This is a genomic window from Caulobacter sp. FV1ye6ST, from assembly GCF_058681225.1.
Genome location: NZ_CM178733.1, coordinates 5,166,287 through 5,220,069 on the forward strand (window position 1 = coordinate 5,166,287; position 53,783 = coordinate 5,220,069).

Annotated in this window: 57 protein-coding genes, 1 tRNA gene and 1 pseudogene (1 of these 59 cut by a window edge); 38 read left to right on the top strand and 21 right to left on the bottom strand. The window is 67.7% G+C overall.

From position 1 onward, the window contains the following. Window positions 1-83 precede the first annotated feature (83 nt). A complete protein-coding gene (locus ACW175_RS24595) occupies window positions 84-506 on the bottom strand; it encodes a CVNH domain-containing protein (protein ID WP_492102516.1) in 423 nt (140 codons plus the stop codon). Window positions 507-596: 90 nt separating this feature from the next. Continuing rightward, on the bottom strand, window positions 597-1,028 hold the full coding sequence (locus ACW175_RS24600; RefSeq protein ID WP_492102517.1) for a CBS domain-containing protein: 432 nt from the start codon (window positions 1,026-1,028) through the stop codon (window positions 597-599). Between the two features lie 120 nt (window positions 1,029-1,148). Between ACW175_RS24600 and ACW175_RS24605 the strand changes: the two genes are divergently transcribed. The 5 genes from ACW175_RS24605 (at window position 1,149) to ACW175_RS24625 (ending at window position 5,293) form a co-directional block, all read left to right on the top strand. Further along, window positions 1,149-1,655: a DUF1993 domain-containing protein gene (locus ACW175_RS24605; protein WP_492102518.1), complete on the top strand. Its 507-nt coding sequence runs from the start codon at window positions 1,149-1,151 to the stop codon at window positions 1,653-1,655. 370 nt (window positions 1,656-2,025) lie between these two features. Further along, on the top strand, window positions 2,026-3,552 hold the full coding sequence (ffh, locus tag ACW175_RS24610; RefSeq protein ID WP_492102519.1) for a signal recognition particle protein: 1,527 nt from the start codon (window positions 2,026-2,028) through the stop codon (window positions 3,550-3,552). Between the two features lie 24 nt (window positions 3,553-3,576). After that, window positions 3,577-4,101 carry a 30S ribosomal protein S16 gene (gene rpsP, locus ACW175_RS24615; RefSeq protein WP_492102520.1) on the top strand — a complete coding sequence of 175 codons (525 nt, stop codon included), beginning with the start codon at window positions 3,577-3,579 and terminating at the stop codon, window positions 4,099-4,101. Window positions 4,102-4,154: 53 nt separating this feature from the next. Further along, window positions 4,155-4,727 carry a ribosome maturation factor RimM gene (rimM, locus tag ACW175_RS24620; RefSeq protein WP_492102521.1) on the top strand — a complete coding sequence of 191 codons (573 nt, stop codon included), beginning with the start codon at window positions 4,155-4,157 and terminating at the stop codon, window positions 4,725-4,727. 23 nt (window positions 4,728-4,750) lie between these two features. Next, window positions 4,751-5,293 (top strand): NUDIX hydrolase, encoded by a 543-nt coding sequence (locus ACW175_RS24625; RefSeq protein WP_492102522.1) that lies wholly within the window; start codon window positions 4,751-4,753, stop codon window positions 5,291-5,293. 4 nt (window positions 5,294-5,297) lie between these two features. Here the strand turns inward: ACW175_RS24625 and ACW175_RS24630 are convergent, their stop codons facing one another. Continuing rightward, window positions 5,298-6,152 carry an acyl-CoA thioesterase gene (locus ACW175_RS24630; protein WP_492102523.1) on the bottom strand — a complete coding sequence of 285 codons (855 nt, stop codon included), beginning with the start codon at window positions 6,150-6,152 and terminating at the stop codon, window positions 5,298-5,300. Window positions 6,153-6,233: 81 nt separating this feature from the next. Here ACW175_RS24630 and ACW175_RS24635 point away from each other — a divergent pair, with 81 nt between their 5' ends. After that, a complete protein-coding gene (locus tag ACW175_RS24635) occupies window positions 6,234-7,154 on the top strand; it encodes a histone deacetylase family protein (protein ID WP_492102524.1) in 921 nt (306 codons plus the stop codon). Window positions 7,155-7,226: 72 nt separating this feature from the next. Here ACW175_RS24635 and ACW175_RS24640 read toward each other — a convergent pair whose 3' ends face one another. The 3 genes from ACW175_RS24640 to ACW175_RS24650 all read right to left on the bottom strand — a co-directional run bounded on the left by ACW175_RS24640 (window position 7,227) and on the right by ACW175_RS24650 (window position 8,461). Further along, window positions 7,227-7,325, bottom strand: coding sequence for a hypothetical protein (locus ACW175_RS24640; protein ID WP_492102525.1), 99 nt, complete (start codon window positions 7,323-7,325; stop codon window positions 7,227-7,229). 219 nt (window positions 7,326-7,544) lie between these two features. Beyond that, window positions 7,545-7,964 carry a PaaI family thioesterase gene (locus ACW175_RS24645; protein WP_492102526.1) on the bottom strand — a complete coding sequence of 140 codons (420 nt, stop codon included), beginning with the start codon at window positions 7,962-7,964 and terminating at the stop codon, window positions 7,545-7,547. Beyond that, window positions 7,961-8,461, bottom strand: a complete 501-nt coding sequence (locus ACW175_RS24650) for a PaaI family thioesterase (protein ID WP_492102527.1) — start codon at window positions 8,459-8,461, stop codon at window positions 7,961-7,963. The genes ACW175_RS24645 and ACW175_RS24650 overlap by 4 nt, the downstream gene beginning before the upstream one ends. A gap of 25 nt (window positions 8,462-8,486) precedes the next feature. Here ACW175_RS24650 and ACW175_RS24655 point away from each other — a divergent pair, with 25 nt between their 5' ends. Further along, window positions 8,487-9,515: a ligase-associated DNA damage response exonuclease gene (locus tag ACW175_RS24655; protein ID WP_492102528.1), complete on the top strand. Its 1,029-nt coding sequence runs from the start codon at window positions 8,487-8,489 to the stop codon at window positions 9,513-9,515. Here the strand turns inward: ACW175_RS24655 and ACW175_RS24660 are convergent. Next, window positions 9,491-10,663: a citrate/2-methylcitrate synthase gene (locus ACW175_RS24660; RefSeq protein WP_492102529.1), complete on the bottom strand. Its 1,173-nt coding sequence runs from the start codon at window positions 10,661-10,663 to the stop codon at window positions 9,491-9,493. The two genes, ACW175_RS24655 and ACW175_RS24660, sit on opposite strands and share 25 nt — an antisense overlap. A gap of 76 nt (window positions 10,664-10,739) precedes the next feature. Between ACW175_RS24660 and ACW175_RS24665 the strand changes: the two genes are divergently transcribed. The 5 genes from ACW175_RS24665 to queG all read left to right on the top strand — a co-directional run bounded on the left by ACW175_RS24665 (window position 10,740) and on the right by queG (window position 16,212). Continuing rightward, entirely contained in the window at window positions 10,740-11,825 is a 1,086-nt protein-coding gene (locus ACW175_RS24665) for a citrate synthase/methylcitrate synthase (protein WP_492102530.1), read from the top strand. 64 nt (window positions 11,826-11,889) lie between these two features. Then, window positions 11,890-12,819: a cation diffusion facilitator family transporter gene (locus ACW175_RS24670; RefSeq protein WP_492102531.1), complete on the top strand. Its 930-nt coding sequence runs from the start codon at window positions 11,890-11,892 to the stop codon at window positions 12,817-12,819. Between the two features lie 33 nt (window positions 12,820-12,852). Further along, complete coding sequence (gene rfaE1 / locus ACW175_RS24675) at window positions 12,853-14,304, top strand: D-glycero-beta-D-manno-heptose-7-phosphate kinase (RefSeq protein WP_492102532.1); 1,452 nt, start codon at window positions 12,853-12,855, stop codon at window positions 14,302-14,304. Window positions 14,305-14,429: 125 nt separating this feature from the next. Continuing rightward, a complete protein-coding gene (fzlA, locus tag ACW175_RS24680) occupies window positions 14,430-15,116 on the top strand; it encodes an FtsZ-binding protein FzlA (RefSeq protein ID WP_492102533.1) in 687 nt (228 codons plus the stop codon). Then, window positions 15,097-16,212 (top strand): tRNA epoxyqueuosine(34) reductase QueG, encoded by a 1,116-nt coding sequence (gene queG / locus ACW175_RS24685; RefSeq protein ID WP_492102534.1) that lies wholly within the window; start codon window positions 15,097-15,099, stop codon window positions 16,210-16,212. The genes fzlA and queG overlap by 20 nt, the downstream gene beginning before the upstream one ends. A gap of 4 nt (window positions 16,213-16,216) precedes the next feature. Here the strand turns inward: queG and ACW175_RS24690 are convergent, their stop codons facing one another. Continuing rightward, on the bottom strand, window positions 16,217-17,086 hold the full coding sequence (locus ACW175_RS24690; RefSeq protein WP_492102535.1) for a UTP--glucose-1-phosphate uridylyltransferase: 870 nt from the start codon (window positions 17,084-17,086) through the stop codon (window positions 16,217-16,219). Between the two features lie 161 nt (window positions 17,087-17,247). Here ACW175_RS24690 and bamJ point away from each other — a divergent pair, with 161 nt between their 5' ends. Further along, window positions 17,248-17,745, top strand: a complete 498-nt coding sequence (gene bamJ / locus ACW175_RS24695; RefSeq protein WP_492102536.1) for a BamJ family beta-barrel-assembly machinery protein — start codon at window positions 17,248-17,250, stop codon at window positions 17,743-17,745. Between the two features lie 6 nt (window positions 17,746-17,751). On the opposite strand, the gene ACW175_RS24700 is transcribed toward bamJ, so the two are convergent. From ACW175_RS24700 to rfbC, 3 genes are all read right to left on the bottom strand, one after another. Continuing rightward, window positions 17,752-18,954, bottom strand: coding sequence for a threonine ammonia-lyase (locus ACW175_RS24700; RefSeq protein ID WP_492102537.1), 1,203 nt, complete (start codon window positions 18,952-18,954; stop codon window positions 17,752-17,754). Window positions 18,955-19,041: 87 nt separating this feature from the next. Further along, a complete protein-coding gene (locus ACW175_RS24705) occupies window positions 19,042-19,941 on the bottom strand; it encodes an alpha/beta fold hydrolase (RefSeq protein WP_492102538.1) in 900 nt (299 codons plus the stop codon). Between the two features lies 1 nt (window position 19,942). Then, a complete protein-coding gene (rfbC, locus tag ACW175_RS24710; RefSeq protein ID WP_492102539.1) occupies window positions 19,943-20,506 on the bottom strand; it encodes a dTDP-4-dehydrorhamnose 3,5-epimerase in 564 nt (187 codons plus the stop codon). 36 nt (window positions 20,507-20,542) lie between these two features. On the opposite strand from rfbC, the gene ACW175_RS24715 reads away from it, so the two are divergent. Next, entirely contained in the window at window positions 20,543-21,601 is a 1,059-nt protein-coding gene (locus ACW175_RS24715; protein ID WP_492102540.1) for a glycosyltransferase family 2 protein, read from the top strand. On the opposite strand, the gene argE is transcribed toward ACW175_RS24715, so the two are convergent. Next, on the bottom strand, window positions 21,564-22,742 hold the full coding sequence (argE, locus tag ACW175_RS24720) for an acetylornithine deacetylase (protein ID WP_492102541.1): 1,179 nt from the start codon (window positions 22,740-22,742) through the stop codon (window positions 21,564-21,566). The two genes, ACW175_RS24715 and argE, sit on opposite strands and share 38 nt — an antisense overlap. A 100-nt stretch (window positions 22,743-22,842) precedes the next feature. Here argE and ACW175_RS24725 point away from each other — a divergent pair, with 100 nt between their 5' ends. The 6 genes from ACW175_RS24725 (at window position 22,843) to ACW175_RS24750 (ending at window position 28,844) form a co-directional block, all read left to right on the top strand. Next, complete coding sequence (locus tag ACW175_RS24725; RefSeq protein WP_492102542.1) at window positions 22,843-23,478, top strand: glutathione S-transferase N-terminal domain-containing protein; 636 nt, start codon at window positions 22,843-22,845, stop codon at window positions 23,476-23,478. Between the two features lie 90 nt (window positions 23,479-23,568). Next, window positions 23,569-24,426, top strand: a complete 858-nt coding sequence (gene purU, locus ACW175_RS24730) for a formyltetrahydrofolate deformylase (RefSeq protein WP_492102543.1) — start codon at window positions 23,569-23,571, stop codon at window positions 24,424-24,426. A 94-nt stretch (window positions 24,427-24,520) separates the two neighbouring features. Then, window positions 24,521-25,588, top strand: a complete 1,068-nt coding sequence (rfbB, locus tag ACW175_RS24735) for a dTDP-glucose 4,6-dehydratase (RefSeq protein ID WP_492102544.1) — start codon at window positions 24,521-24,523, stop codon at window positions 25,586-25,588. Then, entirely contained in the window at window positions 25,588-26,448 is an 861-nt protein-coding gene (rfbD, locus tag ACW175_RS24740; RefSeq protein WP_492102545.1) for a dTDP-4-dehydrorhamnose reductase, read from the top strand. Before rfbB ends, rfbD (ACW175_RS24740) begins: the two co-directional genes overlap by 1 nt. Window positions 26,449-26,572: 124 nt before the next feature. Then, the gene (gene rfbA, locus ACW175_RS24745) at window positions 26,573-27,457 is read left to right on the top strand and encodes a glucose-1-phosphate thymidylyltransferase RfbA (RefSeq protein ID WP_492102546.1); all 885 of its coding nucleotides are present in this window, start codon (window positions 26,573-26,575) and stop codon (window positions 27,455-27,457) included. 109 nt (window positions 27,458-27,566) lie between these two features. Further along, window positions 27,567-28,844, top strand: coding sequence for a serine hydrolase domain-containing protein (locus ACW175_RS24750; RefSeq protein ID WP_492102547.1), 1,278 nt, complete (start codon window positions 27,567-27,569; stop codon window positions 28,842-28,844). Here the strand turns inward: ACW175_RS24750 and ACW175_RS24755 are convergent. Next, the gene (locus ACW175_RS24755; RefSeq protein WP_492102548.1) at window positions 28,841-29,290 is read right to left on the bottom strand and encodes a COG3650 family protein; all 450 of its coding nucleotides are present in this window, start codon (window positions 29,288-29,290) and stop codon (window positions 28,841-28,843) included. The two genes, ACW175_RS24750 and ACW175_RS24755, sit on opposite strands and share 4 nt — an antisense overlap. Window positions 29,291-29,337: 47 nt before the next feature. Between ACW175_RS24755 and ACW175_RS24760 the strand changes: the two genes are divergently transcribed. The 4 genes from ACW175_RS24760 to ACW175_RS24775 all read left to right on the top strand — a co-directional run bounded on the left by ACW175_RS24760 (window position 29,338) and on the right by ACW175_RS24775 (window position 33,202). Further along, window positions 29,338-30,462: a DNA cytosine methyltransferase gene (locus ACW175_RS24760; protein WP_492102549.1), complete on the top strand. Its 1,125-nt coding sequence runs from the start codon at window positions 29,338-29,340 to the stop codon at window positions 30,460-30,462. A gap of 72 nt (window positions 30,463-30,534) precedes the next feature. After that, complete coding sequence (gene cysK / locus ACW175_RS24765) at window positions 30,535-31,521, top strand: cysteine synthase A (RefSeq protein WP_492102550.1); 987 nt, start codon at window positions 30,535-30,537, stop codon at window positions 31,519-31,521. Between the two features lie 9 nt (window positions 31,522-31,530). Continuing rightward, a complete protein-coding gene (locus ACW175_RS24770; protein ID WP_492102551.1) occupies window positions 31,531-32,742 on the top strand; it encodes an FAD-dependent oxidoreductase in 1,212 nt (403 codons plus the stop codon). 10 nt (window positions 32,743-32,752) lie between these two features. Further along, entirely contained in the window at window positions 32,753-33,202 is a 450-nt protein-coding gene (locus ACW175_RS24775; RefSeq protein WP_492102552.1) for a very short patch repair endonuclease, read from the top strand. Here the strand turns inward: ACW175_RS24775 and ACW175_RS24780 are convergent. From ACW175_RS24780 to ACW175_RS24790, 3 genes are all read right to left on the bottom strand, one after another. Beyond that, a complete protein-coding gene (locus ACW175_RS24780) occupies window positions 33,145-34,917 on the bottom strand; it encodes an ATP-binding protein (protein ID WP_492102553.1) in 1,773 nt (590 codons plus the stop codon). The two genes, ACW175_RS24775 and ACW175_RS24780, sit on opposite strands and share 58 nt — an antisense overlap. A 181-nt stretch (window positions 34,918-35,098) precedes the next feature. Further along, window positions 35,099-35,383 (bottom strand): DUF167 domain-containing protein, encoded by a 285-nt coding sequence (locus ACW175_RS24785; RefSeq protein ID WP_492102554.1) that lies wholly within the window; start codon window positions 35,381-35,383, stop codon window positions 35,099-35,101. A gap of 5 nt (window positions 35,384-35,388) precedes the next feature. Beyond that, the gene (locus tag ACW175_RS24790; protein ID WP_492102555.1) at window positions 35,389-35,694 is read right to left on the bottom strand and encodes a YggT family protein; all 306 of its coding nucleotides are present in this window, start codon (window positions 35,692-35,694) and stop codon (window positions 35,389-35,391) included. Between the two features lie 118 nt (window positions 35,695-35,812). On the opposite strand from ACW175_RS24790, the gene ACW175_RS24795 reads away from it, so the two are divergent. Both ACW175_RS24795 and ACW175_RS24800 read left to right on the top strand, forming a co-directional pair. Then, window positions 35,813-35,888: transfer RNA gene (locus ACW175_RS24795), tRNA-Ala, on the top strand. 229 nt (window positions 35,889-36,117) lie between these two features. Next, window positions 36,118-37,308 carry a carbohydrate porin gene (locus ACW175_RS24800; protein ID WP_492102556.1) on the top strand — a complete coding sequence of 397 codons (1,191 nt, stop codon included), beginning with the start codon at window positions 36,118-36,120 and terminating at the stop codon, window positions 37,306-37,308. Between the two features lie 33 nt (window positions 37,309-37,341). Here ACW175_RS24800 and tkt read toward each other — a convergent pair whose 3' ends face one another. Next, entirely contained in the window at window positions 37,342-39,303 is a 1,962-nt protein-coding gene (tkt, locus tag ACW175_RS24805; protein WP_492102557.1) for a transketolase, read from the bottom strand. 188 nt (window positions 39,304-39,491) lie between these two features. On the opposite strand from tkt, the gene ACW175_RS24810 reads away from it, so the two are divergent. Both ACW175_RS24810 and ACW175_RS24815 read left to right on the top strand, forming a co-directional pair. Further along, window positions 39,492-41,528 carry an NAD(+) synthase gene (locus ACW175_RS24810; protein ID WP_492102558.1) on the top strand — a complete coding sequence of 679 codons (2,037 nt, stop codon included), beginning with the start codon at window positions 39,492-39,494 and terminating at the stop codon, window positions 41,526-41,528. Between the two features lie 93 nt (window positions 41,529-41,621). Continuing rightward, window positions 41,622-42,932: a mannose-1-phosphate guanylyltransferase gene (locus ACW175_RS24815; RefSeq protein ID WP_492102559.1), complete on the top strand. Its 1,311-nt coding sequence runs from the start codon at window positions 41,622-41,624 to the stop codon at window positions 42,930-42,932. Here the strand turns inward: ACW175_RS24815 and ACW175_RS24820 are convergent. Further along, window positions 42,916-44,073, bottom strand: coding sequence for an AGE family epimerase/isomerase (locus ACW175_RS24820; protein ID WP_492102560.1), 1,158 nt, complete (start codon window positions 44,071-44,073; stop codon window positions 42,916-42,918). The two genes, ACW175_RS24815 and ACW175_RS24820, sit on opposite strands and share 17 nt — an antisense overlap. A 98-nt stretch (window positions 44,074-44,171) precedes the next feature. On the opposite strand from ACW175_RS24820, the gene ACW175_RS24825 reads away from it, so the two are divergent. From ACW175_RS24825 to ACW175_RS24850, 6 genes are all read left to right on the top strand, one after another. Further along, window positions 44,172-44,717, top strand: a complete 546-nt coding sequence (locus ACW175_RS24825) for a D-glycero-alpha-D-manno-heptose-1,7-bisphosphate 7-phosphatase (RefSeq protein WP_492102561.1) — start codon at window positions 44,172-44,174, stop codon at window positions 44,715-44,717. Then, window positions 44,714-45,589: a dTDP-4-dehydrorhamnose reductase gene (gene rfbD, locus ACW175_RS24830; RefSeq protein WP_492102562.1), complete on the top strand. Its 876-nt coding sequence runs from the start codon at window positions 44,714-44,716 to the stop codon at window positions 45,587-45,589. Before ACW175_RS24825 ends, rfbD (ACW175_RS24830) begins: the two co-directional genes overlap by 4 nt. A 77-nt stretch (window positions 45,590-45,666) precedes the next feature. Then, the gene (fsa, locus tag ACW175_RS24835) at window positions 45,667-46,320 is read left to right on the top strand and encodes a fructose-6-phosphate aldolase (RefSeq protein WP_099575270.1); all 654 of its coding nucleotides are present in this window, start codon (window positions 45,667-45,669) and stop codon (window positions 46,318-46,320) included. Window positions 46,321-46,472: 152 nt separating this feature from the next. Next, a complete protein-coding gene (locus tag ACW175_RS24840; protein ID WP_492102563.1) occupies window positions 46,473-46,706 on the top strand; it encodes a hypothetical protein in 234 nt (77 codons plus the stop codon). Between the two features lie 185 nt (window positions 46,707-46,891). Continuing rightward, window positions 46,892-47,998, top strand: a complete 1,107-nt coding sequence (locus ACW175_RS24845; protein WP_492101777.1) for an IS5 family transposase — start codon at window positions 46,892-46,894, stop codon at window positions 47,996-47,998. Next, complete coding sequence (locus ACW175_RS24850) at window positions 47,995-48,318, top strand: hypothetical protein (protein ID WP_492101776.1); 324 nt, start codon at window positions 47,995-47,997, stop codon at window positions 48,316-48,318. The genes ACW175_RS24845 and ACW175_RS24850 overlap by 4 nt, the downstream gene beginning before the upstream one ends. Here ACW175_RS24850 and ACW175_RS24855 read toward each other — a convergent pair. After that, window positions 48,315-48,551: a zinc ribbon domain-containing protein gene (locus ACW175_RS24855; RefSeq protein WP_492102564.1), complete on the bottom strand. Its 237-nt coding sequence runs from the start codon at window positions 48,549-48,551 to the stop codon at window positions 48,315-48,317. The two genes, ACW175_RS24850 and ACW175_RS24855, sit on opposite strands and share 4 nt — an antisense overlap. Continuing rightward, window positions 48,548-48,982: a MarR family winged helix-turn-helix transcriptional regulator gene (locus ACW175_RS24860; RefSeq protein WP_492102565.1), complete on the bottom strand. Its 435-nt coding sequence runs from the start codon at window positions 48,980-48,982 to the stop codon at window positions 48,548-48,550. Before ACW175_RS24860 ends, ACW175_RS24855 begins: the two co-directional genes overlap by 4 nt. A 139-nt stretch (window positions 48,983-49,121) precedes the next feature. Here ACW175_RS24860 and ACW175_RS24865 point away from each other — a divergent pair, with 139 nt between their 5' ends. The 3 genes and pseudogenes from ACW175_RS24865 (at window position 49,122) to ACW175_RS24875 (ending at window position 51,821) form a co-directional block, all read left to right on the top strand. After that, the gene (locus ACW175_RS24865) at window positions 49,122-50,531 is read left to right on the top strand and encodes a pyridoxal-phosphate dependent enzyme (protein WP_492102566.1); all 1,410 of its coding nucleotides are present in this window, start codon (window positions 49,122-49,124) and stop codon (window positions 50,529-50,531) included. After that, a pseudogene (locus tag ACW175_RS24870) lies at window positions 50,528-50,631 on the top strand (hypothetical protein); the annotation flags it as partial. The gene ACW175_RS24865 and the pseudogene ACW175_RS24870, both read left to right, overlap by 4 nt. A 14-nt stretch (window positions 50,632-50,645) precedes the next feature. Beyond that, window positions 50,646-51,821 (top strand): trans-sulfuration enzyme family protein, encoded by a 1,176-nt coding sequence (locus ACW175_RS24875; RefSeq protein WP_492102567.1) that lies wholly within the window; start codon window positions 50,646-50,648, stop codon window positions 51,819-51,821. Here ACW175_RS24875 and ACW175_RS24880 read toward each other — a convergent pair. Continuing rightward, the gene (locus tag ACW175_RS24880) at window positions 51,751-52,740 is read right to left on the bottom strand and encodes a mechanosensitive ion channel family protein (RefSeq protein WP_492102568.1); all 990 of its coding nucleotides are present in this window, start codon (window positions 52,738-52,740) and stop codon (window positions 51,751-51,753) included. The genes ACW175_RS24875 and ACW175_RS24880 overlap by 71 nt on opposite strands. 144 nt (window positions 52,741-52,884) lie before the next feature. Here ACW175_RS24880 and ACW175_RS24885 point away from each other — a divergent pair, with 144 nt between their 5' ends. After that, on the top strand, window positions 52,885-53,783 hold the 5' portion of the coding sequence (locus ACW175_RS24885; protein WP_492102569.1) for a DegT/DnrJ/EryC1/StrS family aminotransferase. 262 nt of this gene lie beyond the right edge of the window; 899 of the gene's 1,161 nt are visible here — the first part of the coding sequence; its start codon is at window positions 52,885-52,887; the stop codon falls past the right edge of the window.

The window sequence follows — 53,783 nt, forward strand, 5'->3', positions numbered from 1 at the left end:
TCCTGAATGACAAAGGGCGGCTCCTCGCGGGGCCGCCCTTTTTCTTTTCTTGTCGCAAGCTTCGTGAACCGACCGGGGCGGTCTCAGTAGGTGAGATTGCCGTTGTTGTTGCCGATATTGTTCAGCGGCAGGCTGGTGGCGTTGCTGCCGCCGCTGGCGTTGCGGCACAGGGCGGTCAGGGTCGCTCCGCTCGCGCTGGTGGTGATATCGATGCTGCCGCAGCTCTTCTGGAAGGTGCTGGGACCGCTGCCCAGGACCAGCTTGCCGCCCTGGTTGGAGATCCCCGTCAGGACCAGACGGCTGCCGTTGGCCGAACCGTCGGCCTTGAGGCACATGGCGGTGATGGTCGCGCTGCTGGCGGCGTCATAGGCGAACGCGATGTTCGAGCAGCTGTTCTGGAAGCCGCTGGCGGCGGAAGCCGGCGCCGCCGCCGTCAGGACCACGGTTGAGCCGAGGCCGGCGATGACGGTCGCGGCTATACCGGCCAGGTTTGAAAGCTTGGACATGGATACCTCCCTTTTGGTTCGCGCTCGGATGGCGCGAACCTAGAGGTATCACAACTAATCATTGTTTTCAAAACCGACAAACCCACGGTTTCAGTGGGCGGCGTCACCGGGTTCCTGGGAGATCTCCTCCAGGGTCTTGCCGACCTGCTTGGCGCCGTAGTCCTTGGCCACGTCGCCCAGCGACAGGATGCCGGTCAGGGCGCCGGCGTCGTTCAGCACCACCAGGCGGCGGACCTGATTGTTGGCCATCTTGGCGGTGGCGTCGGCCAGGATGTCATCCTCCTTGACGCTCAGCACATCGCCATCCGACATCACTTCAGAGATCGCGCTGTCGAAGCTGCGGCCTTCGGCGACGACGCGCAGGACGATGTCACGGTCGGTGACCACGCCCACTACCTTGCCATCGTCGACCACGGGGACGACTCCGCTCTCGACCTTGGCCATGGTCTGAGCCACCTCGCGAATAGTGTCGCTGGGACGGGCGACCGAGACCTGGGTGGTCATGGCGTCGCTGACTTTCATGGGGAAACCTCGTGGGTTGGAATTGCGAGGCTGTAAAACCCTTAGCTTGGTCCAACCGTTCCGCTTTCGGTTGTCACCGGGCGGGCCTATCTAGACGCTTCTGTCTTCCCGGAGCTTCCCATGTCTATCTCGATCCATCAGGCCAGCGTGCCCGTGTTCATCCAGGGCCTGAAGGGTCTGAAGGGCGTGCTGACCAAGGCCGCCGATCTGGTCGAGGCGAAGAAGTGGGATCCGGACGCCCTGCTGAAGGCGCGGCTCTATCCGGACATGTTCCCGCTGATCCGCCAGGTGCAGATCGCCACCGACTTCGCCAAGGGCGGCGCCGCGCGCCTGGCCGCCGTCGAGGTTCCGGCCTGGGACGACGTCGAGACCAGCTTCGAAGGGCTGATCGCCCGCGTCGACCGCGCCATCGCCTATGTGGAGGGCCTGGACCCGGCCGCGTTCGAAGGCGGCCATGACCGTGACGTCCAGCTGGTTCGCCGCGGCGAGACCTACACCTTCAAGGGGCTGGACTATCTGCAGGGCCAGGCGATGCCGAACTTCTTCTTCCACATCACCACCGCTTACGCGATCCTGCGCCACAACGGTGTCGAGGTCGGCAAGCGCGACTTCCTGGGCACGGCCTGATCTTTACCCCGGCGAAGGCCGGGGCCCGGATCATGAGGCTGAGCGGCGCCGAACCGGATGGTCGCTCAACCGGGATCTGGCTCCCGGTCTTCGCCGGGATGACCGGAAAAAAGTCCGGTCACTTTGACTCCTCGCCCTTTTCTGTGCATAAGCCCCGGCTTCCGGCGCTTTCTCAGCAGCGCCTCCACCGTCACGACCCCGGCCTGTTAGCGCAGGATCCATCCGGACGAGGACGGCGAGGACCCCCATCGACGTGATCGTCCATGGGGGCTGATCGCGTTTGGCCTCCGCCCGTTCGCGAACGGGCGGCGTCTTTGGGAGCCGAGCCTGACGTCCGTCATGCTTGGGTTGGTTTTGGTGTGGGTTCGACATGTTCGACGGCCTTACAGAGCGACTTTCCGACGTCTTCGAACGTCTTGGCGGTCGCGGCGTGCTGTCCGAGAAGGACATCGACGAGGCGCTGCGCGAGGTTCGCGTCGCCCTGCTCGAGGCCGACGTCGCCCTGCCGGTCGTCAAGGACTTCATCAGCAAGGCCAAGGAACTGGCCGCCGGCGAAGCGGTCATCCGCTCGGTCAAGCCGGCCGACCAGGTGGTCAAGATCGTCTATGACGGCCTGGTCGACATGCTGGGCGGGGAAGTTCCGACGGGCCTGAACCTGGCGCTTAACCCGCCGTCGGTGATCCTGATGGCCGGCCTGCAAGGCTCGGGCAAGACCACCACCACCGGCAAGCTGGCCCTGCGTCTGTCCAAGACCGAGCGCAAGAAGGTGCTGGTCGCCTCGCTCGACACCCGTCGTCCCGCCGCCATGGAGCAGCTGGCGACCCTGGCCAAGCAGGTCGAGGTCGAGAGCCTGCCGATCGTCCCCGGCCAGAGCGCCCAGGACATCGCCAAGCGCGCGATGAGCGCCGCCAAGCTGGGCGGCTACGACGTCCTGATCCTCGACACCGCCGGCCGCACCACGCTGGACGAGGCGATGATGAGCGAGGCGGCGGACATCGCCCGCATCGCCCAGCCGTCCGAGACCATCCTGGTCGCCGACAGCCTGACCGGCCAGGACGCCGTGCGCACCGCCAAGGCGTTCCACGAGCGCCTGCCGCTGACCGGCCTGATCCTGACCCGCGCCGATGGCGACGGCCGTGGCGGCGCGGCGCTGTCGATGCGCCACGTCACCGGTCTGCCGATCAAGTTCCTCGGCGCCGGCGAAAAGCTCGATGCGCTGGACGTGTTCGACGCCCGCCGCGTCGCCGGCCGGATCCTGGGTCAAGGCGATGTCGTGGCCCTGGTGGAGAAGGCCGCGGCCGACCTCGACCAGGCCGAAGCCGAGCGCATGGCCAAGAAGCTGGCCAAGGGCAAGTTCGACCTCGACGACCTGGCCGCGCAGCTGCGGCAGATGCAGAAGCTGGGCGGCATGGAAGGCATCATGGGCCTCCTGCCGGGCGTCCAGAAGGTCAAGAAGCAGATCTCCGAGAGCGGGATCGACGACAGCATCTTCCGTCGCCAGCAGGCGATCATCGGCTCGATGACCAAGGAAGAACGCAAGAAGCCCGACCTCCTGGCCGCCTCGCGCAAGCGTCGCATCGCGGCCGGCTCGGGCGTCGACGTCGCCGAGGTCAACCGCCTGCTCAAGCAGCACCGCCAGATGGCCGACATGTTCAAGGCCATGTCCAAGGACGGCGGCAAGGGCATGGCCCGCATGGCCCAGATGATGGGCGGCGGCGACATGGCGCGCATGAAGAACATGGGCGGCGGCAAGCTTGCCGCCCCCGATCCCAACGCAGCGGGGGGCCAAGGCCTCTCGGGGCTGCCCGGTCTGCCGGGCCTCGGGGGCGGCGGCGACGCCAAGCCCAACCCTCTCTCCGGCCTGGGCCTGCCCGGCTTCAACCCGTTCAAGAAATAGAACTTTAGACCAAGGACTACCGAAATGCTGAAGATCCGTCTCGCCCGTGGCGGCGCCAAGAAGCGTCCGTACTACTCGATCGTCATCGCCGACAGCCACTCGCCGCGCGATGGCCGCTTCATCGAGAAGGTCGGCACCTACAACCCGCTCCTCAAGAAGGACGACGCCAACCGCGTCACCCTGAAGGTTGAGTCGATCCAGGAATGGCTCAAGAAGGGCGCTCAGCCGACCGACCGCGTCGCGCGCTTCCTGGCCGCCCAAGGCCTGACCACCTGGGCCCACGGCAACAACCCGCAAAAGGGCGCTCCAGGCAAGAAGGCCCAAGAGCGTTCGGCCGAGCGTGCTCAGCGCGACGAAGACCGCAAGCAAGCCGAGATCGACGCCAAGGCCGCCGCCGAAGCCGAGAAGGCCGCCGCCGCCGAAGCCGCCGCCGCCGCTGCCGCTGAAGCCGCCGCCGCTCCGGCCGTCGAAGAAGCTCCGGCTGAAGAAGCCGCTGCCGAAGAAGCTCCGGCCGCCGAAGCTCCGGCCGAAGAAGCCTCGGAAGGCTAAGGGTTCTAGCGCCGTCGTCTCTTTCGAGGCGACGGCGCGACTCTGTCTGAGCGATGACCGTCTCTCCCAAAGATCCGTTGATCCTGGTCGGCCGCGTGGCCGGAGGTTTCGGCGTGCGCGGCGAGGTGCGGATTTCGACCTATACCGAAGATCCGCTGAGCATCGCGGCCTTCAAGGCGCTCAAGCGGCAGGACGGCTCGCCCGCCCTGACCATCGCCTCGGCCCGCAAGACCAAGGACGGCGTCGTCTGCCGCTGTTCAGGGGTCGAGACCAAGGAAGCCGCGGACGCCCTGCGTGGCCTTCGTCTCTACGTCCCGCGCTCGGCCCTGCCGCAGCCCGACGAGGACGAGTTCTACCTGACCGACCTGGTGGGCCTGTCGGTCCGCCATATCCAGACCGACGTCCTGCTGGGCCGCGTGAAGAGCGTCCAGAACTTCGGCGCCGGCGATATTCTCGAGATCACCCCCGACCTTGGCGGCCCCACCTGGTACCTGCCGTTCACGCGGGCGGCTGTACCCGAGGTCAAGATCTCCGAAGGTCTGATCCTGGCCGATCCCCCCGCTCTGGTCGGCGAGCCGGAAGGCCCGGATTCAGCTGAAGACGAAGAACTGGGCGACCGCGACTGATCTTTCGCCAGGAGGCCTTAGCGATGTCGGACGGTAAATGGCGGGTCACCGCCTCGCGTGTCGTTCACGAGGACCGCTGGATCCACCTTCGCGCCGACGATTGCGTGACCGACGAGGGCGCGATGGTCGCGCCGTTCTATATCCTCAACTATCCCGATTGGGTGCACGTCGTGGCCTTCGACGCCGACGACAATGTGCTGTTGATCCGCCAGTACCGCCACGGCCTGGGCGACATTTCCATCGAGCTTCCGGCAGGCGCCATGGATGCCGACGATGTCGATCCGCTGGTGGCCGGAGCGCGTGAACTCCTGGAAGAGACCGGCCATGCCGGGAAGCTGTCGCTGTACGGAACGCTGTCGCCCAACCCGTCCAGCCATGCCAACCGCATGCACACGGTGATCGCGCGTGACGTCGTCCGGGTGGCCGCGCCGCTCGACGACCCGACCGAACGGATCGAGAGCTTCTGGGTGTCGCGCGCCGAGGCGCTGCGCCTGGCGCTCAGCGGCGAGATGGTCGCCGCGATCCAGGTCGCCTCGCTGCTGCAGGTGCTGATGGCGGAAGTCTGAAGGCTTACTTCCGCACCCGCATCAGGCATTCCTGGGCCACCGAGGCCAGCAGCTTGCCGTCCTGGCTGAACATCTGACCGCGCACCAGGCCGCGCCCCTGTGAAGCGTTGGGGCTGTCCTGGGCGAACAGGGTCCAGCCGTTGAAGTCGAACGGGCGGTGGAACCACATGGCGTGGTCCAGGCTGGCGGCCTGCAGGCCGGGCGTCGTCCAGATCAGGCCGTGCGGGCGCAGGGCGCTTTCCATGAACGCCATGTCCGAGGCGTAGGCCAGGGCGGCCTGCTGCATCTTCACGTCGTCGCCCAGCGGGGCCTTGGCCCGCATCCAGACGTTCTTGGTGCCGGACTTCTTGACCGGCGCGACCGGGTTCTGCTGGTCGACCCAGCGGATGTCGACTGGACGCGGCTTGCCGACCATGGCCAGCATCTTGGGATGGATCTGGTCGCCGAGGCTCCTCAGGAACTCGACCTCGGTGGGCAGGCTCTCGGGATCGGGCGCGTCGGGCATGTCCGACTGGTGCTCGAAACCGTCCTCCGGCGTCTGGAACGAGGCCGCCAGGTTGAAGATCTGCTCGCCATGCTGGATGGCGGCGACGCGGCGGGTGGTGAAGGTGCCGCCGTCGCGGGCCCGCTCGACCTCGTAGAGCACCGGGGCGTTCACATCGCCAGGACGGATGAAATAGGCGTGCAGCGAGTGGCAGACCCGGTCCGGCACGGTCTTGTAGGCGGCCAGCAGGGCCTGGGCGATCACCAGGCCGCCAAAGATGCGCGGGAAGCCGTCGTTCGGGCTGACGCCGCGAAACAGGTTCACCTCGATCGGTTCGAGGTCCAGGATGTCGGCGAGGTTCTCGGTGGTCTGCATGGCGCCCTGCGATAAGCCTCGTTTTGCTGCACTGCAAGACATCACCTTGCGTCAGGCCGTCGCGGTCACCATCGTGAGGCGATGCGCCCAGTCCCGCCCGTGATCCATCACCCCGCCTTCCGCGCCGAGATGCCAGCGGGGCATCGCTTCCCGATGGACAAGTTCTCGCGCCTGGCCAGCGTGCTGGAGGCCGAGGGCGTTCCGGGTCTTGACGGCTTCGTGAAGCCCGAGTTCGTCGACGTCGAGACCCTGCTGCTGGCCCATACGGAAGACTATGTCCGGGGCGTGATCGAGCTGTCCCTGCCGGTCGACGTGGTCCGGCGGATCGGCATGCCCAATACCGACAGCGTCGCGACCCGGGCCAGGGCGGCGACCGGCGGCACTCTGCTGGCCGCGCGACTGGCGCTGGCGCGGGGTATCGCCTGCAATACGGCGGGCGGCAGCCATCACGCCTCGGCCGAAAGCGGCGCGGGGTTCTGCGTCTTCAACGACGTGGCGGTGGCCGCCCGGCGGTTGCTGGCCGAAGGCGCGATCGGCAAGGCCCTGGTCGTCGACCTCGACGTCCACCAGGGCGATGGCACGGCGCGGATCTTCGAGGACGATCCCAGCGTCTTCACGCTGTCGATGCATGCCGAGAAGAACTTTCCGCACCGCAAGGCCATGAGCGATCTCGACGTCGAGCTGGCCGATGGGACCGGCGACGCGGCCTATCTTGAAAAGCTGGGGGAGATCCTGCCGGCGCTGCTGGGCAGCGTCCGGCCGGACATCGTCTTCTTCAATGCGGGAGTCGATCCGCACGCGGACGACAAGCTGGGCCGCCTGTCGCTGACCGACGAGGGTCTGGGGCGACGAGAGGCCTATGTCCTGGGCGCTTGTCTTTCTCTCGAGATCCCCGTGGTCGGGGTCATCGGCGGCGGCTACGACGCGGATATCGATCGTCTGGCGGCTCGCCACGCCATCCTGCATCGGACGGCGAAATCTCTTTATTCTTCAGGCTCTTAGTCGTTCGTTCTGTCGCCATCTCCGTCGAGGCGGCCCTTGCGGGCGGCCCGACGGAGGCTACGCGGCGATCACTTAGAAGCTCGTGACGAGCGAACCGGCGATGATGACGAGCGGCAGAACCGCGAGAACGAGCGAGGCGAAGCCGGCGACGGCGTTGGTCTTCATGGTCATGGTCTTGATCCCTGTTTTTCTGTTGTCCGGCGCCCGTTGGCGTCCGGTGATCAGGGATATAGGCGCGGACCCTCGTTAATGCACGTTACTCATGCTTCATGACGCCGATTTAAGAAACTTTGTCGCACCTAACCGGCATTACAGAGGATTAATGTGGTCGTAGAATTTAGTTTCCTGGGAAACATTTTCCTTTGAGACCATCGTTCCGGCTCCTGACGATTAATCATCGCTGGGCGCGACCAGGAAGAGTCCCCGCATCGTCGCGATGGGCGCGGACCGGGTCTCCTGCCAGGCCTCGACATGGACGTTGGCGATGCGGCGTCCCAGCTTCTTGATGCTGGCGCGGGCATAGGTGGTCAGCGGGCGACCCGAGCGCAGATATTCGATCGAGACATCGATCGTGCGCGGTTGGCGCTTCATCGGCGCGGCCACCGACAGCTGGGCCAGGGCCGTCATCTCCATGAAGGCGCCCAGCACCCCGCCGTGGATGGCCGGCAGCATCGGGTTGCCGACGATGTGTTGGGCGAACGGCAGGATGGCGGTCATCTCGTCGCCGGCCAGCTCGGCCTTGATCCCCAGGAAGCGGGCATAGGGAATGGAATCCAGCATCGAGACCAGACGCGTGTCGACATCGCTCATTGGCCGGCGCTCCCGGTCTTGGCCCGCGTCTCGCGCGGCGGTTTTAAGTTGGCGCCGGGCTTCTTGCCGGCGCTGCTGTCCAGCATGAAGGTCGCCTGGCCGGTGGCCACGGGATCCTCGGGATCGCGGTCGTAGGCCACTGCGCGAACGAAGGCGACCGAACGGGTCAGCTTGTAGCAGTGGGCGCGGGCCATGACGTCCAGGCCCGGCTCGGCGGCGCGCATGTAGTCGATCCGAAGATCCAGCGTGGCGATCGAGGTGAAGGTCTCCATGGCCGCGTGCACCGCCTGGCCGCTGGCGTGGTCCAGCAGGGTGGTGACCACCCCGCCGGCGATGACTCCCGTTTCTGGATCGCCGACGATCTCGGGACGATAGGGGACCTTCAGTATGGCGACAGAGTCGCCGATCTCCAGGGTGGTGAAGCCCAGCGCCTTGGCTTGCGGGCTGCCCTCGTTCATCGCCGCGGCGATGAGTTTTGTCTGCTCGTGATCGCTCATGCGGATAGGATTAGCGCTTCCCACGTTGTCATATCCAGACGTGATCAAGCCCGAAGACCTTCTCTGTCCCCGGCCGGACGGCCTCTACTGCCCGCCGGGAGACTTCTATATCGACCCCGTCCGCCCCGTGGACCGGGCCGTGATCACCCATGGCCACGCCGACCACGCGCGCGCCGGGCACGGTACGGTGGCCGCCACGCCCGAGACTCTGGCGATCATGGCCACCCGCTACGGCGAGGATTTCACCGGGCGTCGCCAGGCGGTTCCGTACGGTGAAACCATCACCCACAACGGCGTCGAGGTGACCCTGGTCCCGGCCGGCCACGTGCTGGGTTCGGCCCAGGCGATGGTGCGCTGGAAGGGCCTGACCATGGTGGTGTCCGGCGATTACAAACGCCGCCGCGACCCGACCTGCGCCCGCTTCGAGCCCGTGCCGTGCGACGTGTTCATCACCGAGGCGACCTTCGGCCTGCCGGTGTTTCGCCACCCCGACGACGCCGGCGAGATCAGGAGCCTCCTGGCCTCGGTCGAGCAGTTTCCCGAGCGCTGCCACATCGTCGGGGCCTACGCCCTGGGCAAGGCCCAGCGGGTGATCAAGCTGCTGCGCGAGGCGGGGTGGGACAAAACGATCTTCGTCCATGGGGCGCTGGAGCGGCTGAACGCCCTGTACGAGGCGCAAGGCGTCGAGCTCGGTCCGCTTGCGCCCGCCACCAGCTCTGGTGCGAAGGACGCCTTCGCTGGCCAGATCATCATCGCCCCGCCCAGCGCCGTGGCCGACCGCTGGTCGCGGCGTTTTCCGGATCCTGTCGACTGCTTCGCCTCGGGCTGGATGAGGGTGCGGGCCCGGGCGCGCCAGCGGGGCGTGGAACTGCCGCTGATCCTGTCCGACCACGCCGACTGGGACGAGCTGACGGCGACCTTAAGCGAGCTTCGGCCCGGCGAGGTCTGGATCACCCACGGGCGCGAGGAAGCGCTGGAGCGCTGGTGCGAGCTGGAAGGCTTGTCCGCCCGAGCCCTGCGACTTGTCGGCTACGACGAGGAAGAGGGCGAATAGCCCTCCGGCGCCACGCCGACATAGCGCGCCCTTGGTCTGATCAGCCGTCCGGTCTGCAGTTGCTCGATCGCATGCGCCGCCCAGCCGGCGCCGCGGGCGGTCGCGAACAGGATGAACGGTGCGTCCGGCGGCAGCTTGAGGATCCGAGCCAGGGTCACGAGGGCGAAGTCGATATTTGGCCTGAGACCTGTCGCGGTTTCGGTCGCCTCGCGCAGGTCGGCCAGAAGCGGCGGGGGCTCGAAGGCGGCCAGCAGCGCAGCCGCGCGAGGATCGCCGTCGGGATAGAGCGGATGGTCGAAGCCAGGCATGGATGCGCCGCGCGCCAGCCTGGCCGAGACGGCATGCGTCGCGTCCCGCCGCTCGGCCTCCTCGACAAAGGCCTCGACTCGCGCGGCCATGCCGCCGTGCAGCGGTCCCGAAAGCGCCGAAAGTCCCGCCAGGCAGGCCGCCGACAGCGAGGCGCCGGTCGAGGCCGCCACCCGCGCGGCGAAGGTCGAGGCGTTCAGTTCGTGATCGGCCAGCAGCACCAGGGTTCGGCGGACGAGATCGGCGCCGGTGGCGTCCAGTCCCCAGGCGGCGGCGAAGCGGGCATGGGCGGGACCTTCACCAGTCAGACCGGTCGCGGCGTCGACCACGGCTTCCAGAAGGTCGGCGGCTTCCATGGCGAGCGCGAGTGGCGCTCGACCGCGAGCGGGCGGTTCGTGACCGGCGCGGGCGGCCAGGGTCAGGAACATCCTGCCCCGGGCGCTGTCGGCGAAGGGCGGCTCGGGCCGGCGGGAGGATTTCAGGGCCGCGCCGTGACCGCCGCGCAGCAGCCGGCCGACGTTTTCGAGTGTCAGGCCTTGCGCGGCCAAAAGGGCGGCGTCCTGTCCACGATACCAGAGCCGGCCGCCGGCCACGGTGGTGATCGCCGAGGGCAGCACCGGCTCGCCCCAGGCGATGGCCTCGGCGGCGACGTCGGCGGCGCGGCGACCGCGCGCCTTCTTCTGGGCCAGGGCGGCGACATCCGAGGCGCGATAGAGGCTGCGGCGGGGATCGTGCGGATGGGCGGCGGCCTCGATCCGGCCCCGACTGACATAGGCGTAGAGCGTCTGCGGCCGGATCCCCAGCCGCTCCAGAACCTGATCCGCGTCGAGCCAATCCGCCATATATATTGATTATATTGATCAAGATTGACGATCAAGTGCCGTCGCCGTCTTTTCGTATCGAAAGAGGAGATCGCATATGTCCGATGGTCTTGAGGGCGTCATCGCCGCCCGCACCGTTCTGTCCGATGTCGACGGGGCCAAGGGTCGCCTGGTGATCCGGGGCTATGCCGTCGAGGATCTGTCGGGTCGCACCCGCTACGAAGAGGCCGCCCACCTGCTGTTCGACGGCTTCTTCGAAGATGCGCCCAGTGATCTGGCGCCCGCCCTGGGCGAGGCCCGGGTCCGCGCCTTCGCCGAGGTCGCGGCTCTGGACGAGGGCTTGGCTCGCCGCGATCCGGTCGAGGCCATGCGCGCCCTGTTGGCCCGCCTGCCCGACGGCGACGACCTGCCGACCGCCCTTCTGCTGATCGCCGCCCCGGCGGTCTTCACCCCCGCCGTGCTGCGCGTCGCCAAGGGTGAAAGCCCGGTCGCGCCGGATCCGGCCCTGTCGCACGCCGCCGACATCCTGCGCATGACGCGCGGGACGCCCGCCACCGACGCCGAGGCCGCGGCCCTGGACGCCTATCTGGTCACGGTCTGCGACCACGGCCTCAACGCGTCGACCTTCGCCGCGCGGGTGGTGGCCTCGACCCGCGCCGGCCTGACCTCCGCGGTGCTGGCCGGGCTGTCGGCCCTGAAGGGCCCGCTGCACGGCGGTGCGCCGGGACCGGTGATCGAGATGCTGGACGAGATCGGCACGCCCGAGAATGCTCGACCCTGGCTGGAGAAGGCCCTGGCGCGCGGCGACCGGCTGATGGGATTCGGCCACCGCATCTATCGTGTCCGCGACCCCCGTGCCGACGCCCTGAAGACGGCCGTGCGGAAGCTGTCGGCGGCCTCGCCGAGCCTGCCTGGCCGTGTCGCCTTCGCCGAGGCCGTCGAACAGGCCGCGCTGGCGATCCTGCGTGAACACAAGCCCGACCGGCCGCTGGACACCAATGTCGAGTTCTACACGGCGCTGTTGCTGGAGGCCCTGGGCCTGCCGCCGTCCAGCTTCACCTGTGTCTTCGCCATGGGACGCGTCTCCGGCTGGCTGGCTCACGCTCGTGAACAGCTGGCGGGCGGACGGCTGATCCGGCCGCAGTCGATCTATGTCGGACCTGAGGTGCGGGCGGCGGCTTAGGGCGTCGCGCGCTCGCGAGTCGTTCGCGCTGGGGCAGGCGAGACCGCCTTGCTAAGCTGTGGCCATGAGCCTCTCCTCCACTTCGCCCGAAACGCGCGCCGCCACTCGGCGCGTGGCCCTCCTGTCGGTCGCGGTCGCGGCGGTCCTGATCGTGGTCAAGGCGATCGCCTGGCATATGAGCGGCTCGGTGGCGATCCTGGCCTCGCTGTCGGACTCGGCGCTCGACCTCGTCGCCTCGCTGATCACGGTCTATGCGGTGCGCTACGCGGCCGAGCCGCCGGACGCCGAGCACCGCTTCGGCCATGGCAAGGCGGAAGCGTTTTCAAGCCTGATGCAGGGCGGTCTGGTTTTCGCCTCCGGCGCCCTGATCGGGCGAGAGGCGATCGACGCCCTGCTGCATCCACATCCAGTCCAGCACGGCCTGGCCGGCGTGGTGGTGATGATCGTCTCGATCGGCCTGACCCTGGCCCTGATCACGGCCCAGACACGCGTGGTGAAGGCCAGCGGCTCGATCGCGATTTCCGGAGACCGGGCCCACTACGCCGCCGACCTCGCCTCCAACGCCGTGGCATTGGTCGGCGTCGGCGCCGCGGCCTGGCTGAACATGGCCTGGATCGACTCGGCCGCGGGCCTGGTGGTGGCGCTTTGGTTGATCTGGGGCGCGATCGGCGTCTTCCGCGAGGCTTCGGCCCAGTTGATGGACAAGGAGCTGCCCGAGACGGAACGCGAGCGGATCGTTCTCCTGGCCACCGCGGATCCGCGCATGCTGGGCGTCCACCAGCTACGCACTCGTGCTTCCGGCCCGTACGTCCATATGCAGATGCACGCCGATCTGGCCGCCGACATCTCGTTGGCCGAGGCGCATACGATCATGGTCGCCGCCGAAAACAGGCTGCTCGAGGCGTTCCCATCGGCCGATATCATCATTCACCCCGACCCTAGGGGATTGGCCGAGCGGCACGGCGGTCTGTTCGCCGAAACGGTCGAGGGTTGAGTTCCCCGAGCCGGTGAGAGTACGGATCGCCGTATGAACGACACGCTCGCCCATCTCCCCCACGCCTTCGCCGGCAAGACCGTGCTGGTTCTCGGCGACGTGATGCTGGACCGCTTCATCTACGGCGCGGTCGACCGCATCTCGCCCGAGGCGCCGGTGCCGGTGATCGCGGTCGAGAAGGAAGCCGCCATGCTGGGCGGCGCGGGCAATGTCGCGCGCAACGTCGCCGCGCTGGGCGCCAAGGCGGTGCTGATCGGCCTCGTCGGCCAGGACGACGCGGGCGCGGCCCTACGCGGCATGATCGACGCCGAGATCGGCCTGGAGGCGGCGCTGGTCACCGACAGCCAGCGGCGCACGACCGAGAAGGTCCGCTACATCTCCGGTTCGCATCAGATGCTGCGCGTCGACCGGGAGGATCGTGGTCCTGGCGACAACGCGGCTCTCTTGTCCGCTTTCAAGGCCCGCCTGGCCGCCGCCGATGTCGTGGTGCTGTCGGACTACGCCAAGGGCGTGCTGACCGCCGAGGTGGTGCGTGGGGCGATCGACGCCGCCCGCGCGGCCGGCAAGCCGGTGATCGTCGATCCCAAGAGCCGCGACTTCGCCCGCTATGACGGCGCGACCCTGATCAAGCCCAACCGCAAGGAGGCGGCCGAGGCCACCGGCATCGTCGATAATTCGGACGAGGCCTCGGAAGACGCCGGCGCGGCGATCCTGGCCATGGCGCCGGCCCTGGAGGCGGCGCTGATCACGCGCGGCGGCGCGGGCATGACCCTGTCGGTGCGCGGCCAGCCTCATCTGCACCTGCCGGCCACGGCGGTCGAGGTGTTCGACGTGTCCGGCGCCGGCGACACCGTGGCCGCGACCCTGGCCCTGGCCGTGGCGGCGGGCGCGAGCCTGGCCGACGCCGCCCGCCTGGCCAACCTGGCCGGCGGCTTGGTCGTGGCCAAGCTCGGCACAGACGTCGTCACCGCCGCCGAGCTGACCGCCGTCGCTGGTTCCGCCCAGGGCGAGCCTGGCGAGATCAAGATCGCCGACCGCGACCACGCTCGGCGGATCGTCGAGGGCTGGCGGGCGCGCGGCCTGAAGGTCGGCTTCACCAACGGCTGCTTTGATTTGCTGCATCCCGGCCACGTCTCGCTGCTCAGCCAGGCCAAGGCCGCCTGCGACCGGTTGATCGTCGGCCTCAATACCGACGCCTCGGTCTCCAAGCTGAAGGGCCCGAGCCGGCCGGTGCAGAAGGAGCAGGGCCGCGCCACGGTGCTGGCGTCGCTGTCGTCGGTCGACCTGGTGGTGCTGTTCGGCGAGGAGACGCCGCTGGCGCTGATCGAGGCCTTCCGCCCCGACGTGCTGGTCAAGGGCGCCGACTACACGGTCGAGACGGTGGTTGGCTCGGACGTGGTGCTCGGCTACGGCGGCAAGGTTGTCCTGGCGGAGCTCAAACAGGGCCAGAGCACGACGAACCTGATTGCTCGAATGAACAGCTAACCGTGCTGTCGCCCAGCAAAAGCGCCGCACAAAGGCCTGCTTTTCTTGAGTAAACCCCGTTCAGCAATCTCTTGTTAAGCAAAGCGGCGCATCGCTCTTTCGATGCAGCCTGAGCGTAACTGGGCATGAGCGTCGAACGCACCCTACACCATTTCCCCCTCGACCCCGCCTCGCGACAGGTGCGCCTGGCGCTGGGCGAGAAGCGGCTGCCGTTCGTCGAGATCCAGGTCCGCTACTGGGAGATGCCGCCGGAGTTCACCTCGCTGAACCCGTCGGGCATGCCGCCGGTGCTGGTCGAGACCCGCCACCAGCGGAACCTCGTGGTCTGCGAAACCCGCGCCATCCTCGAGCATATCGAGGAGACCGAGACCGAGCCGCCGCTGCTGGGCCGTGATCCCAGCGAGCGCGCCGAGGCCCGTCGTCTGCTGCAATGGTTCGATCGCAAGTTCGACAACGAGGTCAACGGCTTCCTGCTTCACGAGAAGATGGAGAAGCGGCTGCTGCGCATGGGCGCGCCCGATCTGGCCGCCCTGCGGCAGGGGCGCGAGGCGCTGCGCGCGCACCTGGGCTATATCGACGGCCTGTTGCAGACCCGCGACTGGCTGGCGGGTCGCCGCATGAGCCTGGCCGACTTCGCGGCCGCCGCCCACCTGTCGGTCATCGACTATTTCGGCGACGTGCCCTGGAAGGACTTCTCCACGGCCAAGACCTGGTACATGAAGCTGAAGTCGAGGCCGGCCTTCCGTCCGATCCTGGCCGACCGCTGGCCCGGCCTCGCGCCGGCCGCGCACTATGACGACCTCGACTTCTGAACTCTCGCCGCAAGCGATCAAGGACGAGATCCGCGCCGAGGCCCTGACGCTCGGCTTCTCGACCTGCGGCTTCGCCGACGCTTCGGCGGCCTGGCCGAACGGCGAATGGCTGAAGGCCTTTGTCGAGGCCAAGCGCCACGGCGACATGGGCTGGATGGAAGAGACGCTGGAGCGGCGTTCGCACCCCACCGCCATGTGGACCGAGGCCAGATCGGCGGTGGTGCTGGGCGTCAACTACGGGCCGGACATCGATCCGTTGGAGCGGCTGGCGCGCGCTGACCACGCCGCCATCTCGGTCTACGCCCAGGGCGACGACTATCACGATGTCATCAAGAAGCGGCTGAAGCTGCTGGCCGGCTGGATGCATCGCCGGTTCGGAAGCGACGTGAAGGTCTTCGTCGACACCGCCCCCTTGATGGAAAAGCCGCTGGCGCAGCGGGCGGGGCTAGGCTGGCAGGGCAAGCACACCAATCTCGTTTCGCGCCAATTTGGCTCGTGGCTGTTCCTGGGTAGCGTGCTGACCACGCTCGATCTGCCGCCGGACGAAGCCGAGGTCGATCACTGCGGCCGGTGCAACGCCTGCCTCGACATCTGCCCGACCAAGGCCTTTCCCGCGCCCCGCCAGCTGGATGCGCGGCGCTGCATCTCGTACCTGACGATCGAATTGGCCGGTCCGATTCCGGCGGAGTTCCGGCCGGCGATGGGCAACCGGATCTATGGCTGCGACGACTGCCTGGCGGTCTGCCCGTGGAACAAGTTCGCGTCGCTGTCGAGCGAGGCCAAGCTTCAGGCGCGCGAGGAGCTGCGCCAGCCGACCCTGGCCGAACTGGCGGTGCTGGACGACGCCGCGTTCAGGGCGCTGTTCTCGAAGAACCCGATCAAGCGGATCGGCCGCGATCGCTTCGTGCGCAACGTGCTCTACGCGATCGGCAACAGCGGCGATGTGGGCCTGATGGCGGTGGTCGAGCCGCTGCTGGCCGATCCCACGCCGGTGGTGCGCGGCGCGGCCGTATGGGCCGCGCGGCGACTGCTCGGCGACGCCTCGGCGCTCAAGCGCGCCGAGGACGATGCCGAGGTTCTGGCCGAGTGGGCCTGAAGGCCTACTTCAGCAGATCTTCGATGGCGGCGCGGGCGGCGGCGCCCAGTTCCGGATTGGCCAGGGCCAGGGCGACATTGGCCCGCAGCAGGCCGATCTTGTCGCCGCAGTCATAGGTGACGCCGTCATATTCCAGAGCGTGGAAGTCCTGGCTGGTCAGCAGCTTCAGCATCGAGTCGGTCAGCTGGATCTCGTTACCGGCGCCCTTCTCCTGGCTGGCCAGCAGATCGAAGATCTCGGGCTGCAGGATGTAGCGGCCGCTGATGAACAGGTTCGATGGTTCCGTGCCCTTCGGCGGCTTCTCGACCATGCCGGTCATGCGGTTCAGGCGGCCGTCCTGGCCGTCCAGCGCGACGATGCCGTACTGGTGGGCCTGGCCCTCGGGGCAGGGCTCGACCACGACGATATTGCCGCCGACCTGGTCATAGGCCTCGATGGCCTGGGCCAGGGCCGAGGTCTGGGCGTGCATGACCATGTCGGGCAGCATGACCGCGAAGGGCTCGTCGCCGATGATGTCGCGGGCGCACCACACCGCATGGCCCAGGCCAAGCGGGGCCATCTGGCGGACGAAGCTCATCTCGCCGGGCCTGGGCAGCTCGCCCAGCAGTTCGTTGAGCAGGTCGGTCTTTCCCTTGGCGGCCAGGGCGGCTTCCAGTTCGACCTGGTGGTCGAAATAGTCCTCGATCGCGCCCTTGTTGCGGCCGGTGACGAAGACGAAGTGCTCGATCCCCGCCGCGCGGCCTTCGGCGACGATGTAGGACAGGATGGGCCGGTCGACGACGTTCAGCAGTTCCTTCGGGGTGGTCTTCGTGCCTGGCAGCACGCGGGTGCCAAAGCCAGCGACGGGAAGGACGGCTTTACGAACGGGTTTCATGAGCGGCTCGTCTGATGTTCGGGAGGCCGTTCTAAGAGGGCTCGCCAGCGAAAGCCACCACTGTTCCGTGAAATCAACGCCCGCCCGCGCCAATGCTTGCGCGGAGATGGAATCCCGGGCGGTCCGTGCTAGCTGGACGGCCTGAACGTTTGAGGTCTCCCATGCATCGCCGTGCTCTTCTCGTCACCCTCGCCGCCGCCGGTCTGGCTCTGGCCGCCTGCGGGCCCAGCAAGAAGGCGCGGGAAAACCTCTCCATCGCCGACGCCTTCATGGCCAAGAACGCCAAGGAGCCGGGCGTCGTCACCCTGCCGCAGGGCCTGCAATACAAGGTGGTGCGTGAAGGTCCGCAAGGCGGCCTGCACCCGACCCAGGCCGACGAGGTCAAGGTCCACTATGAGGGCAAGTTGCTGGACGGCACGGTGTTCGATTCCAGCTACGAGCGCGGCGTGCCGGCGGTGTTCCCGCTGGACGGCCTGGTGCCGGCCTGGGTCATCGCCCTGCAGCGCATGAAGGCGGGCGACGAATGGATCCTCTACGTGCCGCCGGCCCTGGGCTACGGCGCGCAGGACAAGGGGCCGATCCCGGGCAACAGCGTGATGATCTTCAAGATCGAGCTGCTGGACGTGAACCGGCTGGGTCCGGGCAAGCCTAAGGAATAGGCGGCCTTAGACCACCCGCGGCGGGTAACCGCTCTCGCGCAGGGCGTTCATGACGTCCTGGGTGTGCTGGGCGTCGCGGGTTTCGATGGTGATGTCGAACTCCGCGCCCTTGGCCGGCACGTCCAGGGCCAACCGGTTGTGGTTGACCTCGATGATATTGGCGCCCATCGCGCCGATCACGCTGGCCACGGTCGACAGCAGTCCGGGACGGTCGTCGCCGATGATCCGCAGGCTGATCAGGCGCTGGGCGCGGACAAGTTCGCGGGTCAGGACCGAGGCCAGCAGGCGGGTGTCGATATTGCCGCCGCACAGGATCAGGCCGCACTTCTTGCCCCGGAAGCGCTCCGGATAGGCCAGCAGGGCCGCCAGCGAGGCCGCCCCAGCCCCTTCAGCGATGGTCTTCTCGACATTGCAGTACAGCGCCACGGCCTGCTCGATATAGGGCTCTTCCAGCAGCAGCACGTCGTCGATCAGCGGGCGGGCGACGCCATAGGTCAGATCGCCGACCGTCTTGACCGCCACGCCCTCGGCGATGGTCTGGCCGCCGCAATGGGCGGTGATGCCGCGCATCTTGGCGGTGAAGGACGGGTACATGGCCGGCTCGCAGCCAATGATGTGGATATCGGACTTCAGCGCCTTGGCCGCGGTGGCCACGCCGCTGATCAGGCCGCCGCCGCCGATCGGCACCGGCAGCACTTCCAGGTCCGGCGCGTCTTCGAGCATTTCCAGGGCGATCGTACCCTGGCCGGCCATGATGTCGTAGTCGTCGAACGGGTGGACGAAGGTCAGGCCCTGCTCGTCACGCAGCTTGCGGGCGTGGGCGTTGGCGTCGTCATAGGTTTCGCCCTCGATGACCACCGTCGCGCCGAAGTCACGGGTGTGCTGCACCTTCACGAACGGCGTGGTGCGCGGCATGACGATTGTGACCGGCACGCCGAGACGGGCGCCGTGATAGGCCAGACCCTGGGCGTGGTTGCCGGCGCTGGCGGCGATGACGCCCTGCTTCTTCTCGGCGTCCGACAGCAGCATCAGCTTGTTCAGCGCGCCGCGCTCCTTGTAGGCGGCGGTGAACTGCAGGTTCTCGAATTTCACCCAGACCTCGGCGCCGGTGATCTTTGACAGGGTCTTGGAGTGGCGGCACGGCGTGCGCTCGATCTGACCCTTCAGGCGGCCGGCGGCGGCTTGGATGGCGGCGAGGTCGAGGGTCATCGGTTCAGCACTCTATCGCGGCGAGGAACGGGCCGTGGCGGGCGTCTAACACGGCCAAGCCGCCAAAACACCCCTTGGGGGCTTCCCTCAGGGCGCTTCGCTCAGCAGGTTTTCTATTCCCGCCCAGGCTTCTGGTTCAGTCAGCATCGGCGCGTGGCCGACGCCGGGAACCTCGGCATAGGCCATGGCCGGCGCGGCGGCGCACATGCGCTCGGCGATGGCGGGGTCGATCAGGTCGGAGATCCCGCCGCGCACCAGCAGCAGCGGGCGATCCTTCGCCAGGGCGCGGAACAGCGGGTACATGTCCGGCGGGGTCAGGGCCGCGCCACCTTCGGCCTGGGACTTCGCTGCGGCCGCTGCGGCCGCTTTGATCGGCGCGGAAATGTCCGGGTCGTAGGCCAGGACGTAGCCGCCGTCCTTTTCATCGAACAGACGGCGGGCGAAGACATCCCAGTCCTTGGCGGCGTAGCCGGGGAAAGCGGCTTCATTGATCGCCTTGGCGTAGGCGACGGCGTCGCCCCAGGTCTCGAACCGGCTGGCCATGCCGGTGTAGCCGGCGATGCGGGCCAGGCCGACAGGCGACAGCTCGGGGCCGACATCGTTCAGCACGGCGGCGGCGATGGCCTCGGGCTTCAGCGAGGTCAGCACCATGGTGATCAGCCCGCCCATACTGGTGCCGACGAACACCGCCTTCTCGATCCCGGCCGCCGCCAGCAGCGACAGGATGTCGGCGGCGTAGGTCCCCGGATGGTAGTTCATCGGGTTCGGATCGTGCGCCGACAGGCCCCGGCCGCGCACGTCGACCGCCAGAACCCGGCGGCCCGTGGCGGCGATCCTCGGGGCCAGTTCCTCGAAGTCGCGGGCGTTGCGGGTCAGGCCGTGGATGCAGATCACCGGCAGTTTCGTGGCTTCACCGACGGGCGCGTAGTCGCGGGCATGCAGCGGCAGGCCTTCGTGCGAGGTCCAGAAGAAGTCGGTGAAGCTCATGTCAGGCCTCGTAGATGAAGGGTGAATCGATCTCGGCTAGCAGCGGCGCGGCGTTGTCGCGGTCGTTGGCGGTGATCTCCGTAACCGGCGCCGGCCAATCGATGCCGATGGCCGGGTCGCTCCAGCGCACCGCGCCCTCGGCGGCCGGGGCATAGTAGCCGGTCACCTTGTAGAGCACCTCGCAGGCGTCGGTCAGGGTGACGTAGCCATGGGCGAAGCCCTTTGGCACCAGCAGTTGCTGGCGGTTCACGGCCGACAGTTCCGCCCCGACCCACTGGCCGTAGGTCGGAGAGCCTCGGCGAATGTCGACCGCGACGTCGAAGATCGACCCGACCACGCAGCGCAGCAGCTTGTCCTGGGCGTGCGGCGGCTTCTGGTAGTGCAGCCCGCGCTGGATTCCGCGCGTGGTCGAGCGGACATGGTTGTCCTGGACGAACGCGGCCGAGAAGCCGACCTCCTCCAGCGCCGACTGACGGAACGTCTCGGAAAACCAGCCTCGCTCATCGCCATGGCGCGCGGGCGTGATAAGCAGCACTTCGGGGATCGCCAGCGGCGTGATCTTCATGACGCGTATTTGCCTTGAGAAACGAACCGGCCACCGATGCCGCCTGAAAACCCGAAAAACAAGCCAGCGAACGAAAACAAGAGCGGCCCGCTCGTAAGCGTGATCATCGTCTCCTACCAGAGCGGCCCGACCCTCGAGCCGTGCCTGGACAGGCTGGCGGCCCAAACCTTCCGCGACTTCGAGACGATCCTGATCGACAACGCCTCGACCGACGGCGCGCCGCGGGCGGCGGCCAAGGCCCATCCGTGGGTCGATTTCGTCGAGGCGGGCGCCAACCTGGGCTTCGCGGCCGGCAACAACTTCGCGGCACGGCGCGCCAAGGGGCGCTGGCTGGTCCTGCTCAATCCCGACGCCTATGCAGAGCCCGAATGGCTGGCCGAATTGATGGCCGGCGTCGACCGTCATCCGACCGTCAAGAGCTTCGCCTCCCTGCAGCTGTCGGCCGACCGGCCGGGCCTGCTGGATGGGGCCGGCGACAACGTCACCAGCGCCGGCATACCGTTCCGAGGCGGGTATGGCCGCCAGGCGCCGGCGGTTCTACCCGAGGGTGAGGTGTTCTCGGCCTGCGGCGCGGCCATGCTGATCGATCGCGAACTGTTCCTCGCGGTCGGCGGCTTCGACGAGCGCTACTTCTGCTACTGCGAGGACGTCGACTTGGGCTACCGCCTGCGGCTCTACGACTATCCGACCCTGCTGCTGCCCAAGGCCAAGGTCGCTCACGTCGGTTCGGCCAGTACTGGCGTGCGCTCTGACTTCTCGATCTTCCACGGCTCGCGCAACCGGATCTGGACCTTCGTCAAGAACACGCCAGGCTGGCTGTTCCCGGTCACCTTACCGCTGCATGTGGCGGTGACGGCGGGCTTGCTGCTGCTGCACTGGCGGCGTGGCGACGTGGCGCCGGCCATCCGGGGCGTCAAGGCGGCGCTGAAGCGCGAGGACCTGGATCAGGTCTTGGCGGACCGCCGCGCGATCCAGGCCAGGCGCAAGGCTTCGCCGGCGGCGATCCTGCGGGTGATGTCGATCGACCCGGCCGCGTTCATCGGCCGGCGGTTCGTCATCAGGAAGTGGAAAGATCCTCGATCAACCGCCTCATGAACGCGGCCCCGCGCTGCATCTGGCTGATCTCGACATACTCGTCGGGCTGGTGGGCTTGGTCGATCGAGCCGGGGCCGCAGATCACGGTGGAGAAGCCCGCGCCCTGGAATTGCCCGGCCTCGGCGGCATAGGGCACGACCCGGGCCGGGCCGTTGTCGCCGGCCAACTTGCGGGCGAAGGCCTCGGCGAGGCCGTTCTCTTCCGGCGCGAAGGCCGGGGTCAGCGAGCGGCGCTCGACCTTCACCCCGCCCTCGGGGGCCTTGGCCTTGATCTCGGCGTCCATCGCCTCGGCGGCGGCGAAGAAGTCGGCCAGGATCGCCATCGGCTCCAGACTGGCTGGGGTGCGCAGGTCGAACACGAACACGCACTCGCGGGCCAGGATGTTGACGGCCGTGCCGCCATTGACCTGGCCCACGGTCAGGGTCGCGCCCTTGGGGATGAACAGCGAGTTCGGGTCGGCCTCGCGCTCCAGCTTTTCGGAAAGCTCGACCAACTTCGCCATCAGCTTGATCGCCGCCATGTTGGCCGAGACGCCCAGGTGGGTCAGGCTGGAATGAGCCTCGCGGCCGGTGATGGTGACGATGAAACTGGCGATGCCCTTGTGGGCGCGGACGGCGACCATGTCGGTGGGCTCGCCGACGATGACCAGGGCGGGTCGGGGCAGGTCATTGGCGATGACCGCGATCATGTCCGGCGCGCCAAGGCAGCCGACCTCCTCGTCATAGGAGAAGGCCAGGTGGACGGGCTTTCTCAGCGTCGCCTGGGCAAGGTCCGGCGCGGCGGCCAGCGCCAGGGCCAGGAAGCCTTTCATGTCGCAGGTTCCCCGGCCGTAGAGCCGCCCGTCGCGCTCGGTCAGCACCCACGGATCGCTGGACCACGGCTGGCCGTCGACGGGGACGACGTCGGTATGGCCCGACAGCACGATTCCGCCCTCGACCGCCGGCCCGATGCTCGCCAAAAGATTGGACTTGGTCCCGTCGACGTTCGGCACCCGGCGGGTTGGGATATCCAGGCGGGCCAGGTACTGCTCGACCCACTGGATCAGCGCCAGGTTCGAGCGGCGAGAGGTGGTGTCGAACGCCACCAGCTTGGCCAGGATGTCGACGGCGCGTTCAGACAAGACTTCGGATGAGGAAACCATAGTCAGGAGCCTAGACCGCTTCCCTCGCGCCGCCCACCCGCGCGCGGCAAGATCGCGGTCCTGGGCGTTGTTGCCCCTAAAAGCCCGCAGGAGACACCCCATGATCGACCTCTACACCTGGACCACGCCCAACGGCCGCAAGGCCTCGATCATGCTGGAGGAGGTGGGCCTGCCCTACCGGGTCCACCCGGTGAACATCGGCAAGGACGAGCAGTTCGACCCGAAGTTTCTGGCCATCTCGCCCAACAACAAGATTCCGGCCATCGTCGATCACGACGCGAGCGGCGGCCCGCAGGCGGTGTTCGAAAGCGGCGCGATCCTGGTCTATCTCGCCGAGAAGACCGGCAAGCTGCTGGCGCCGGAGGGTCCGGAACGCTGGGCGGCCCTGGAATGGACCTTCTGGCAGGTGGGCGGCCTGGGTCCGATGGCTGGCCAGTACAACTATTTCGCCCTCCGCGCCGAGGAGAAGCTCCCCGCCGCCATCAACCGCTTCGGCGACGAGGTCGTGCGCCTTCTGGGCGTGATGGATCGGCGGCTGAACGACCACCCCTGGCTCGCCGGCGAGCACTATTCGATCGCCGACATCGCAAGCTATGCCTGGACCAAGGCCATCCTCGGCGCGCTGGCCAAGGCCGAGCCTGATCGCGAACCTGGCGTTCCCGCGGTGGAAGCCTGGGTGCAGGCGGTGGGCGGCCGCCAGGCCGTCCAGCGCGGCATGGATGTGCCACAGGTCTAGGAAAACGTCAGCCGCGCCGGAAAAAACGACCTCGCCTGATGCGGTCAGGCGCTTTTCTTCGGCGATGGGGTTCTCTAGAGGGAGCGGACCATGATCCTGACCCTCTCCTGCCCCGACCAGCGCGGCATCGTCGCCAAGGTGTCCGCCTTCCTCTTCGAGCGCGGCTGCAACATCCTCGACGCCCAGCAGTTCGACGACCAGGAGACCGGTCAGTTCTTCATGCGCGTGGTGTTCGACGCCGATGGCGCGGCCAAAAATCCAGAAGACCGCGCCGAGCTGCGCGACGCGTTCGTGGCCGTGGCTGACGCCTTCAAGATGAAGTGGACGCTGCGCGACCGCACGGAGCGCTATCGCGTGCTGCTGCTGGCCAGCAAGTTCGACCACTGCCTGGCCGATCTCGTCTATCGCTGGCGGATCGGTGAGCTGCCGATGGACATCGCCGGGGTCGTTTCCAACCACCCGGCGCGGACCTACGAGCACATCGACCTTTCAGGCCTGCCCTTCCACCACCTGCCGGTGACCAAGGAAACCAAGTTCGAGCAGGAAGCCGAACTCTGGAAGCTGATCCAGGAAACCCGGACCGACATCGTCGTGCTCGCCCGCTACATGCAGGTGCTGTCGGACGGCCTGTCGGCCAAGCTGCAGGGCCGCTGCATCAACATCCACCACTCGTTCCTGCCGGGCTTCAAGGGCGCGAAGCCCTACCACCAGGCCCATGCGCGCGGCGTGAAGCTGATCGGCGCCTCGGCCCACTACGTGACCGGCGATCTCGACGAAGGCCCGATCATCGAGCAGGACGTCGAGCGCATCAGCCATCGCGACACGCCGGAAGACCTTATCCGCAAGGGCCGAGACATCGAGCGCCGGGTGCTGGCCCGCGCCCTGCGCTATCGCCTGGAGGACCGGGTGCTGCTGAACGGTCGCAAGACGGTGGTGTTCACCGACTAAGGATCGCGTACCCGCGTTCTGGGGCTGGCTGTTGCGCGTACACTAAAAACTGGAGTACGGGGCGTGCTCTTTTAGGGCTTGAGCTTTCCAGCGCATGTCGCAGCAAAATCTTCGCGTGATGGTGACCGGCGGGTCGGGCTTCATCGGCTCGGCCGTGTGCCGTCATCTGGCCGGCCAGAACGACGTCGCGATTCTCAATTACGACAAGCTGACCTACGCGGCCTCGCCGGCCAGCCTGGCCATGCTGGAAGGCAAGGCCGACTACCAGTTCGTGCAAGGCGATGTGGCCGACGCGGCGACCGTCTCGGCCACGATCAAGGCCTTTCGCCCCAACGTGGTCATGCACCTGGCCGCCGAGAGCCATGTCGATCGCTCGATCACCGGCCCCGGCGACTTCGTCCAGACCAATATCGTCGGCGCCTATGTGATGCTGCAGGCGGCGCTGGAACACTGGCAGGGCCTCGAGGGCGACGAGAAGGCCGCGTTCCGCTTCCACCACATCTCCACCGATGAGGTGTTCGGCAGCCTGGGCGCGGAGGGCCTGTTCAGCGAAACCACGCCTTACGATCCACGCTCGCCCTATTCGGCCTCCAAGGCTTCGTCCGACCACCTGGCCCGCGCCTGGCATCACACCTACGGCCTGCCGGTGGTTATCTCGAACTGCTCGAACAACTACGGCCCGTATCACTTCCCAGAGAAGCTGATCCCGCTGGTCACGCTGAACGCCTTGGAGGGCAAGCCGCTGCCGGTCTACGGCAAGGGCGACAATGTCCGCGACTGGCTGCACGTCGAGGACCATGCCCGCGCCCTGCACCTGATCGCCACGCGGGGCGTCCCGGGCGAAAGCTACAATGTCGGCGGCCGCAACGAGCGAACCAACCTCCAGGTGGTCGAGGCGATCTGCGACGTGCTCGACGAGCTGCGCCCGATCGCCGGCCGGAGCCGCCGCGACCTGATCACCTTTGTCACCGACCGCCCGGGCCACGACGCCCGTTACGCGATCGACGCCACGAAGCTTGAGACCGAGCTGGGCTGGCGGGCGCGGGAAACCTTCGAGACCGGCCTGCGCAAGACCATCCAGTGGTACCTCGACAACGAGGCCTGGTGGGCGCCGTTACGCGCGCGCTATGCCGGCCAGCGCCTCGGACTGAAGACCGCCTGATGCGTATCGCCCTCTTCGGCGCGAACGGCCAGCTGGGGTCCGACCTCGTGGCGCTCGCGGCCCAGCGCGGCCTCGACCTGACGCCCGTGACCCGCGCCCAGGTCGACGCCGCCGATCCGTCGGCGAGCTTCGACGACCTCGACTTCGACGTCGCCATCAACTGCGTGGCGGTCACCCGCGTCGATGACTGCGAGAAGGATCCGGGTCCGGCCGTGGCGATCAACGCCCACTTCGCGGGCCGTCTGGCCAAGGCTTGCGCGGCCAGGGGCGCGCGGCTGGTGCAGGTCTCCACCGACTATGTCTATGGCGGCCAGGTCCAGCGCGAGCCGCTGTCGGAAGGAGTCGGCCGGGCGCCGGTCAACGTCTATGGCGCGACCAAGGCCCTGGGCGAGGATCTGGCCCGCCTGGAGCATGACGACGTCCTCGTCGCCCGGGTCGCCTCGCTGTTCGGCGTAGCGGGGGCCAGCGGCAAGGGGGGCAATTTCGTCGAGACCATGCTGCGCTTCGGTAAGGAGAAGGGCCGCCTGACCGTCGTCGCGGACCAGGTGATGTCGCCGACCGCCAGCCTCGACGCCGGCGAGGCCATCCTTGACCTGATCGCGGCCAAGGCTCCGGCGGGCGACTATCACGTGGTCAATTCGGGGACCGCCTCATGGTATGAGTTCGCGGAAGCGATCATCGCCAAGGCCGGTGTCGCCGCCGAGGTCGCGCCGATCCCGACCAGGCAATTCCCGACCCCCGCGAGCCGGCCGCCCTATAGCGCGCTGTCGAACGCCAAGCTGGTCGCCGCGATCGGTCGTCCGATGCCCGACTGGACGCTGGCTCTCGACCGTTACCTCACGGCCAAGGGGCATGTCTGAGGTCGCTTCGGTCAAAATTTCTTCGAAATCATCGCGTTGAAACCGCAAACCCTGAAACTAAGGGCTCACGCCACGGCGCGTTCCGCTCTAGGTTTCCGCCGTCAGGACTGAAGAAGAAGACGTAATGAAGGGCATTATCCTCGCGGGCGGATCGGGCACGCGCCTCCATCCCGTGACCATGGCGATCAGCAAGCAGCTGTTGCCGGTCTTCGACAAACCCATGATCTACTATCCGCTGTCGGTGCTGATGATGGCCGGCGTCCGCGACGTGCTGATCATCTCGACCCCGCGCGACCTGCCCCTGTTCGAGGGCCTGCTGGGCGACGGCGCCAAGTGGGGGATCAGCATCACCTACGCCGAACAGGCCAATCCGAACGGCTTGGCCGAGGCCTATCGCATCGGCGCGGATTTCGTCGGCAATCAGCCGTCCGTATTGGTGCTGGGCGACAACCTGTTCTACGGCGCGGGCCTCACCCGCATCCTGCAGGGGGCCAAGGAGCGCTCGAAGATCGGGGCCAGCGTCTTCGCCTATTTCGTCAACGATCCGCAGCGCTACGGCGTCGTCGAGTTCGACGCTTCGGGCAAGGCCGTCTCGATCGAGGAAAAGCCGGACAAGCCCCGCTCCAACTGGGCGGTGACCGGCCTCTACATGTACGATCACCGCGTCGTCGACTTCGCCCGCGACCTGAAGCCGTCGGCGCGCGGCGAGCTGGAGATCACCGACATCAACCGGCTCTATCTGGAAGCTGGGGACCTGTCGGTCGAGCGCATGGGCCGGGGCTTCGCCTGGCTGGACACCGGCACCCACGACAGTCTGCTGGAGGCCTCGGAGTTCGTACGTACGTTGGAACACCGTCAGGGCCTGAAGATCGGCTGCGTCGAGGAAGTGGCTTATCAGAACGGCTGGATCTCGACCGAGCAGCTGATGGGCCTGGCGCACGCCTTGGCCAAGTCGCCGTACGGAGCCTATCTCAAGCTGGTCGCCACCCAGGAGCGCGACCTGACCTGATTCGGGGCCGCATCTACGACTACGACACGCTGGAAAAGCGTCCCGACGTCAGCGACAGTCCCTGTCGTCATGGCCAACGCTGTCATGAGAAGCGTTCGGGGGAGGCCGCGTGCCCAAGAAGATCATCCTCGCCGCCGTCGCGGCGACGCTGCTGGCCGCTCCGGCCGCGCCTGCCCTGGCTCGACCGGCGCCCGCCGTTGAAGCCGCGGCTCCGGTCAAGATCGACAAGACCAGGATCGACGCGGCCCTGAAGGCCATGGTCGACAGCGGTCGGGCCGTCGGCGTCTCGGCCCTGGTCTGGCAAGACGGCCAGGAACGCTATTTCGGGGCCGCCGGCATGGCCGACCGCGAGGCCGCCAAGCCGATGCGCCGCGATACGCTGGTGCAGATCTTCTCGATGACCAAGCCGGTGACCGGCGTGGCGCTGATGCAGCTGTGGGAGCAGGGCAAGTTCGGTCTCGACGACCCGCTGTCGCGCTACCTGCCCGAATTCACCGACATGAAGGTGATGGACGCCGAGGGGACCATCGTTCCGGCGAACCGGCCGATCCTGATCCGCGATGTCCTGCGCCACACGGCCGGCTTCTCTTACGGCGGGCGCGGCCTGCCGGCGGACAAGGTCTTCCAGACCGTCGATCCGCTGAACCTGAAGAACGACCTCGCCGAATTCAGCCGCCGCCTGGCCACCGTCCCGCTGCTCTACCAGCCCGGCGCGCAGTGGAGCTACAGCGCCGCCGTCGACGTCCAGGCCCGCCTGGTCGAGGTGTTGAGCGGCCAGCCCTACGAGGCCTACGCCAAGGCCCACATCCTCGACCCTCTGGGCATGACGCAAACCGGCTGGACCCAGCCCGAAGCCGCCTTCGCGCGGCTGGCCGCCACCTACAACAAGGGCGAGGACGGCAAGCTGACCCGCCAGGACGACGCCGAGACCCGCAAGCTGAACTTCGACCCCAGCCGCCGCCTGACCATGGGCGGCGCGGGCCTGGTGGCCCCGATCGACGACTATGCCCGCTTCTCGCGCATGCTGCTGGGCGGCGGGTCGCTGGATGGGGTGCGGATCCTCAAGCCCTCGACCGTCCGCCTGATGGGAACGGATCATCTGGACCCCCGCGTCACCGAGACCTGGTGGCTGCCCAGCAAGGGCTCGGTCGGCTTCGGGCTGGACTTCGCGGTCCGCGAGAGCCAGCCCAAGACGGCCGAGGAAAACCGCGGCGCGGTCGGCGAATTCTTCTGGGATGGCCGCGAGACGACGCTGTTCTGGGTCGATCCAGTCAACAGACTGACCGCCGTGTTCTTCGTCCAGACCTTCCCGTTCGACGCCAGCCTTCACCGAGACTTCCGCGCGGCGGTCTACGGGCCGGGCTATCTGGGCCCTAAGGGGGACTAGGGTTTGGGCTGGGCCGCCAGGTCCTGGGTCTTGGCGGCGCAGCCCCGCAAGGTTTCGCCGTCGGTCCAGACCTCGGCCGAGTAGCCGTAGTGGCGGTCGGACATGCCGTCCGAGCAATCGCCCGGCGTCAGGCGCAGGACAAGGCGTTGCTCGCCCACCGTGCCGTCCCAGACGCCCTGGTCGCCGTCGGCCCGCACGCCGGGATTGGCTGTGGCGACCTCCGGGCGGTCCGGACGGGCCAGGGTCATGCTGGCCGCGCGGATCTTGAGCGTCCAGAACGGCTCGGTCCCCACCGCGTCGAAGTCGCCGCCGTAGTCCGGACCCACCGTCACCGGCGCGTCGGCCGGCGGCGGCGCCTCCTCGTTCGAACCCAGCGGCGCGTCGCAGGCGGCCAGCATGGGCGCGGCAAAGGTGAAAAGGGCGGCGATCAGGACGGCGGTGCGCATGTCTCTGGCTATCCCGGCTAGGCCTGGAAAGGCTAGACTCCGCTTCGATGAATCGGAACGCGCGTCCCTCCTTCCTTGAATTCTTCGCCGGCGGCGGCATGGCCCGCGTCGGTCTGGGCGAAGGCTGGGCATGCGCCTTCGCCAACGACTTCGACGCGGTGAAGGCGACGACCTATCGCGCCAACTTCCCGGACGCCGAAGGGCACTTTCACGAGGGCGACGTCTTCGCCCTGAACGCCGATCTCCTGCCGACCGCCGACCTCGCCTGGGCCTCCAGCCCCTGCCAGGACTTCAGTCTGGCCGGCGCGCGCGCGGGTCTGTCGGGCGGCAAGTCTTCGGCCTTCTTCGGCTTCTGGACCCTGATGAAGGCCCTGTCGGCGCAGGGGCGCGCCCCACCTGTGATCGTCATCGAGAACGTGGTGGGCCTGTTGACCTCGCATCACGGCGACGACTTCACCGCCCTGTGCGGGGTGCTCTCGGAAGAGGGCTACCGCTTCGGGGCGCTGGAGATCGACGCGGGCGCCTTTATCCCGCAGTCGCGGCCGCGTGTCTTCGTGGTCGCCACACGCCTGCCGACCGCCGCGCTGGAAGGCTCCAGCGCCTTCCACACCCGCGCCGTCCGCGAGGCCGCCGCGCGGTTGCCCGGAGACCTGCAAGCCCACTGGATCTGGTGGGGCGCGCCGTCCCCGCCGCCCCGCAACACCGACCTGGCCGTCGTGCTCGAGCCCGATACCGCCGTGACGTGGAACCCGCCCGAGCGCACCGAGGCCTTGCTGGCCCTGATGGTCGACAGCCATCGTCAGGCGGTCGAGACGCGGCGCGAGGCCGGCGGCCGTTCGGTCGGCGCGGTGTTTCGCCGGATGCGCGGCGGCGCACAGCGGGCCGAGGTGCGGTTCGACGGCTTCGCGGGCTGCCTGCGCACGCCGCGTGGCGGCTCCTCGCGCCAGACTCTGCTGGTCATCGAGAACGGCGAGGTCCGCTCGCGACTGGTCAGCCCGCGCGAGGGCGCGCGACTGATGGGCCTGCCGGACAGCTACGCCTTGCCGCGCTCGCAGACGGCGGGTCTCCAGGTGATCGGCGACGGCGTCGCGGTCCCCGTGGTCCGTTGGCTGGCGGAAAGCCTGTTGGAGCCGCTGCTCGATAGTAAAACTGCAAGCCTCGCCGCCGAATGACCCCCTGACAGTCCCCGCCCCGGGGGCTAGGGTGCGGCCCGCTTCCCGCAACCTAAGGCTCTGGGTTCTCAGATGGACGACGCTTCCTCCCTCTACGACGCCGTGCGTTTCAAGCGCGCTGGTCGCGGCAAGATCTACGACTCGATCATCGACACCATCGGCGATACGCCCCTGATCCGGCTGCCGCGCCTGTCGGCCGAGCTGAAGCCCAAGGGCGAGGTGCTGGCCAAGCTGGAGTTCTTCAATCCGATCGCTTCGGTCAAGGATCGCATCGGCGCGGCGATGATCGAGTCCCTGGAGTTCCAGGGCATACTGAAGCCGGGCGCGACGATCATCGAGCCGACCTCGGGCAATACAGGCATCGCCCTCGCCTTCGTGGCCGCCGCCAAGGGCTACAAGCTGATCCTGGTCATGCCTGAGAGCATGTCGATCGAGCGCCGCAAGATGTTGCTGCTGCTCGGCGCCAAGCTGGAACTGACCCCGGCCGAAAAGGGCATGCGCGGCGCCGTCGCCCGCGCCCAGGAACTCGTCGAGGCCACGCCCGGCGCGGTCATGCCCCAGCAGTTCGAGAACGACGCCAATCCGCTGGTGCACCGTGTCTCGACCGCCGAGGAAATCTGGAACGACACCAACGGCGCCGTCGATGCGGTGGTCTCGGGCGTCGGAACGGGCGGCACGATCACCGGCGTCGGCCAGGTGCTGAAGGCGCGCAAGCCGTCTCTGAAGATGGTCGCGGTCGAGCCGGAAGCCTCGGCCGTGCTGTCGGGCGGCGCGCCGGGACCGCACAAGATCCAGGGCATCGGCGCCGGCTTCGTGCCGGGCATCCTGGACCGTGGCGTGATCGACGACATCGTCCAGGTCAGCAATGACGACGCCTTCGCCATGGCGCGCCGCGCGGCCAATACCGAGGGGCTGCCGGTCGGCATCAGCTCGGGCGCGGCCCTGACGGCGGCCTTCGATCTAGCCCTGCGCGACGACTATGCCGGCAAGCTCATCGTGGCGATCATCCCCAGCTTCGCCGAACGCTACCTATCCACGGCCCTGTTCGACGGGCTCTGAGCCGCCCCAGTGGGCGCGTCACTGCGGATCGGTGTCGTCGGGTGCGGCGTCGGCGGCATGGCCTCCGCGCTGGCCCTGGCGCGCCGGGGCCACGCCGTGATCCTGCTGGAAGCCTTCGCCGCGCCGCGCCCCGTCGGTTCGGGCCTGCTGCTGCAGCCCACGGGCTTGGCGGCGCTGAAGGCGTTGGGTCTCGACGAGGCGATCCGCGCCGCCGGTGCGCGCGTCGACCGGCTCGAGGGCAAGGACACGCGTGGCCGCCGGGTCATGGACCTCGACTACGGCGACTGGCGGACCGGGGCGCATGGGATCGGCGTCCATCGCGCCGTGCTGTTCGACACCCTGCATGACCAGCTGGCGCCGGCCGGTGTGGGGGTCGTCACCGATGCGCGCATTGTCCGGATCGAGGACCCGTCGCGCCCGATCCTGCATGACCAAAGCGGTCGAGCCTTCGGGCCGTTCGATCTGGCCATCGTGGGCGACGGTTCGGCCTCGGCCTTGCGGACCTCCGTCCGACCGACCGCACGCGCGCCGATCTATCCCTGGGGCGCGGTCTGGACCAACGCCAGCGATCCCGAAGGCCGTTTCGCCAACGCCCTGCGTCAGGTTTATCACCGGACCGAGGTGATGACCGGCGTCCTGCCCGTCGGCCGGGGCGGCGCGGGCGAGACCGATCAGGTCAGCCTGTTCTGGTCCTTACCCGTCAAGGACATGGACGCCTTCCTGGCCGGCGACTTCGAGACCTGGCGATGCAATCGCCTGGGGTCGCTGTGGCCCGAGGCCGCCGCCCTGCTCGAAGGTCGAGCCGGCTGGGAAGGCTTTTCCCGGGCCGTCTATCGCGATGTCTCGGTCGGTCGCTGGAACCGCGAGGCGTGCGTGCTGATCGGGGACGCGGCCCACGGCACCAGCCCTCAGCTAGGGCAGGGCGCCAACCTAGCCCTCGTCGACGCCGTCGAACTGGCCGCGCGCCTCGACCGCGACCATCGCCCGACCGCCGTGGCGGTCCGCGCCTGGCAGGACGATCGGCGGCGCCACACCGGGGTCTATCAACTGGTCTCCAAGGCCCTGACGCCGCTCTTCCAGGCGCATGGGCCGTTCTGGCCGCGGATGAGAGACTGGTTCTTCACGCCGATGTCGCGGTGGCCAGGCCTCAAGCAGCTCGGGGTGCTGCTGCTGACCGGAACCCTGCGTCTGGGCCGCTTTCCGCCCGAAACGCGGCCATGAGTGTCTCGGCATGACCACCGACGTCTACGACCAGGCCAAGCGCTCGGCCGTCATGGCGCGGGTGAAGAGCAAGGACACCACGCCCGAGAAAGCCCTGCGCCGCATTCTCACGAGTCTCGGCGCCCGTTACCGCCTGCATCGCAAGGACCTGCCGGGCAATCCGGACCTGGTGATGCCGGGGCGCAAGCTGGCGATCCTCGTCCACGGCTGCTTCTGGCACGGGCATGACTGCGCGCGTGGCTCGCGGGTTCCCAAGGCCAATCGCGACTACTGGCTGGCCAAGGTGGCGCGCAACGTCGCCCGCGACGCGCGATCGGTCGAAGCGCTGAAGGCGGCGGGCTGGCGGGTCGAGGTGGTCTGGGAGTGCGACTTCAAGGACGAGGCGGCGCTGACCGCCCGGCTTCAAACCCTGCTGGCCTCGACCTCTTCGGGCGAAGCGACCGGGTCCGCCAGGACCTGAGCCAGGGCGCTGAACAGCTCGACAGGGTCGATCGGCTTGGCGACGTGGGCGTTCATGCCGGCGGCGGCGCAGGCCTCCCAGTCCTTGGGCGTGGCCGAGGCCGTAACGGCGATCACCGGGATGTCGCGGTTGGGGCCATCGCTGGCCCGCAGGATCCTGGTGGCGTCTCGGCCGTCCATGCCTGGCATGTAGAGGTCCATCAACACCGCGTCGAAGACCTCGGACCTCAGCAGTTCGAGAGCCTCCTCGCCGGACTCCGCCAGGGCGGCGTCGACGCCGAACGGCTCCAGGATCAGTTCGATGGCTCGCCGGTTGACGACATGATCGTCGACGACCAGCACCCGCAAGCCGGTGATCGAGCGGTTCTCGTCATCGACGCGGGGCGTTTCGGCCGTCTCGAGCACAGCGGTCAGGGTGAAGCGCGCGCCCTCGCCCGCCTCGCCTTGTTGGGAGGCGCTCGCGACGGTCAGATCGCCGCCCATCAGGCGGGCCAGTTCACGGCTGATCGCCAGCCCCAGGCCCGAGCCGCCATGCTGGCGGACGACGGCCGTGTTCAGCTGGTCGAACGGCGTGAACAGGCGCGACAGGGCGGTCTCCGGGATCCCGGGGCCGGTGTCGTGGACCGCGATCGACAGCTGGATCTGATCGCCGACGGGGCTGGCGTCGAGCACGACGGTGACGTGGCCGCGCTCGGTGAACTTGATGGCGTTGCTGAGCAGGTTGTTCAGCACCTGCTTCAACCGCATGGCGTCGCCGGCGGTCCAGCGGGGCAGGCTGGCCGCGCCCGTCACCCGCAGGCGCAGGCCCTTGCGGGCCGCTTCGGGCCGCCAGAAGCGCAGGGTGTCGGACAAGGACTGGCGCAGATTGAAGGCGCTTTTTTCCACAGACATGCGGCCGGCTTCCAGGCGCGAGAAGTCGAGCAGATCGTTCAGCAGGGTGCGCATCAACCCGCCGGCGTCGGCGATCAGCTGGGCGTGGACCTTGGAGCTGGCCTCGGGGACCTCGCTGTGCAGGCGCGCGGCCCCGGCCAGGATGGCGCTGATCGGGGTGCGCAGCTCGTGACTGATCATGGCCACGAAGGCGGACTTGGCGGCCACGGCCTCCTCGGCCTCGTGGCGGCGGCGCTCCGCCTCGGCCTTGGCGTCGGCTTCGGCCTTCAGGGCGGCGCCCAGGGTCCTGCTGGCCACGGCGACCGAGGTGATCATCAAGAACGCCCCGAACCACAGGACATCCGCGAGATTGGCGCCCGGATTGGCCGCCTTGGCCACGAATGGGACGATAAGCAGATAGAACGCGTGGGGCCCGGCGGCCATCAGGGTGGCCGATCGATTGCCGGCGTTGATCACGACAACGTTCAGCAGGGCCCCAGCCAGCAGCATGCCGCCCAGGGTTGGCGCGAAGCGGATGTGCGATGAAAACAGCACGATCGACAGGGCGCCGAAGGCCGTCGAGGTGATGGCTGGGGACAGGAAGACGGCCAGGCGACGCCAGGTCGCGACAGGCGCGTCCGGATTGATCGCCAGGGGGCGGCGCACCCAGAGCTCGAAAGCGCAACAGAGCAGGTATGTCAGCGCCCACAGCCAGCCCCAGCTCGTATGGACATAGACCTGCAGGATCGTGGCGATGACGATTGTCGCACCCACCCGTAGATAGGTGTTCGCGAGCCGCGAAGCCGTGGTGCGCGCTACCGCTCCCTGCACTTTCGTCGTCGACATGGACGCCCGCACCCCTGAGGGACCCCCCGATCCCCTTCACAACCAAGGCTAGGCGCGAAGGACTAAAGGGAAATAAAAAAATCCCGCCCCGTCAACGACTTGTTCTGGGAGTGCGAGGGTGAGATTTTGCGTCAAGCATCAAACCGGCTGGGTGTGCGGGTAAGTTTTTCCCTGGGGCGCGCTAGGGGCGGGGGCCGAAAGCCTCATCAAGGTTGGCTGCGGTTACGCCGTCAAGTTCCAACCGCTTGACGCGGGCGGTGTCGCCGGCGACCAGGCGGACGGCCGATCGCGGGATCTTGAGGGTCTTGGCCAGGAAGACCAGAAGAGCGGCGTTGGCCGCGCCGTCAACCGGCGGGCTGGAGACGCGCACCTTCAGATAGGGCCGCCCGTCGCCGTCCAGCGCCCAGCCGTCCACCGCGTCGCGACCGCCGCGCGGGGTCAGGCGGACGGCCAGGGTCTCAGTCAATGAAGTCAGCCCAGCGCGCTAATCAGCAAGGGGGCGATATTCTTGAGGAAGACGATGCGGATGACCGTCAAAGCCAGCCAAGCGACGATCGGACTGATGTCGATGCCGCCGATGCTGGGCACGACCCGCGAAATCGGTCGCAGGATGGGGTCCGTTAGGCGTTCCAGCATCGTGAGGATCTGCCAGACCACGCGGTTGCGGGTATTGATTATGTCGAACTGAACCAGCCAGCTCACGATCGCCCGGACGACGATGAGGAAGATCAGCAGGCCGATGACGGTGTCGACGAGCCAGACAATTGCCGAACCCATGCATTCCTCGCAAAGTGAACTCTCTCGCGATGTAGCGCGACGTTGAAGCGAAGTCCAAGACTAGCGCGCATACGACGCTTGACGTTCGCGCTCAGGGGCCGTATCTCCGCCGCTCCTTGGGGCCGTAGCTCAGATGGTAGAGCGCCTCGTTCGCAATGAGGAGGTCAGGGGTTCGATTCCCCTCGGCTCCACCAAGGACCTTTCCGACAAGCGGAATAGATCGTCCGGACCTGGCGCCAGCCGGGCCGCGCATGTTTATGCCTCTTCGGCGCGCATCAGCGTCATCTCGCCGCAGGAAAGCGATTTCCGCCTTTTTGGCGCTCTTGTGCGACGACTCGCCACAGCCAAGGTTTACCGGATGGCGCCCCGCCCCGGGTGAGGGTGCCCCTCGCCCGATCGAACGTCGGGACAGCGGGGGCTAGAATGCGCCAGATCAAGACCAAACGGACTGTCTATCGCCTGGCCACGGGGTTCTTCTTCGTCGCCACGGCTCTGTTGGCGAGCCAGGCCAGAGCCGACGACGCCCCGGCGCTGAAGCTCAGCGGCAGCTACAAGGTCGATGCGGCCGGGACCGTCAGCGGAGGGCTCGCCAAGCGCGGCCGCGTGCTGGACGACCTGCAAGTCTTCGGCGACCTCGACCTCGACAAGGCCGTCGGCTGGAAGGGCGCGAGCGCCCATTTCGAGCTGCTGAACAACAGCGGCGGCATGCCCAACGAGGATGCCGGCACGCTGCAGGGGGTCGACAATATCGAGGTCACGCGCCACCGCGCCCGCCTCTTCGAGGCTTGGGTCGAACAGGGCTTTGGAGACAAGGGCTCCATCCGCGCCGGTCTCTATGACCTCAACAGTGAATTCTACGCCAACGACAGCGCCGGCATGCTTCTGGCGCCTGCGTTCGGCATAGGCTCGGAACTGGCGGCCACGGGACCGAACGGGCCGTCGATCTTCCCGTCCACCTCGCTGGCCGTCCGGGTTCGCTGGACGCCGAACGAGCACGCCTACGCCCAGGCCGCCGTGCTGAACGCCAATGCCGGCGTTCTGGGCGATCCGGGCGGCATCCACACCTCTTTCGACAATGGCGTGCTGGTGATCGCCGAGGGCGGTTGGCAGGGGCGAGGCAAGGTGGCGGTCGGGGCCTGGCGCTATAGCGACAAGCAGGAGGACATCCGCGCGGTGACGCCGTCCGGCGATCCTGCCCAAGCCACGGCCCGCGGCGCGTATGTGTTGTTGGAGCGCCAACTGACGGGCGAGGCCGAGGACGCCGTGCGCGCCACCACCGCCTTTGCGCGTCTGGGCGTTTCGGATGGCGATACGACGGCGTTCAAGGGCGGCTGGCAGGCCGGCATGCTGGTCAAGCACGTGTTCGAGAGTCGCCCCGACAGCGCCTTCTCTATCGGCGTCAACCAGGCCTTTCTTTCGAGCAAATACCGCGACAACGCCTTCGACGGGGGCCAGCGCCTAACGCACTCGGAGAGCGCGATCGAGATGAGCTACGCGGACAAGATCGGTCCGGTGACGATCCAGCCCGACCTCCAATATGTGAAGGATCCGGGCGCGGACGGCGGCGTCGGCCACGCCCTGGTGGCGATCCTACGGATCGGGGTGGCGTTCTGACGCCACCCCGCCGTTCCAATTCGATCCGCGGACTTAGGCTGACGCCGCTTCGGCGACGGCTTCGGCGGTGATGCCGAATTCCTTGTAGAGGCGCTCGAACGGGGCCGAGGCGCCGAAGCTCTTCATGCCGACGAACTTGCCATCCTCGCCGATGAAGCGCTCCCAGCCCATCTTGATGCCGGCCTCGACGGCGACGCGCACCGGCGCGGTGCCGATGACGGACGCCTGGTAGGCGGCGTCCTGCTTGTCGAACAGTTCCCAGCAGGGGGTCGAGACGACGCGGGTCGGCTTGCCCTTGGCCTGCAGGATGTCGCGCGCGGCGACGGCGACGCCGACCTCCGTGCCGGAGGCGAAGATCGTCACCTCGGCTTCACCGCCCTCGGCCGCCAGTAGCTCGTAGGCGCCCTTGGCCGACAGGTCGCCAGCGCTGGTGCGGACGTGCGGGGTCTTCTGGCGGGACAGGGTCATGACCGACGGGGTGCGCGGGCTCCGCAGGGCGATCTTCCAGCACTCGGCGGCTTCCACCGCGTCGGCCGGACGGAAGACCAGCAGGTTCGGAATGGCGCGCAGGGAAGCGACCTGTTCCACCGGCTGGTGGGTGGGGCCGTCCTCGCCCAGGCCGATGGAGTCGTGGGTCATCACGTGGATGACGCGGGCTTCCATCAGGGCTCCCAGGCGGATGGCCGCGCGGCTGTAGTCGGCGAAGGCCAGGAAGGTGCCCGAATAGGGAATGACGCCGCCGTGCAGCGACATGCCGTTCATGGCCGCGGCCATGCCGAATTCACGCACGCCGTAGTGGACGTAGCGGCCGGTGTAATCGGGCGCGTCGAAGGCGCCCATGCCCTTGACCAGGGTGTTGTTCGAGCCGGTCAGGTCGGCCGAGCCGCCGATCATTTCCGGAATCGCGGGGATCAGCTGGTCCAGGGCCGAGCCCGAGTGGACGCGGGTGGCGTTGACCGGCTTGGCCTCGACAGCCTTGGCGATGTGGGCGTCGAGCGCTTCGAAAGCGCTTTCCGGCAACTCGCCGGCCATGGCGCGCTTGAAGTCGCTAGCGTGGGTCGAAGCGGCCAGCTTGGCCTCCCAGGCCTTGCGGACCTTGGCGCCGCGACGGCCGACGCTCTTCCAGGCCGCGGCGATGTCACCCGGCACGGTGAACGGCTCGGCGTCCCAGCCCATGGCGACGCGCGCGTCGCGGATCTGGTCGTCGAACAGGGTGTAGCCGTGGCTGTGGGGGTCGCCCTCTTTCGGACCCGCGCCCTTCGAGATCAGCGTCTTGCACGCGATCATGGTCGGGCGGTCCTGCTTGGTGGCCCAGCGCAGGGCGGCGGCGATCTTGCCGTGGTCGTGGCCATCGACGACCTTCACGGCCCAGCCGGCGGCCTTGAAGCGGCCCACCTGGTCGCCGGTCTCGGCGATGGTGGCCTCGCCGTCGATGGTGGTGTTGTTGTCGTCGAAAAGCACCGTCAGCTTCTTCAGCTTCAGGCGGCCGGCGATGCTGATGGCCTCGTGGCTGACGCCTTCCATCAGGCAGCCGTCGCCGGCGATCACCCAGGTGCGGTGGTCGACGAGGTCAGAGCCGAAGCGGCTCGCCAGATGGGCTTCGGCCATCGCCATGCCGACGGCCGTGGCCAGACCCTGGCCCAGCGGGCCGGTCGTGGTCTCGACGCCGGGCGTGTGGTGGACTTCCGGGTGGCCGGGGGTCAGCGACCCCCACTGACGGAAGTTCTCGATCTCCTTCATCGTCACGGCCTTGAAGCCGGTCAGATGAAGCAGGGAATAGAGCAGCATCGAGCCGTGGCCGGCCGACAGCACGAAGCGGTCGCGGTCGTGCCAGTTCGGCTGGGAGGCGTCGAACTTCAGGAACTTACCCCACAGGACCGTCGCCACGTCGGCCATGCCCATCGGCATGCCTTGGTGGCCTGACTTGGCCTTGTGCACGGCGTCCATGGAAAGGACGCGGATCGCGTCGGCCATCTTGATGGGCGAAACGGGCATGGGGGCTTCCGTCTTTTCTATGTTTTGCGGGGCTGCGCGAGGGGCGCACTCGCATGGGAACCCCCTAGGGTCAACCCGCGCGGGGCTTCTGGCGACATGTTGAGGACGCTATGCAACATCGTCCGGGGGCGTTATAGGTGAAGCCAGACTTATGCTCAATTTAAGCATAACCCTGAAAGGCCGGTTCCTTGGGTAGTCCGTCGTTCTTCTCGCCCTATCGCCACGGCTTCGTCCGCGTGGCCACCGCCGTTCCCAAGGTGAAACTGGCCGATCCGGCCGCCAATGCGCGGAGCGTGCTGGTCCTCGCCCGCGAGGCGCACGAGGCCGGCGTGGCGGTCATCGTGTTCCCCGAGCTTGGCCTGACGGGCTACACGATCGATGACCTGCTGCAGCAGGACGTGCTGCTCGACGCGGTCGAGACGGCGATCGCGACCCTGGCGGAGGCGAGCGCCGACCTTGCGCCGATGATCGTGGTCGGCGCGCCGCTTCGGGACAACGGCCGGCTCTACAACACCGCCGTGGCGATCCAGGGCGGCAAGGTGCTGGGCGTGGTTCCCAAGAGCTTCCTGCCCAACTATCGCGAATTCTATGAGCGCCGCTGGTTCACGCCGGGCGCTGGCGTGACGGGCAAGCTCCTGGCCCTGGCTGGACAGAGCGCGCCATTCGGGACCGACGTCCTGTTCCGTGGCGAGGGCGTGACGCCGTTCACCGTCGGCGTCGAGATCTGCGAGGATGTCTGGACGCCCACCCCGCCCAGCACCGCTCAGGCCATGGCCGGGGCCGAGATCCTGCTGAACCTCTCGGCCAGCAACATCACCATCGGCAAGTCAGAGACGCGTCGCCTGCTGTGCGCCAGCCAGTCGTCGCGAATGATCGCGGCCTATGTCTATTCCGCCGCCGGGGCGGGCGAGAGCTCGACCGACCTGGCCTGGGACGGCCATGTCGACATCCACGAGATGGGCGCCCTGCTGGCGCAGAGCCCGCGCTTCTCGACGGCCGCGGCCTGGACCTTCGCCGACATCGACGTCGATCGCCTGCGCCAGGAGCGGATGCGGGTCGGCAGCTTCGGCGACGCCATGGCGCTCTCGCCGCCCAAGGCGCCGTTTCGGACCGTGGGCTTCACCTTCAAGCTCCCGGCCGGCGACCTGGCCCTGGCGCGGCCGATCGAACGCTTTCCGTTCACGCCGTCGGATCCCGCCAAGCTGCGCGAGAACTGCTACGAGGCCTACAATATCCAGGTTCAGGGTCTGGCCCGGCGGCTGGAAGCCTCTGGCCTGAAGAAGCTGGTCATCGGCATCTCTGGCGGCCTAGACTCGACCCAGGCCCTGCTCGTGGCGGCCAAGGCTGTCGACCAACTCTCCCTGCCGCGCACCAATATCCTGGCCTACACCCTGCCGGGCTTCGCGACCTCGGATCGCACCAAGGACAATGCATGGGCGCTGATGCGGGCGATGGGCGTCACCGCCGCCGAGCTCGACATCCGTCCGGCCGCGACCCAGATGCTGAAGGATCTCGACCACCCGTTCGGGCGCGGCGAGGCGGTCTACGACGTGACCTTCGAGAACGTGCAGGCGGGCCTGCGCACCGACTACCTGTTCCGCCTGGCCAACCACAACGCCGCCCTGGTCGTCGGGACCGGCGACTTGTCCGAGCTGGCCCTGGGCTGGTGCACCTACGGCGTCGGCGACCACATGAGCCACTACAACCCCAATTGCGGGGCGGCCAAGACGCTGATCCAGCACCTGATCCGCTTCGTGGCCCATTCCGGCGATGTCGACGCCGCCACCACGGCGCTTCTGGAGGACATCCTGGCCACGGAGATCTCGCCGGAGCTGGTGCCGGGCGAGAAGGCTCAGGCCACCGAAAGCTTTGTCGGGCCCTACGCCCTGCAGGATTTCAACCTCTACTACATGACGCGCTACGGCATGGCGCCGTCCAAGATCGCCTTCCTGGCCTGGACCGCCTGGCATGACGCGGAAAAGGGCGGTTGGCCGGTCGGCCTGCCGGACGACGCGAGGCGCGCCTATGACCTGCCGGAGATCAAGCGCTGGCTGGAGCTTTTTCTGAAGCGCTTCTTCGCCAACCAGTTCAAGCGCTCGGCCGTGCCGAACGGACCCAAGATTTCGTCGGGCGGCGCCCTCTCGCCGCGCGGCGACTGGCGGATGCCGTCGGATGTCACCGCCGACGCCTGGCTGGCCGAACTGCACGCGGGGACGCCAAGCTGATGAAAACTCTTCGTTCCGTTGCGCTTTGCCTTTAAGCACCCTTCGCAATAAGGCCCTATCAGGGTCAAAGACTAAGACGTGGTGGGGTTTATCTTGGCATCGATCTATCCGGTGATCCTGTGCGGCGGCTCAGGCACGCGGCTTTGGCCGGCGTCGCGCAGCGACCAGCCCAAGCAGTTCCTGAAGCTGGTCGGCGACCGCTCGTCGTTCCAGGAAACCGTGTCGCGGGTGAAGGACATTCCAGGCGTCGCCGAGATCGTCATTGTCACGGGCGAGGCCATGGTCGGCTTTGTCTCCGAGCAGACCGCCGAGATTGGCGCCTGGGTGACCGTCCTGGTGGAGCCCGAGGCCCGCGACAGCGCCCCGGCCGTGGCCGCCGCCGCCGCCTACGTGCAAGGCCAGGACCCGGACGGCGTCGTGCTGATGCTGGCCGCCGACCACCACATCGCCCAGCCCGAGATCTTCCGGGACGCCGCGGTCGTCGCCGCCAAGGCCGCCGAGAGCGACCTGATCGTCACCTTCGGCGTGAGGCCGACTTCACCGGCCACCGGCTTTGGCTACATCCGTCCCGGTGACGCGCTGCTGGACGGTTCGGTCAGCGCCGTGGCCGCCTTCGTCGAGAAGCCGGACCGAGAGACCGCTGAGCGCTACGTGCTGGAGGGCTATCTCTGGAACAGCGGCAACTTCGCCTTCAAGGCCGCCACCCTGATGGGTGAGTTCGAGGTCTTCGAGCCGACGGTCGCCGCCGCCGCCAAGGCCTGCGCCGCCGCACTGACGCTGGAGGCCGGGATCGGTCGCCTGGATCGTGATCTCTTCGCGCAAGCCAAGAAGATCTCGCTCGACTACGCGGTGATGGAGCATACGAAGAAGGCCGCCGTGGCCCCGGCGGCCTTCGCCTGGTCGGATCTCGGCGCCTGGGACGCCATCTGGGAAGCCTCGGCTCGCGACGGCGACGGCAACGCCAGCGACGGCGATGTCGAGCTGCACAACGCCAAGAATGTCCTGGTCCGCACGACGGGCCCCTATGTCGGGGTGATCGGCATCAGCGATATCGTCGTGGTGGCCGAACCGGACGCCGTGCTGGTCTGCCATCGCAACGACAGCCAGGCCGTGAAGATCCTGGTCGACAGGCTCAAGGCCAAGGGGCGTTCGATCGCCTTGCGCAAGAGCACCGCGCCGGACGGCGCCGAGACCCTGGTTTCGACCGAGGGCTTCGACGTCGAGCTGCGTCGCGTCCCCGGTGGCGAGGCGGTGGTCTTGCCGGCCTCGACCGTGCAGGTGCTGGAAGGCGTGCTGGAGATAGGCGGCGACGTCCATGCCGCCGGGGCCTTCGTTCCGGTGGGCGCCGAGACGCGCGCGCGCGCCATCGGCGCGGCGACGCTGCTGGTTACGAAGCCGCGCTAACGGCCCGGTCGAACTCCGCGATCGCGCAGGTGATGTGATAGAACGAGCTGGCCGGCGCCGGCTCTTCCACGAAGGTCTCGTCGGGCTGATACTTGTCGCGCCACAGGCCTGGGACCGGCGTTCGCAGATAGGTCATCAGGCCTTCCGCGCCCGCCGCGGCCATGTCCCACCAGCGGGCGTCGCCGGTGATCCGGGCGGCCAGCACCGAAGCCTTGATCCGCTCGGTCTGCGGCCAGAGGCGGGCGCTGTTGTCGTGGACGGAGAAGTCGTCGAGCAGGGCGTTGACCGCCACGCCGCGCTCCAGGTCGACACCATGGGTCTCGCCGGCCTCTATCATCTTCAGGGCAGCCGCGATCGCGTCGTCGCGACCGGCCAGCTTGCCCCAGCGCAACAGCAGCCAGCCCCATTCGAACTGGTGGCCAGGCTCGCAGATGCGGCCCTCGACGCCCGGCGCCGGGTCCCAGTCGAGATCGAAGAACTCGCGGATCTGGCCGCTTTCGGCGTGGATGAACTTGGTCAGAGCCAGACCGCCGATCTCGTCGGCCAGGGCGCGCCAGGTCGGATCATCGTCGACCTCGTTCCAGGCCAGCATCGCCTCGAACAGGTGCATGTGCGGGTTCGACTGCAGGGGCGTCGTCGGCGGGTTGGTCTGGTGGAAGCCGCCCAGCGGGTGCTTGCGCTCGGCGTACAACATGTCGCGGACATGGACGGCGACAGCCTTGGCCTCGGCCTTGCGGTCCGGCAGCGCCTTGGCCACGGCCGCCAGGGCGAACATGGCGAAGGCCTGGTCGTAGGGATCGGCGGTGTCGTCCAGGCTCTCGCCATGGGGCCCGACCAGGGCGCGGAACAGGCCGTCAGGCCGGCGATAGGCCTTCAGGTAGAAGATCAGGCCATGGGCGACCGCCTCGCGCCACGGACCGGTCCAGCCCAGTTCGCCGGCCAGGGCGTAGGAAAAGATCTGCCGGGGCAGCACGCGGCCGCGGCGCGGGCCGTCCACCGGCTGGCCGTCGAGATCGATCTTCTCGAAGAAGCCGCCCTTCACGTGGTCGGCGCCGGTCTCCCACCACAGCGGATAGGCGGCCTCCAGGGCCCAGGTCTTCAGGCGGTCGCGCAGGTGGGCGGCGTCGGCGAAGGCGGTCATCGAGAGCTCCAAAGGATCGCCTTCTTCTAGGGAGCTTGCGCGACGAGGCCAAGACGGAGGCGTGGTGTTTCGCCGCCGCTCGGGGTAGTGCTCGCGCCATGACCAGCCCTGCCGTCCTCCCCCCTCTGAAGGCCGTGTTCCTGGATCGGGACGGCGTGCTGAACGTCGACCATGGCTATGTCCACGACCCCGCCAAGCTGGAGTGGATCGACGGCGCCCGCGAGGCGGTGGCGGCGATGACCCAGGCGGGGCTCAAGGTGCTGGTGGTGACCAACCAGTCGGGCATCGGACGAGGCTATTTCGACCAGACGCAGATGGACCGGTTCCATGCCGCCATGCAGGCGCAACTGGCCGAGCGAGGCGGTCGGATCGACGCCTTTTATCACTCGCCGTTTCACGAGACGGCCGTCGTGGAAGAATATCGCGTGGCCGACCATCCGGACCGCAAACCCAATCCCGGCATGATCCTGCGCGGCCTGGCCGACTGGGCTCTCGCGCCGGATGAGGCGGTGATCATCGGCGACCGCCATATCGACGTGGAGGCGGGCGCCCGCGCGGGCCTGCCAGGCTATCTGTTCAAGGGCGGCAATCTGAGGACCTTCGTCGGCCAGGTGTTGGGCGACCGGGTTCCCGCCCTGAAATGAAGATCCTGCAGTTCGGCCGAACGGGTCAGGTGGCCACGGCGGTACAGGCCGCCGCCAAGGGACGAGCAGACATCATCGCCCTCTCCCGCATCGACTGCGATCTCGAAAATGCCGCGGCCGTCCGCGCCGCGATCCTGGCCGCCGACTGCGACCTCGTGCTCAACACCGCCGCCTTCACCCAGGTCGACCCCGCCGAGGCCCGGCCCGACGAGGCCTTCGCGGTCAACGCCGCGGCGCCCCAGGCCATGGCCGCCGCCTGCGCCGAGCGGGGCCTGCCGTTCGTGCATCTGTCGACCGATGCCGTGTTCGACGGCCTGACCGATCGCGCTTACGTCGAGGCCGACGAGGCCCGGCCGATCAATGTCTATGGTCGATCCAAGCTGGCCGGCGAGCAGGCGGTGCTGGTCCATCCTCGGACGACGGTGCTGCGGATATCGTGGGTCTTTTCCAGCTATGGCCGAAACTATGTGAGCTTCATGCTGCGCCTGGCGCGCGAGCGCGAGGTGCTGAGGATCGTCGCCGACCAGTTCGGAACGCCGACCGACGGCGAGGCCCTGGCCGATTTCCTGGTCGCGACCGCGCCGAGCTGGGCGAAAGCGCGGGCCGGGGATCCGGCGTTCGGCCTGTTCCACTTCGCCAATGCCGGCGAGGCCAGCCGCTTCGACTTCGCCAAGGCCGCGATCGACCGCGATCCTCGAGCCACGGCGCGCCTGGAGCCGACGAGCCAAGCCGCGTTCGCCGAGCCGGCCCCGCGTCCGCCGCGCTCGCCGCTGGGCACGGGCAAGCTCCGGGCGGTGTTCGGCTTCACGCCCGAGCCCTGGCGGACCGCCGTCGAGCGAACGGCCGATCGCCTGGTCGCGACCGGTTTCTAGGCGTGAATGCTGGCGCCGACGGCCCCATCACGATAAACCCACGCCCAACTTCTCCATAAAATACAGCGCGAGCGACCATGCAGATCTTCCTCGACAGCACCGACACCAAGGTGATCGCCGACCTGGCCTCGACCGGCCTGATCGACGGCGTGACCACCAACCCGACCCTGATCGCCAAGTCGGGCCGCCCGATGCTGGAAGTGATCGCCGAGATTTGTGACATCGTCCCGGGTCCGATCAGCGCCGAAGTGGCCGCCACCACGGCCGACGCCATGATCGCCGAGGGTCAGAAGCTGGCCAAGATCGCCCCGAACGTGGTGGTCAAGATCCCGCTGACCCGTGACGGCCTGATCGCCTGCGCCGCGTTCGCCGACGAAGAGATCAAGACCAACGTCACCCTGTGCTTCTCGGCGACCCAGGCCCTGCTGGCCGCCAAGGCCGGCGCGACCTACATCTCGCCGTTCATCGGCCGCCTGGACGACTACGGTTTCGATGGCATGGATCTGATCCGCGACATCCGCGCGATCTATGACAACTACGGCTACGAGACAGAGATCCTGGCCGCCTCGGTGCGCAACGCCGCCCACGTCAAGGAAGCCGCGATCATCGGCGCCGACGTCGTGACCATCCCGCCGGCGGTTTTCGCCGAGCTCTACAAGCACCCGCTGACCGACAAGGGCCTGGAACAGTTCCTGAAGGACTGGGCCTCGACCGGCCAGTCGATCCTCTAGACTAGGGACTATCCTGTAAGCGCTTTCCCGGGCGGGGTTTTGCTCGCCCGGAAGGCGATCAAGTGATCACAGTTTATTTCGCAGAGGCGAAGAGGGTTCGCAAATGCGAACTCGCGCGTTAAGTCTTGGTCCGTTCACAGAGGGCCACGCACATGGTTCCGACCGTCGCCGAGACCGAAGTCCGCCTGGCCGGTCCCGAAGAGGCCGACCGCTTCTCGCGATTCCTCCACGGGTTCCTGTCGGCCAACGACTTTCCTTTCGTCATCGTTCATGACGCGCCCGAGTTCCTGGGCCAGCTGCGGCGGGTGGTGTTCGAGGACGTCCATCTGTCGCGCAAATTCGCCAGCGAGTGGCTGAACCAGCGCGGTACCGTCGGGACGGCCTGACCCTAGAGCATTTCACCGATCCAACTGGATCGGTGAAATGCTCTAGCATCTTCTTTTGACGCATTTTCTGACGACGAACCGGTGTCCACTTCGTCGGAAAATGTTCTAGCAGGCTGTTGAAGAAGTCCGTAGCGGGGCGGAGTTCGACATGATTCACTCTTTGGGCGGGAGCTCTGGAGGGGTGGATGCGCGGGTCGGACGAGCGGACGGGGTCGCTGTTCTCATATGTAGATCTGGATGCTCGGGTTCGGCGCGATCATCCCTTGCGGCCGATCCTGGAGATCGCGAACGGGGCGCTTGGGGATTTGAGCGCGGACTTCGCGGCGCTCTATCCGCCGAGGCTGGGACGTCCGTCGATCCCGCCGGAACGGTTGTTGCGCGCCATGCTGCTGCAGGCGTTCTACGGCATCCGATCGGAGCGCCAGTTGATGGAGCGGATGGAGTTTGACCTGCTGTTCCGCTGGTTTGTAGGTCTTGGCGTGGACGATGCGGCCTGGGATCATTCCAGTTTCACCAAGAACCGCGACCGGCTGTTGGCGGGCGAGATCGCCGGCAAGTTCCTGCGCGCGGTGCTGGCCCAGCCTCGGGTGAAGCGGCTGATGTCGTCAGACCACTTCTCGGTGGACGGCACGCTGATCGAAGCCTGGGCGTCGACCAAGAGCTTCCGCAGGGTCGATGGCGACGACAGCGATCCCGAGGGGCCGGGTCGCAACGCCGAGCGCGGCTTCCACAAGGAGAAGCGTTCCAACCAGACGCACCGCAGCACCACCGATCCTGAGGCTCGGCTCTATAAGAAGGGCGACGGCCAGCCGGCGAGGCTCTGCTATATGGGCCACGCCCTGATGGAGAACCGCCATGGCCTGGTGACGGATGGTGGGGTGACCCTGGCCACGGGCACAGCCGAGCGCGAGGCGGCTGTGGCGATGCTGGACCGAAGAAGCGGCCGGCGTCGGATCACCCTGGGCGCCGACAAGGCCTATGACGTGCGCGACTTCATTGGCCAACTTCGGGCGCGCCGGGTGACACCGCACATCGCCGTCGATGGCCACCTGTCCAAGCTGGGCAAGCCGCGCTCGACCGCCATTGACGGCCGCACCAAGCGCCACCCCGGCTATGCGATCAGCCAGCGATGTCGCAAGCGCATCGAAGAGGTGTTCGGCTGGATCAAGGGCTCGGCCGGCCTAGCCAAGGTCAAGGTGCGCGGCCGCGCCAAGGTCGACGCCGCCTTCACCCTGGCGCTGGCGGCCTACAACCTGATCCGTCTGCCCAAGCTCCTGGCGGCCCCGGCATGAGCGTCCTGGGCCAGTGGCGCATCGTCCAGACGCCCGACTACACTGACGACTATCGGGACATGATGGAGCCCGCCTACATCCTCTTCGAAGCCACCCATGGCCAGTTCGCCTTCGGCTGCGTCACTGGCGCCTTCGCCGCCGCCGGCGACCACGACGCCGTGCAGTTCGACTGGCGCGGAAACGACGAAATGGATGAGGCCCAGGGCGACGGATGGGCTCAACTCCAGCCCGACGGCTCCCTCAAGGGCCAGATCTGCTTCCACGGCGGCGACGAAGCCAACTTCATCGCCAGACGGGAGGCTTCTTCAACAGCCTGCTAGGCCTGAAGGCGCGCTCGCACATCCGGGTGGTCCTTCCACGCCGGCATCTTAGACATATAGGCGATGGTATCGGTTTCGGCCTGGGCGCGAGGGCTGCCGCGACGCTCCTGCCATTGCACCATGCGCTCGAAGCGGGTCGGGAAGTCCTGCAGAGCGCCGCTCTCGTCGACGCAGTACTGGCAATAGGGACCGGACTCGATCGGCATGCCGCAGCTTTCGCAAGCGTGGCTCATGGGCGGGCTCCTCTCAGCTGGGCGGCGAACGCCCGGAAATGATCGATCAGCGCCTGGCGCTGCTGGGGCGACAGATTGGCGCCGGCGGCGGCCAGCATGTCGAGGTCCAGGACGTTGCGGCTCTCCAGCAAGGCGGCTTGGCCGGCGTCGGTCAGCCAGATCAGGCTGCGGCGGGCGTCGGCCTGATCGCGGTCGCGGGTCAGCAGGCCCTTGTCGACCAGATGATCGACCATCTCGGTCAGGGTGCTGGGCGCGCGGTCGACATGGCGAGCCAGCTCGCCGGCGGTCAGCGGCCCCGCGGCGGCCAGATGGTCCAGCAGCGCCACGGTCTCGGGCGACAGCCGTTCGCGCTTGTCGCGCACGCGCCGGACGGCGGCCCGGTAGGTCGCGCGGAACAGATCCTCGAACTCGGCGGCGAAGGGGTCGGTCATGGAACGAGGCTAAAAGGAGGGTGATCCTTCGTAAATCCCGAACGAACCCCCTATATCCGACGGCCCTGGCCCTCTTCCCTTCGTTCGAAAAACAGGCCTAGCTGGGGGAAATCGTTTCGTCAGGCTGCGGAGCTGCGCCATGAACGACCTCAAATCGGGCCTTCCCCAAACGGGACTACCCCCTATTGCCGGTTCGGCCCTGGACCTGATCGGTCGCACCCCCATGGTCGAGGTCAAGCATCTCGACACCGGCCCCTGCCGGTTGTTCCTGAAGCTCGAGAACCAGAACCCCGGCGGTTCGATCAAGGACCGCGTCGCCCGCGCGATGATCGAGGCGGCCGAGGCCGACGGCCGGCTGCGGCCCGGCGGCACGATCATCGAGGCCACGGCCGGCAATACCGGGCTTGGCCTGGCCCAGGTGGCGACACTCAAGGGCTACAGGCTGATTCTGATCGTCCCCGACAAGATGGCGCGGGAGAAGATCCTGCACCTGCGGGCCATGGGCGTGGATGTGCGCCTGACGCGCAGCGACGTCGGCAAGGGCCATCCCGAATACTACCAGGACATGGCGCAGACCCTGGCCCAGTCTATCCCGGGGTCGCTCTACGCCAACCAGTTCGAGAACCCGGCCAACCCGCTGGCGCATGAGACCACCACGGCGCCCGAGCTGCTGACCCAGATGGAGGGCGATATCGACGCCATCGTCGTCGGCGTCGGCTCGGGCGGCACGCTTACCGGCATCGGCCGCTACATGAAGGCCCACTCGCCGAAGACGAGGATGGTGCTGGCCGACCCGGTCGGCTCGATCCTGCGCGACTTTGTCGAGACCGGAACTTTCGGTGAAGCCGGCAGCTGGATCGTCGAGGGTATCGGCGAGGACTTCATCCCCGACAACGCCCAGATGGATCTGGTCTCCCAGGCCTATTCGATCAGCGACCGCGAGAGCGTCGACACCGCCCGCCTGCTGCTGAAGAAGGAAGGGATTCTCGCCGGTTCTTCCTCGGGCTGCCTGCTGGCCGCGGCGCTGCGATATTGCCGCGAGCAGACCGAGCCCAAGCGCGTCGTGACCTTCGTCTGCGACACCGGCGGCAAGTACCTGACCAAGATGTTCAACGACTTCTGGCTGGCGGCCCACGGCTTCGACGGTCGCGAGCTGCACGGCGACCTGCGCGACCTGATCGCCAAGCGCTACGCCGAGGGCGGCGTGATCGCCATCGGGCCCGACGACACCCTGCTGACCGCCTACAACCGCATGCGCTCGTCCGACATCAGCCAGTTGCCCGTGGTCGACGAGGGCAAGCTGGTCGGCATCCTCGACGAGAGCGACGTCCTGGCCGCGGTCGAGGCGGGCGATGAGGCCCCGCGCTTCAAGACCCTGGTCGGCGTCGCCATGACCCGCGCGGTCAACACCTTGCAGGCCCATCAGAGCGTCGACGACCTGCCCGAGGTGTTCGATCGAGACGAGGTGGCCCTTGTGGTCGACGGGGAGGAGTTCCTAGGTGTCATCACCCGTGTCGACCTGATCAATCATCTGCGCCTGAGCGCCTGACGCTCCGGTGCACCAACCTCGTCCTTCGACAAGCTCAGGATGAGGTTGTTGAATGACATGCAGTAGACCTCACCCTGAGCCTGTCGAAGGGCGAGGGCGGCCCAAGGACTTTCCATGACCGACATCCCCGGCAAGAACCGCCTGGACTTCGCCACGCGGACCATCCACGGCGGCCAGTTCCCCGACCCGACCACCGGCGCGGTCATGGTGCCGATCTACGCCACCTCGACCTACGTCCAGTCGAGTCCCGGTGAGCACAAGGGTTTCGAATACAGCCGCAGCCACAACCCGACCCGCTTCGCCTTCGAGCGCAGCATCGCCGACCTGGAGAGCGGCACGGCGGGCTTCGCCTTCGCCTCGGGCCTGGCGGCGGCCTCGACGATCCTGGAGACGCTGGACAGCGGCGCGCACGTGATCGCTAGCGACGACCTCTATGGCGGCTCGTTCCGGCTGTTCGACAAGGTGCGCAAGCGCTCGGCCGGCCTGACCTTCAGCTTCGTCGACATGGCCGATCTGGCCGCGGTCGAGGCGGCGATCACCCCGGCGACGCGGATGATCTGGGTGGAAACCCCTACCAACCCGATGCTGCGCCTGGCCGATCTAGCCGCCATCGCGGCCCTGGCCAAGACACACAACCTCGTCACTGTCGCCGACAACACCTTCGCCAGCCCCTTCATCCAGCGGCCGCTGGAGCTGGGCTTCGACATCGTCATGCACTCGGCGACCAAGTACCTGAACGGCCACTCCGACGTGGTCGCGGGGGTGGCGGTGGTCGGCGACAATGTCGAGCTCGCCGACAAGATGAAGTTCCTGCAGAACGCCGTCGGCTCGGTGCTGGGACCATTCGACAGTTTCCTGGCGCTGCGGGGCGTGAAGACCCTGGCCTTGCGCATGCAGCGCGCCTGCGACAGCGCTCTCGAGATCGCCCGGTGGCTGGAGCGGCACCCGGCCATCGAGCGCGTCATCTATCCAGGTCTGGAAAGCCACCCGCGGCACGATCTGGCCAAGCGTCAGATGACCGGCGGCTTCGGCGGCATCATCTCGGCCGAGGTCAAGGGCGGTCTCGCCCCGGCTCGGCGGATGCTGGAGCGGACCCAGCTCTTCACCCTGGCCGAGAGCCTGGGCGGGGTCGAGAGCCTGATCGAGCACCCCGCGATCATGACCCATGCCTCGATCCCGCCCGATCAGCGCGCGGCCCTGGGGATCTCGGACGGGCTGATCAGGCTTTCGGTGGGGATTGAGTCTTGTCGGGACCTGATTTCCGATCTCGACGCGGCTTTATCAGGCTGAGCAGGTGATGGTGCTCGCCCTCGCCCGGCATGGCGGGTGAGGGGTCCTTGGCCTTGGTAGGCCGCGGCGGCGGCAGGTCGTCGCGGGCGGGGTCCTCGGCCAGCAGATGGGCGCTCAGCATCATGTCGGTCTTGACCGGGCCGAAGTCGGCCGCCGCCGTCCAGACGCGGATCGCGGCCTGGGCGAAGGCTTCCGACAGGTCGACGACCTCGATCATCACCGCCGGGTCCTTGCGGATGCGCGGGTCGCTCTCGGCCCGTTCGCGCAGGCGCTTGAGGACCATGACGAGATCCGTCTTCAGCGGGACCTTGAACAGCACATCCGCCCGCCGGCTGCGGTGGGCCGAGTAGTTCAGGATCACGTCGCCGAAGACCTTGCTGTTGGGGATGATCACCTTGACGTTGTCGGGGGTGGCGATTTCGGTGAACAGCAGGTCCAGCGACTTGACCGTACCCTGGCGGGTCGAGGTCTCGATGACGTCGCCGACCTTGTAGGGGCGGAACAGCAGGATCATCACCCCGGCCGCCACGTTCGACAGGGCGCCTTGCAGGGCCAGGCCGATAGCCAGAGACGCCGCGCCCAGCACCGCGATGATCGAAGTGGTCTGCACGCCCAACTGCTGCAGCACCGCCACCAGGCCGACGGCGACGATGGCGTAGCGGGCCAAGGAGGCGCTGAAGCTCTCCAGGGTCGGGTCGGGATTGTTCCGATGCACCCGGCCCAGGCCCCGGCGGATGACGCCCGCCGCCCAGCCGGCTACCCAGAAGGTGACCAGCAGGATCAGGGCCGCGACCACCAGGTTCACCGCCAGCTTGCCCAGCCAGTCCAGGAAATGTCCTAACATGGTCTCGTCGGCCTTCACGTTGGCGAGCGACGGCAGGGACGTATCCGCCGGGACGATGCTGGGCTTGGTCTTCATGGAAGTCTCGATAGGCGCCCCAGCCGTGTTCGGTCAACGACAAGGCGCGCCGACGGTTCCGCTTGATGGCCCTTGTGGCCTGGAAACAGTCGGTTACATCAATTGGCTCGAAATCGCCGTGAACCGACACTAGAGGCTGCGCCCATGAGCATGCCCTTCATCGACCTCGCCGCGCAGCAGCGCCGGATTCGCGACAAGATCGACGCCGCCATCGCCAAGGTGCTGGACAGCGGCGCCTATGTCATGGGTCCGCAAGTTCGTGAGTTCGAGGCCAAGCTGGCCGAATTCGGCCAGGCCAAGCTGGCCTTGTCCTGCGCCAACGGCACTGACGCCATCGCCCTGCCGCTGATGGCCTGGGGCGTGGGCCCGGGCGACGCGGTGTTCTGTCCGTCCTTCACCTTCGCCGCGACGCCGGAAGTCGTGCCGTGGGTCGACGCGACCCCGGTGTTCGTCGACGTGCTGCCCGACACCTACAATCTCGATCCGGCCAAGCTCGAAGCCGCCATCGCCGGCGTGAAGGCCGAGGGCAAGCTGACGCCGAAGGTGGTCATCGCCGTCGACCTGTTCGGCCAACCGGCCGACTATCCGGCGATCAAGGCCATCTGCGATCGCGAAGGCCTGAAGCTGATCGCCGACAGCGCCCAGGGCTTCGGCTGCACGCTGAACGGCCAGCATCCGCTGCATTGGGCCGATGTGGCCACGACCAGCTTCTTCCCGGCCAAGCCGCTGGGCTGTTACGGCGACGGCGGGGCGGTGCTGACCAACGACGCCCGCCTGTGGGACCTGATGGACAGCTTCCGCGTCCACGGCAAGGCGGTCGGTCCCGACCTCGAGGGCAAGACCTTCGACCACGACCCCAAGTACCTCAACACCCGTATCGGCATGAACTCTCGCCTCGACACGATCCAGGCGGCGATCCTGATCGAGAAGCTGGCCATCTTCGCCGAGGAGATCGCCCTGCGTCAGGTCGTGGCCGACCGCTATGCCGAGGGCCTGAAGGGCGCGGTGCTGTCGACCCCGGCTGTGATCGCCGGCGGCGTCTC

Excerpts from the sequence above, each read along its gene's own strand:
- ACW175_RS24595 (WP_492102516.1), bottom strand. The coding sequence starts at position 506 with ATGTCCAAGCTTTCAAACCTGGCCGGTATAGCCGCGACCGTCATCGCC.
- ACW175_RS24645 (WP_492102526.1), bottom strand. The coding sequence starts at position 7,964 with ATGAGCGATGTCGACACGCGTCTGGTCTCGATGCTGGATTCCATTCCC.
- ACW175_RS24825 (WP_492102561.1), top strand. The coding sequence starts at position 44,172 with ATGACCAGCCCTGCCGTCCTCCCCCCTCTGAAGGCCGTGTTCCTGGAT.
- ACW175_RS24605 (WP_492102518.1), top strand. The coding sequence starts at position 1,149 with ATGTCTATCTCGATCCATCAGGCCAGCGTGCCCGTGTTCATCCAGGGC.
- ACW175_RS24665 (WP_492102530.1), top strand. The coding sequence starts at position 10,740 with ATGTCCGATGGTCTTGAGGGCGTCATCGCCGCCCGCACCGTTCTGTCC.
- ffh (WP_492102519.1), top strand. The coding sequence starts at position 2,026 with ATGTTCGACGGCCTTACAGAGCGACTTTCCGACGTCTTCGAACGTCTT.
- rpsP (WP_492102520.1), top strand. The coding sequence starts at position 3,577 with ATGCTGAAGATCCGTCTCGCCCGTGGCGGCGCCAAGAAGCGTCCGTAC.
- argE (WP_492102541.1), bottom strand. The coding sequence starts at position 22,742 with ATGGTTTCCTCATCCGAAGTCTTGTCTGAACGCGCCGTCGACATCCTG.
- ACW175_RS24725 (WP_492102542.1), top strand. The coding sequence starts at position 22,843 with ATGATCGACCTCTACACCTGGACCACGCCCAACGGCCGCAAGGCCTCG.
- ACW175_RS24875 (WP_492102567.1), top strand. The coding sequence starts at position 50,646 with ATGACCGACATCCCCGGCAAGAACCGCCTGGACTTCGCCACGCGGACC.
- queG (WP_492102534.1), top strand. The coding sequence starts at position 15,097 with ATGACGACCTCGACTTCTGAACTCTCGCCGCAAGCGATCAAGGACGAG.
- ACW175_RS24840 (WP_492102563.1), top strand. The coding sequence starts at position 46,473 with ATGGTTCCGACCGTCGCCGAGACCGAAGTCCGCCTGGCCGGTCCCGAA.
- ACW175_RS24640 (WP_492102525.1), bottom strand. The coding sequence starts at position 7,325 with ATGACCATGAAGACCAACGCCGTCGCCGGCTTCGCCTCGCTCGTTCTC.
- ACW175_RS24800 (WP_492102556.1), top strand. The coding sequence starts at position 36,118 with ATGCGCCAGATCAAGACCAAACGGACTGTCTATCGCCTGGCCACGGGG.
- cysK (WP_492102550.1), top strand. The coding sequence starts at position 30,535 with ATGGACGACGCTTCCTCCCTCTACGACGCCGTGCGTTTCAAGCGCGCT.
- ACW175_RS24850 (WP_492101776.1), top strand. The coding sequence starts at position 47,995 with ATGAGCGTCCTGGGCCAGTGGCGCATCGTCCAGACGCCCGACTACACT.
- ACW175_RS24760 (WP_492102549.1), top strand. The coding sequence starts at position 29,338 with ATGAATCGGAACGCGCGTCCCTCCTTCCTTGAATTCTTCGCCGGCGGC.
- ACW175_RS24700 (WP_492102537.1), bottom strand. The coding sequence starts at position 18,954 with ATGACCCTCGACCTCGCCGCCATCCAAGCCGCCGCCGGCCGCCTGAAG.
- rimM (WP_492102521.1), top strand. The coding sequence starts at position 4,155 with ATGACCGTCTCTCCCAAAGATCCGTTGATCCTGGTCGGCCGCGTGGCC.
- rfbD (WP_492102545.1), top strand. The coding sequence starts at position 25,588 with ATGCGTATCGCCCTCTTCGGCGCGAACGGCCAGCTGGGGTCCGACCTC.
- ACW175_RS24790 (WP_492102555.1), bottom strand. The coding sequence starts at position 35,694 with ATGGGTTCGGCAATTGTCTGGCTCGTCGACACCGTCATCGGCCTGCTG.
- ACW175_RS24775 (WP_492102552.1), top strand. The coding sequence starts at position 32,753 with ATGACCACCGACGTCTACGACCAGGCCAAGCGCTCGGCCGTCATGGCG.
- ACW175_RS24600 (WP_492102517.1), bottom strand. The coding sequence starts at position 1,028 with ATGAAAGTCAGCGACGCCATGACCACCCAGGTCTCGGTCGCCCGTCCC.
- ACW175_RS24755 (WP_492102548.1), bottom strand. The coding sequence starts at position 29,290 with ATGCGCACCGCCGTCCTGATCGCCGCCCTTTTCACCTTTGCCGCGCCC.
- ACW175_RS24630 (WP_492102523.1), bottom strand. The coding sequence starts at position 6,152 with ATGCAGACCACCGAGAACCTCGCCGACATCCTGGACCTCGAACCGATC.
- ACW175_RS24860 (WP_492102565.1), bottom strand. The coding sequence starts at position 48,982 with ATGACCGACCCCTTCGCCGCCGAGTTCGAGGATCTGTTCCGCGCGACC.
- ACW175_RS24715 (WP_492102540.1), top strand. The coding sequence starts at position 20,543 with ATGCCGCCTGAAAACCCGAAAAACAAGCCAGCGAACGAAAACAAGAGC.
- ACW175_RS24855 (WP_492102564.1), bottom strand. The coding sequence starts at position 48,551 with ATGAGCCACGCTTGCGAAAGCTGCGGCATGCCGATCGAGTCCGGTCCC.
- rfaE1 (WP_492102532.1), top strand. The coding sequence starts at position 12,853 with ATGAACGACACGCTCGCCCATCTCCCCCACGCCTTCGCCGGCAAGACC.
- ACW175_RS24705 (WP_492102538.1), bottom strand. The coding sequence starts at position 19,941 with ATGAGCTTCACCGACTTCTTCTGGACCTCGCACGAAGGCCTGCCGCTG.
- bamJ (WP_492102536.1), top strand. The coding sequence starts at position 17,248 with ATGCATCGCCGTGCTCTTCTCGTCACCCTCGCCGCCGCCGGTCTGGCT.
- fsa (WP_099575270.1), top strand. The coding sequence starts at position 45,667 with ATGCAGATCTTCCTCGACAGCACCGACACCAAGGTGATCGCCGACCTG.
- ACW175_RS24670 (WP_492102531.1), top strand. The coding sequence starts at position 11,890 with ATGAGCCTCTCCTCCACTTCGCCCGAAACGCGCGCCGCCACTCGGCGC.
- purU (WP_492102543.1), top strand. The coding sequence starts at position 23,569 with ATGATCCTGACCCTCTCCTGCCCCGACCAGCGCGGCATCGTCGCCAAG.
- rfbA (WP_492102546.1), top strand. The coding sequence starts at position 26,573 with ATGAAGGGCATTATCCTCGCGGGCGGATCGGGCACGCGCCTCCATCCC.
- tkt (WP_492102557.1), bottom strand. The coding sequence starts at position 39,303 with ATGCCCGTTTCGCCCATCAAGATGGCCGACGCGATCCGCGTCCTTTCC.
- rfbC (WP_492102539.1), bottom strand. The coding sequence starts at position 20,506 with ATGAAGATCACGCCGCTGGCGATCCCCGAAGTGCTGCTTATCACGCCC.
- rfbD (WP_492102562.1), top strand. The coding sequence starts at position 44,714 with ATGAAGATCCTGCAGTTCGGCCGAACGGGTCAGGTGGCCACGGCGGTA.
- ACW175_RS24625 (WP_492102522.1), top strand. The coding sequence starts at position 4,751 with ATGTCGGACGGTAAATGGCGGGTCACCGCCTCGCGTGTCGTTCACGAG.
- ACW175_RS24650 (WP_492102527.1), bottom strand. The coding sequence starts at position 8,461 with ATGAGCGATCACGAGCAGACAAAACTCATCGCCGCGGCGATGAACGAG.
- ACW175_RS24820 (WP_492102560.1), bottom strand. The coding sequence starts at position 44,073 with ATGACCGCCTTCGCCGACGCCGCCCACCTGCGCGACCGCCTGAAGACC.
- ACW175_RS24780 (WP_492102553.1), bottom strand. The coding sequence starts at position 34,917 with ATGTCGACGACGAAAGTGCAGGGAGCGGTAGCGCGCACCACGGCTTCG.
- ACW175_RS24660 (WP_492102529.1), bottom strand. The coding sequence starts at position 10,663 with ATGGCGGATTGGCTCGACGCGGATCAGGTTCTGGAGCGGCTGGGGATC.
- fzlA (WP_492102533.1), top strand. The coding sequence starts at position 14,430 with ATGAGCGTCGAACGCACCCTACACCATTTCCCCCTCGACCCCGCCTCG.
- ACW175_RS24635 (WP_492102524.1), top strand. The coding sequence starts at position 6,234 with ATGCGCCCAGTCCCGCCCGTGATCCATCACCCCGCCTTCCGCGCCGAG.
- ACW175_RS24845 (WP_492101777.1), top strand. The coding sequence starts at position 46,892 with ATGCGCGGGTCGGACGAGCGGACGGGGTCGCTGTTCTCATATGTAGAT.
- ACW175_RS24690 (WP_492102535.1), bottom strand. The coding sequence starts at position 17,086 with ATGAAACCCGTTCGTAAAGCCGTCCTTCCCGTCGCTGGCTTTGGCACC.
- ACW175_RS24865 (WP_492102566.1), top strand. The coding sequence starts at position 49,122 with ATGAACGACCTCAAATCGGGCCTTCCCCAAACGGGACTACCCCCTATT.
- rfbB (WP_492102544.1), top strand. The coding sequence starts at position 24,521 with ATGTCGCAGCAAAATCTTCGCGTGATGGTGACCGGCGGGTCGGGCTTC.
- ACW175_RS24880 (WP_492102568.1), bottom strand. The coding sequence starts at position 52,740 with ATGAAGACCAAGCCCAGCATCGTCCCGGCGGATACGTCCCTGCCGTCG.